Raw genomic sequence first — 57,671 nt, 5'->3', positions numbered from 1 at the left:
GGAACAGCTGCGCGCGGTGGAGAACGCGGTCAACGCCGCGATCGCCGACGACCGCCCGGTGCTCACCTTCGACATGGAGTACGACGCGGCGCAGGCCACCGCCGGACTTTTCCGCGCCAAGTCCGTCGCCCCGCCGCGCCAGGCCGACGGCATGATCCGCATCGTCGACATCGACGGCCTCGACCGCCAGGCCTGCGGCGGCACGCATCTGGTCTCGACGGCAAAGGCGCGGCGGATACGGATTCTGAAGGTCGACAACAAGGGCCGGCAGAACCGAAGATTTCGGATCGGCTCGGGTGCGGCATAGACGCGCCGTTCAACGCGTCGCCGCCACGTCGTCATCGATGAAGGCCAAACTCTCTCCGGCGTCATTCCGGGGCGCGCGCAGCGCGAGCCCGGAATCCATAGCCACGCCTCCCCTAGAGCGTGGGTTGATTTCTCCACGAGGATCTGACCGCTCATGCCGGCCTGTGGCTATGGATTCCGGGCTCATTCGCACGTCCGCTCGCGCGAACGTGCGAATGCCCCGGAATGACGGGCGGATGGAGCTGGCCCTTGCGCGGCCAGCGACGTCAGGGCCGATGCACGATCACGTCGAACCCTTCCTCGGGCGTCGGCGCCACGAAGTACGACGTGAACAGGTCGAACTCCTCGTCCGTCACCGTGAAGGCATGCCCACCCGCTTCGTTTCGCGCCCGCAGCCGCGCCTTGCAGATCTCGTCGGGGACGTCGAGATGATGCAGCTGATGCGGCACGCGGGCCGCCTCGAACAGGCCGCGCATCCAGGCGCGGCTCGCCAGCGTGTTGGCGGGGAAATCGAGCACGACCGAGACGCCGGCGCGCAGCAGCGCGACGATATGCGGGCCCATCACCGCACGCAGCCGGGACGAATTCCGCACATAGTCGGCAAGGCTGGTCTGCTCGCCGGGATAGAGCTGCGCCAGCCAGTCGTCCTCGGCGATGACAACGGTTGCCGGGCGCCGGCCGAGTTCCGCCACGAGCGTCGACTTGCCGGCAGCGATCTTGCCGCACACCAGGTGCAGCGTGGGTGGGTTCGAAGACATGATGAAAGACCTCCGGCGCCAGCTCGGGCACTCGACACGTTCACAGATAGTTCGCAGGCAGCGTCGCCCGGCCCGACGGATCAGGCCGGGTCGGTAATTCGGCGCCCGAGGGCCGCGCCTGCGAGGTGGACGTGTGAGATCATGCCGGTGATCTTGTCAGAGATCGGAGACGTCGTCCAGGGAGCACCTTGCCGGCGTTGACGATCCGCGGGCCCGTCCCGTTACAATGGCGTGCTGCACCGATCACCATCGTCCCCTTGCGTTCGATGTGCGCAGCATCGGCACCTCCGGCCCATTCAATGACGAGCCTTCCATGACTCACGCCGAACAGATCTTCGACTATCGCTTTCCGAACGTGGACATGGCCATCGTGACGGTGAAACGGCGACTGACGGAGCTCGCGGCAAGCCACGGCTGGACGGTCGAGGCATGGCAGGAGGGCGGGCTCGGCGACGCGTCAGGCGTGCTCCTCAGACTCGGGTCCGGTCGCATTGTTCTGCTGATGGAGCTGCGTCACCAGATCGAGCATTTCGGCGCGACAGGGCCGACCGCCTTCATCGATGGCGCCGAACTCGCCACAGATGGCGTCGCGCTCCTGGTCACCGAGCTCCTTGCCGCGCTGGGATTGAGCGAGCAGGAGACGAGCTGGATCGCGCCGCCCGAAAGCCAACGAGCCGCGCTGGACTTGATCAACCATCTTCGCTCCCGGCCTCCGCCGCCGTCGGTCGGACCGCCGCACAGCTACATGCACACGATCAATCCCCCGGACGGCGATACCGAAATCGAGTGCTATGGCGAGCTCGACCGCGATCGTTGTCCGATCCGGTGGATCAGGATGTATCCCGACGGCCGGCTCGAGACCTGCAGTTTCGCTCAGGCGAATTGGCGCGACGTCATGCCGGAAGGCACGATTCCGTCGCTTTCCGAGATCAATGCCCTCAGCGGATTTTCCGCGCGAGAGATCTCGGCGTCCGACTTCGAGGCGGTGTGGCGGAAGGCACTGGGCTTCAAGTGATGAGCGAGACCTAACGTCGCGGATGCGGGGGCAAGCGCGGCACCCCTTGTTTTGCAGCTTCGGGACGAATTTGGAAGTCCTCTAAGAGCGATTCCAGCTGCCGCTCCGTTGACACATTCATGCCATTGCCGTCTTCCCTGATCCCACGATGCATCGTGTTTGAATTTGCTCATTGGAGGGATTGATGAGACTGACCACTGCCGCCGTCATCGGCGCCGTACTCGCCGGCTTCGCCATCTCGCCGGCCCTGGCCGACGGCTACAAGGACTGCACCAAGCTCGACAAGGCCCAGTGGAAGCCGGCGGCCGAAGCCGAGGCGAAGGCCAAGGCGCTGGGCTACGAGGTGCGCCGCTCCAAGATCGAGGGCAGCTGCTACGAGGTGTATGGCGTCAAGGAAGGCAAGCTGTACGAGCTGTTCTACAGCCCGGAGGACCTCAGCCTGAAGCACACCGTCGCCAAGTAGTCGGCAGAGGCGTCATCCGGCGCGGCTGGATGACGTGACATGATACCGATGCACGGCACAGCTCCCAGCGCCAGCGTGAAGACCCCGGACCCGGCCGAGACGGTGCAGGTCTGGGACCTTCCCTTGCGCCTGTGGCACTGGCTGCTGGCCGTGCTGGTGCTGATCGCCTGGGTGACGCCGAACGTTTATGATGGGCTGCACCGGGTGGCGGGCTACGCAATCCTCGGGCTGCTCGCGTTCCGACTGATCTGGGGCCTGATCGGCACGCGCCATTCGCGCTTTCGCAGCCTCAAGGCGCGGCTGCGCGCGACGCCCTCTTATTTGTGGAGCCTGCGGCGCGGCAAGACCGGCCGCTATCTCGGCCTCAATCCCGCGGGCACGGCGATGCAGCTTGTGCTGCTGCTCGTGCTGATCGTCTCCGCGGTCACCGGCGCGATGCAGGTCACCGTGCGCTTCTTCGGCCTCTGGTGGGTCGAGGACACCCACGAGGTGACGTCGTATCTCTTGATCCCGCTCGTCGTGCTGCATGTCGCCGGCGTCGTGCTGGTGAGCCGGATGCAGGGCGAGAATCTCGCGCGCGCCATGCTGACCGGGCGCAAGCTGCTGCGGCGGACGATGCCTCGCGCGCACCGCGACCGCCCAAGACTCAACTCATAAGCGACACACGGAACTCGCAATCCGCGGCCGTTGCGCTGATGTCACAGGTCACGCAAAAGCTGCCGGCGGCACACGCTGTGATATTGCGCCCGGCCGCCCGGCACCGAACAATCGCAGGTATCGGATGCCTGACCGCTCCTGCTCGCAGGGGCCTGGATCTCGGAGGCCGGATGATGAGCTCGCAGCAGTTCACCACGCGTGCGTTGTGCCGATCTTTTGTCCTCGCCGGCTGCGTCATGGCCTGGCCTGCCGGCGCTGCCGAGCCGGAGGCGGCGACGCCAGTCGTTGCAGAGGTCACGGCGGTGACCACGACCGAGGCCGCGGCTGCGCAGCCGCTCTCGTCGGAAACGGCGCTGACGACGGCATCGATCACGCCGTCGGCGGCTCTCCCTGCCGACGAATCGCCGGCACCGTCAGGCGACATCCCGAAGCCCACCGTCGCCAGCGCCGATCGTATCGAAATCCTCGACGAGTGCCCCGATATCGACGCCTGCGTCGACCGCTATCTGTTCGCGCTGTATGAGCGCGCGCCGAAGCTGGACAAGATCAGGGAGACCGAGCGCCGCGTGGTCACCATCAAGCGCAAGGGTCGCTTGGTCAAGGTGACGCGCAGCTTCACCAGGCTCGTGGACAATGATTTCACCTGGAAGGATCCGAAGGCCGCCGAGCGCGTCGGCCGCAGCATGGCGGAATACGTCATCGGCGGCATGGACCGCGGCTTCAAGCTGAAGCTGTTTCACACGCTGCACGCCGCCGAGGCCGCAGGGCTCGCGCCGGGCATCACCAGCGGCTTCCGCGACGATTATCGCCAGGAGATCGCCAGCGGGCTGAAGGCCGCCAGCAACCGCTCCTATCACGGCGGCAGCCTGCGCGGCGGCTACGGCCATGGGCTCGCGGCCGACATCGTCAGCGTCAACGGCGCCACCCGCGCGCAGCGCTGGGTCGCGACCGAGCAGCTCTGGAAGTGGGTCGACGCCAATGGCAAGAGCTATGGCATCGGCCGGCCCTATCTCGATCGCGACCCGCCGCATGTCGGCCCGGTCGACGGCGAGGAATACACCAAGCACCGCACGCCGGCCGTGAAGCTCGCGGCGGCGGAGACGAAGAAGCATAAGCGGATCGCAGCGCGGTCGGAGCATCATCCCGCCAAGCGCGCGAAGGCCGTGCGCGCCTCGGCGCTGGGCTCGCGACGGACCGGCTGACGCAGGCCAGTCGATCGGCCGTCCGGACGGCAATCGGCCGCCCGGGACAGAAGCGGCCGAGAGGCGCTATGGTGACGGTCTCCCACCTGCCGCCTCATGAGACGATCATGCCATCACAATCGCCGCCCGAGCCCGCCGATGCCGCCGCACGGCGCGCAGTCCGCCCCGCCATTGTCTATCCCGCCGGCACGCTGCCGCGGCCGGACATGACGATGCTCGAGGCGGCGCGGCAGACGCTGAGCAAGGTCGACGAGGTGATCGTGCCGCCGCGCGATGCGCGCAGCTTTCGGGTGGCGCGCGGGCAGTTCTTCCGCATCGTCAGCATCGAGGGCCCGCAGGTCGGAGACCTCAATCTGTGGCATGCGCATGATCTGTCCGAGCGCTTCTTCAGCGGCAAGACGCGGGCGCTGCATGCCACGCACGTCTCCACCGGCGACCGGCTGTGGAGCACCATGCCGAACCTGCGGCCGATGGCCACGATCAGCTACGACACGCTCGGCTGGTACGGCTTCGACGCCGACGGCGCCGGCATCCACGACGTGATCGGCACGCGCTGCGATCCCTACACCAACCGCCTGCTCAGCGGCGGCAGCTATGACTTCTGCTGCCATTCGAACCTGTCGCGTGCGCTGGCCGCCGAGCTGAAAGCAGAGCCGCGAGCCGTCGAGCATCACGTGCACGACGTCCTCAACGTCTTCATGTGCACCGGCTTCACCCGCGATACGCATCAGTACTTCATGAAGGCGAGCCCGGTGCGTCCCGGCGACTTCATCGAGTTCCTGGCCGAGATCGACCTCATTGGCGCGCTCTCGGCCTGCCCGGGCGGCGACTGCGGCGCGACGCATTCGAGCGATGCGGCGGCCTGCCATCCGCTGCGCGTCGAGATCTACGAGCCCGACCGGACGCGGCTGGCCGGCTGGCCGTGGCCGCAGCCGAACGACTATCATCGCGGCCACGGCGCGGCGCGCGCGGGCGGCTGAACGGAGCTGGACAAACAAAAGGCCGGGGCGATGCCCCGGCCTTCGTCGTCTCCGCCGCGCGTGAGCGCTGCGATCAGTAGCGGTAGTGGTCCGACTTGAACGGGCCTTCCTGCTTGACGCCGATATAGGCGGCCTGGTCGGGACGCAGCTCGGTGAGCTTGACGCCGATCTTGGACAGGTGCAGGCGCGCGACCTTCTCGTCGAGCGACTTCGGCAGCACGTAGACTTCCTTCTTGTACTTGCCGTCCTTGTTGTTGGCGTAGAGCTCGATCTGCGCCAGGGTCTGGTTGGTGAACGACGCCGACATCACGAAGGACGGGTGGCCCATCGCATTGCCGAGGTTCACGAGGCGGCCTTCGGACAGCAGGATCATGCGCTTGCCGTCGGGGAAGGTGATCTCGTCGACCTGCGGCTTGACGTTCGTCCACTTCAGGTTCTTCAGCGAGGCGACCTGGATCTCGTTGTCGAAGTGGCCGATGTTGCAGACGATGGCGCGATCCTTCATCGCGCGCATGTGCTCGATGGTGATGATGTCCTTGTTGCCGGTGGCGGTCACGAAGATGTCGGCACGCGGCGCGGCGTCTTCCATCGTGACGACCTCATAGCCCTCCATCGCCGCCTGCAGCGCGCAGATCGGATCGATCTCGGAGACCATGACGCGGCAGCCGGCCTGGCGCAGCGAGGCGGCCGAGCCCTTGCCGACGTCGCCGAAGCCGGCGACCATCGCGACCTTGCCCGACATCATCACGTCGGTGCCGCGGCGGATGCCGTCGACCAGCGACTCGCGGCAGCCATAGAGGTTGTCGAACTTCGACTTGGTGACGCTGTCGTTGACGTTGATCGCGGGCCACAGCAGCGTGCCGGCCTTCTGCATGTCGTAGAGGCGATGCACGCCCGTGGTGGTCTCTTCCGACACGCCCTTGATCGACTTGGCGATCTCGGCGAAGTAGCCCTTCGGCTTCTCCTTGAGCTGCTTCTTCAGAAGCGCGAAGAACACCTCCTCCTCCTCGGAGGCCGGCTTGTCGAGGAACGCGGTGTCGCCGTTCTCCGCGCGCAGGCCGAGATGGACGTACATGGTGGCGTCGCCGCCGTCATCGAGGATCATGTTCGGGTGGCCGCCGCCGTGCCAGTCGAACAGCTTGGCGGTGTAGTCCCAATAATCGACCAGGGTCTCGCCCTTGACGGCGAACACCGGAATGCCGGCGGCGGCGATCGCGGCGGCGGCGTGGTCCTGGGTCGAGTAGATGTTGCAGGAGACCCAGCGGATGTCGGCGCCGAGCGCGGCCAGCGTCTCGATCAGCACCGCGGTCTGGATGGTCATGTGCAGGGAGCCTGCGATGCGCGCGCCCTTCAGCGGCTGCTTCGGGCCATACTCCTCGCGCGTCGCCATCAGGCCGGGCATCTCGGTCTCAGCGAGCGAGATCTCCTTGCGGCCGAACTCGGCGAGCGAAATGTCCTTGACGATGTAGTCGGTAAAGCCTGGCTTGGCGGTCATGTCGGGTTTCCTGGTCGGATGAATTCGAAACTGGTCGTGACGAACGAAGAGAGACGCGTCGAGGCGCAGTCCAGATCACTCCCCCCGTTCCTCACGGGGAGAGGCAACGGCGGCCTTCTGCCGCCGTCTTCAGTCTGACGACACCGATGCGAAGCATCGGCTGTCATCTCTCCCCGCGCGCGGAGAGAGATGACGTATGCATCACACCGCGCGCTTGAGCGGCTCGACGAGGTCGGTCTTCTCCCAGGAGAAGCCGCCCTCATTGTCCGGCGTGCGGCCGAAATGGCCGTAGGACGACGTGCGCGCGTAGATCGGGCGGTTGAGGTCGAGGTGGGTACGGATGCCGCGCGGCGTCAGGTCCATGGCCTTGGCCACGGCCTTCTCCAGCGCATCCTCCGACACCTTGCCGGTCCCGTGCGTGTCGATATAGATCGACAGCGGCCGCGCCACGCCGATGGCGTAGGCAAGCTGCAGGGTGCAACGGTCGGCGAGACCGGCGGCGACAATGTTCTTGGCGACATAGCGCGCCGCATAGGCGGCCGAGCGGTCGACCTTGGTCGGGTCCTTGCCGGAGAACGCGCCGCCGCCATGCGGAGCCGCGCCACCGTAGGTATCGACGATGATCTTGCGGCCCGTGAGGCCGGCATCGCCGTCGGGACCGCCGATGAAGAACTTGCCGGTCGGATTGATGTGCCAGATCGTCTTCGGAGTGATCCAGCCTTCCGGCAGCGCCTTGCGCACGTAGGGCTCGACGCGCTCACGCACCTGCGCCGAGGTCATGTCCTCGACCAGATGCTGATGCGAGACCACGATCTCCCGCACGCCGACCGGCTTGCCGTTCTCATATTGCACGGTGACCTGGCTCTTGGAGTCCGGGCCGAGCACCTTTTCGACGCCGGAGTGACGGGCTTCCGAGATCAGGCGCAGGATCTTGTGGGCGTAGAAGATCGGCGCCGGCATCAGATCCGGCGTCTCATTGGTGGCGTAGCCGAACATGATGCCCTGGTCGCCGGCGCCCTCTTCCTTGACTTCGCCCGGCTGCAGCGCGTCGACGCCCTGCGCGATGTCGGCGGACTGCGGGTGCAGCAGGATCTCGATGTCGCAGGTCTTCCAGTGGAAACCCTTCTGCTCGTAGCCGATGTCCTTGATGGCCTCGCGGACGACGTGCTCGATGTGCTCGTTGGTGACCGAGGACGGGCCGCGGGTCTCACCGGCGATCACGACCTTGTTGGTGGTGGCCAGCGTCTCGCAGGCGGCGCGGATAGCCCACGGATCGATGCCGGCCTTCGGTCCTTCGCGGTAGAACAGGTCGACGATCTCGTCCGAAATGCGGTCGCAGACCTTGTCCGGATGGCCTTCGGACACCGATTCCGACGTGAACAGATATGACGCGCGCATCAAGCAACCCCTTCTTTGCCGCCCACGGCGGTCGTTTGTATTGATCTCAAGGTGACCTCGATTGATCCCCAGGATGTCAGTCGCGACGCCGCGAGATGACGTAGGACTCGTCGTAGAACCACAGCCCGTTGTGCTTTCGCAGGACCTCTCTGGCGGCGTCGAGCGCGCGGGACGAGTGGGCCACCTCGGTCAGGCGGTCTTCCTCGATCTGCGCGACATACACCGCCGCGTTCCAGGCTGCAAAGGCCGTCGAGGTTCCGATCGCACCGGTGACCTCGTTGGGCAGAGCCTCCATCTCATACCTGAAAATCGAGCGATTGTCCGCATAGGCGTTAAAATTTAAGTCCCGCCCACTGGAGCCCAGCTCGTACTTGACGGCGCGCAATAGCTCATGGCGGCTGACCGAGAAAGGATTTTCTCCGGGCCACACCGCCTGGATGATTTCCAGGCCCGGATCCTGGCCGTGGGAGTGGATTCCGATCAGCCGGCCGCCGGGCTTCAGCGCCCGGGCCAGCGGTGCAATGATGCGCTTGGCGCGGAAATTCACCGAGGACCGCGCCCGGTAGGGCTGCGAGGCGATGATCAGGTCGAAATTGGCCTCGACCCGCCCTGCCCTGGGGATGATGTTGTCGAGCAGGAAGCGGTGATCCTCGCGGTACAGCACCAGCGCGATCGGCCGCTCATAGACCGGCATGCCCGTCCGCTGGGAGACATTGGCGCGCCAGTTCTGCTCCAGGAACGGCTTCAGCGCCGTGATCTGGGCCTCGAAATCCCCCGAGGAATCGCCCTGCAGCACGACCTCGTGCCAGATCATCGAGGCCGCCACCGAGGGCGAGGCCGGCGTCAGCCATGGCGCCTCGGCATAGTTCATGTTGGTGAACACGAACACCGAGGCCGGATGCTCGAACAGCCGGTCCGGCACTTTTTCGAGGGTCAGCCGGACGTCCTCGAGGCTCAGCTCCTTGCCGGCGACATAGAACGGAATGTGTGGAAAACGGCCGTGCATCGTGCGCAGCACCTTCGACAGCACGGTGCCGTCGCCGACGCCCGCGTCGAACAGCCGCAACGCGGGCGGACGCGGGTGGATGCTAGCGAGCTCCAGGCCGACGCGCTCGGCGACCACCCGCTTCTCGCTGCAGGTGTGCACGAACAGCAGATATTTCTGCCGGTTCTCGAAGAAGCGGAAATTGCTCTTGGGGTCGCGCTTCTCCGGCACCACGTCGAGCCGCGGCGGCGGCAGCGTGCCGGTGGACGCCGCGATATAGGCCTGGATGCGGTCCAGCGTGTCGATGGTGATGCGCTTGCCCTCGCGCAGCCGCTGCACGAGCTTGCCGTCGTTGACGGCGCGGCGGCCGAACGTCGATTCCGCCATGTCCGACTGGCGGCAGAACTCCGTGATCTGGGCGAGCAGCTGGTCGTTCTTCATGCGGCCGGAGGGGTGGGAAGCGAGGGTGGGCAGATGCCCGTTGGCCCAACGTCCTAGCACCTTCTGCCCACCAATGGAAAGGGGCTGAACCCGGAACTGCCCGGACGCAACAAACCGGAGTGGTTCCCGCCCTCGCTTTCCCCCGGTCCCTGCCGATGCGCCGCTCTTTCCTGCTGCTGATACCGCTGCTGACGGCCCTCTGGGCACCTCCCAGCTTGGCCCAGTCGAAGTCCCAGCTCGGCCCGCTCTGCACCACCGAGACCACGCCGGCCGACCAGATGATCGCGGCCTGCAACAAGATCATCGCGCTGAAAGTGTTCTCCGGCGCTCAGTTAGGGACGATCTACTTCTGGCGCGCTGTCGGCTGGAACAAGAAAGGCGACTACGCCCATGTGATCGCCGATGCGACCGAAGCGCTGCGGCTGCAGCCGGCGCAGGCGATCTACAATCTCCGCGGCTCGGCCTATTACGACAAGGGCGAGTATGAGATCGCGATCGCCGATTTCAACGACGCGCTCAAGGGCGGCCCGCCGAGCGGCACGATCTTCCACAACCGCGGCAATGCCTATCGCGGCACGGGCGACTACGCCAAGGCGATCGCCGACTATGACCAGGCGATCAGGCTGACGCCGAAATCCGCGCTGTCCTGGCAGAACCGCGGCATCTCCAAGGCGGCGACCGGCGATCTCGACAGTGCGCTCACCGACATCAACGAGGCCATCCGGCTCGATCCGGCCTTGGCCTCGCCGCTGGTCAATCGCAGCGTGATCTGGCGCGCCAAGGGCAATGTCGACCGCGCCATCGCCGATGCCTCCGAGGCGGTCCGGCTGGCGCAGAATCCACCCGTCAATGTGATGACCCCACCCGGCAGTGTGGTCATCTCGGCGCATGTGCATCGCGCGCTGGCCTATGAGGCGAAGGGCGAGCGCGATGCCGCCAAGGCCGATTATGCCGCGGCGCTGAAGCCCACCGCCTCCGATGCCGGCAGCAAGGCCAACCAGGCCACCGCGAAGGTGCGGCTGTCGCTGTTGTCCGAGCCCCCTGCTCCACAGGCGCAACGCGCCGAGCCGGCGGCAGTCTCGCCCTCCTCCGAACTGGCAGCGGCTCAGACCTTGCCGCGCATGGCGCTGGTGATCGGCAACGGCGCCTATGCGCATGTGCAGCCGCTGCCCAATCCGCCGCGCGACGCGCGCATTGTTGCCAAGAGCCTGCGCGACATCGGCTTCACCGTCGTCGAGGGCATCGATCTCGATCGCGCGGCGATGCAGGCCAGGACACGCGACTTCCTGCGCGAGGCGGCGCAGGCGCAAGCGCAGATGGCCGTGGTGTTCTACGCCGGCCACGGCGTGCAGATCGACGGCCGCAACTATCTGGTGCCGACGGACATCGCACCCTCCGCAGGCAGCGACGTGGTCACCGCGATGATCGACATGGACCAGATCCTGGCCGGTCTCGATGACCAGATCCGCACCAACATCCTGATCCTCGACGCATGCCGCAACAATCCGTTTGCTGCTCCCATGACAGCCAGTGCCGGCGCGAGCCGAAGCCTGAGCGCCAGCGGTCTTGCCGCGCCGACGTCGCTCGGGGCCGGTGCGACGTCGGGTGCCGGCACGCTGATCGCGTTCGCCACGGCGCCCGGCAAGGTCGCGCTCGACGGCCAGGGCGACAACAGCCCGTTCTCGGCGGCCCTGTCGCGACACATCGGCACGCCCGGCCTCGAGGTGCAGCAGATGCTGACGCGCGTCCGCGCCGAGGTCGTCGCCGCCACCCAGAACAAGCAGGTGCCGTGGTCGAACTCGTCGCTGCTCGGTGAGGTCTATCTCGCGGCGAAATGAGCCGCGGCTGGGGGCATCACCCGGCACTGCGGCGGATGCAGCGTGGTCGAATCCTGCTATCCTCACGGCCGACAGAGACGACACGGATCGCAGCCGGACGCCGCGACCGCAGGCAAACGTTCGTCTCGCATGCCGGGGAGAGGCGTACATGATCAATCGACAGAGTCTCGTCGTTGGACTGGGCTTGGCGCTTGCACTTTTGGGCAACGCCGCGCGCGCCGACGACGTCACCGGTGTCTGGCTGCGCGAGAGCGGCGCCTCGAAGGTGAAGTTCGCGCCCTGCGGCGGCGCCGTCTGCGGCACGCTGGTCTGGATCAAGGACGGCACGGATACCCCGGCCAAGGTCGGCCAGCGATTGTTCTCCGGGATGAAGTCGACGGGTCCCAACGCGTGGGCCGGCAGCTACAGCAATCCGGATGACGGCAAGACCTATGATGCCAAGATGACCCTCTCGGGCAACACCCTGACGACCTCGGGCTGTGCGCTCGGCGGCATGATCTGCCGGTCATCGACCTGGACGCGGGCGAACTGAGATCAGGAAAGCTGGATCCGGCAGGGCCTGATCCTGCTCGATCATCTCTGATCTCAGACGCCGATGACTTCCCCAGATTCTCTCGGCGAGCTCGCCCCCACAGGCGCAGATAGCGCTAACGATCGATCAAGAAGAGAGAGGGCGACAGCCGGGGGCGCGGGTCGCAACCTGTGCTTTGGTCATGGATCGCCGGCCGGGCATGTTCAGCAACAAGGCCGCCAGCTCGGTGCGATTGTGGGCTCCGAAGCGGCGACACAGGTTTGCGACATGCTCCTTCACGGTCTGATCCGAGATCCCCATCTCCCGCGCGATTTCCTTGTTGGTTTGGCCACGACACACGCGAACAGCCACCTCGGCCGAGCGTGGCGGAAGCGATGCGGACAGCAATGGTGCCGGTTCGTGAACCGGGCTGCCACTCAGATGCGCCTCGATCTCGCCGGCTTTCATGTTCGTCAAAGCGAGCGAGCCGGCACGGCACAGGAGTTCCATGCGCTGCCGCGTCCGCGACGTGTACGGTGCATCCTTGTTAGTCGTCGCGGTGAACAGCACGCCGACGATCTTGTCGCTGCTCCACAGCGGCCCACCCATGTTGTAGGCAAAGCCCCATTCGTGCAGCATCTCGAACGATGCACTGTGCCGCCATTGCTGCGGACCGACCACGGATTCGCCGTCGGCCGCGCAGCCCCTGGTCATGATGCAGTCGAGCACGGGATCACACTTCCAGAAACCGGCCTTGTAGTTCTCCAGCAGGCCCTCGGCGACATGATCGCTGTAGACCAACTCAGGCTCGAGGCCATCGAGAAGATAGAGACCGACTGTCGGCGACCCTGTCATGCGCGCAATCGCAGAACAGCAGGCAATGCCGAGTGACCGAACGGACCGGCTCTCTGCGATCGAGAGCAGCTGATCTGCGAGCTGCCTCTCGGGCAGACCACCCCCATGCTCCTGTTCGGCTCTCACCAACGTTCCTCGCGAGATCGTGTCGCGCCCGAGAGCAACGACGCGGAATTGGCGATTATTATAGGCTTAAAGCTTCGTCGCTGCTTGTTGTCTGGTCAAGCGAAAAGAAGCGGCAAAGCTTCGTTCCAAGGGCTCAGCTTTGCGGCAGTGCACCTCTGTCGTCCCCCCCCATGATGGGGGATTGCCCGTTCACCGACCTCATCCCTAGCATCCAAGCATCGTGATCGCGCGGCCATTGTTGCGCGGTTCCGACGGGGAAGGTCGACATCATCGCAAGCCGTCCATCACACGTGCCAACCGGCTTGGCACGCGACGGACTCGTATTGCACAGCGCCGCCCCGTGTTCACACCGACCCGAGCCTTCCCGCCGCCCATGCGCGCGTGGGCGGCCAACAGCCTGACGTTGGAGACATCGACCATGAGCCTTCTTGCACAGCGCGCGGCCAAATCCACCGCGACGCCGACGGTGGCCGACTTTCATGCCCGGCTGGACGCTCTGCTTCCGCTGGTCGAGTCGAAAGCCGCCGAGGCCGAGGCGCAGGGCTATCTGACCGATGACGTCGTGGCCGCGCTGCGCAAGGCCGGCATCTACACCATGCTGTTTCCGAAGGAGGTCGGCGGCGCCGAGCTTCTTCCCTACGACGCGATGACCGTGATCGAGCGCCTCGCCTACACCCACGCATCCGCCGGCTGGTGTGCGATCGGATGCAACATGGAAGGCACGACACTCGCCATCTACCTCGAGGATGAGGGCGTGAAACAAGTGTTTGCTGGTGGCCCGGATATCACCATTGCCGGCAACGGCGTTCCACGGGGATACGCTCGCCCTGTCGACGGCGGCTATATGATCCGCGGCAATTGGGCCTATGGCAGCGGCATCCAGCATGCAGAGTGGGTGCATTCCGGCTGCTTCGTGACGGACGCATCCGGCAAGGACATGGTGTTGGGGCCGAACGGCCAGCCCAAGATCATCGTCGCCCATCATCCGCGCGCGACGATCAAGCTGATGGGCAATTGGGACGTGCTCGGCCTGCGGGCGACCGGAAGCTTCGACTATACGCTGAGCGAGGGCGACGAGCTGTTCGTGCCTGCTCACATGACCTACGATTTCGACATCGAGGCGCCGCGCCGCGGCGGCGCGCAAGGCGGACTCGGACTCGCAGGCTACAGCGCCTGGGCGCATTCGGGCTGGGCGGTCGGCGTCGGACGCCGCATGCTCGACGAACTCGTGAAGGTCATCGTGCAGCGCCAGGACCCCTTCGGCAAATCGCGCGAGAGCGCGAGCTTCAAGTTTCAGTACGCGCAGGCCGAAGCCCGTTTCCGCGCGGCGCGGGCGCTGGTGCACGAAACCTGGCAAGACGTCTCCGAGACCTGCGCCAACGGCAAGAAGCTGTCGCTGGACCAGTTGACGATGATCAAGCTGTCGCTGCGCCACATTCACGACGTGCTGTCCGACGTTGGCACGTTCGCGCATCGCGCGGCTCGCGGAGCCTCGCTGCACAACACGCCGATGCAGCGCTTCTATCGCGACATCCACGCCGGCACTCAGCACATCCTGATGGCCGACCAGATCGTCGAGGAATGCGGCCGCGCGCTGCTCGGCCTTCCCGGCCCGGGCGCGCAATGGACCGTATTCGGGGTCACAGGCTGAACGTGCGGCCAGGCATGAGGGCGTGAACGTGAAGACAGCTCGCATCGTCGGGTTCTGCGGCAATAGCTGGCGGCCGGCCAAATCGCGCGTTCTGGTGGAAGCGGTCGCTGCTGATCTGCGCGACAAGCACGGCCTCGAGACCGACGTGCTCGACCTCGTCGATGCCGGCACGGGCCTCGCCGCCTTCACCCGCATCGGGCTCGACGGTCCCGCCAGCGCCGTCGTCGACGCCATCGAGCAGGCCGATGGCCTCGTGATCGGATGCCCGGTGTTCCAGGGCTCCTATCCCGGTCTGTTCAAGCACGTCTTCGACCTGATCGAACCGCGCAGCTTGCGCAATCGGCCGGTGCTGCTCACGGCCGTCGGCGGCGGTCTGCGCCACTCCCTGGTGGTCGAACATCAGCTCCGTCCGCTGTTCGGCTTCTTCGAGGCCTGCACGGTCTCGACCGCGATCTACGCCAGCAGCGGCGACGTCCAGATCGATCAACCGTTCGCGCCGGCGATCACGGAGCGCATCGCCAATGCGGTCGAGCAGTTCGCCATGATGCTCGACGGCCGCCGGGCGAACGCCGCGTGAACTTGCCTCCCGACACACGACCACAGACATCAGCCGGAGTTGGCGCCTTGCACGACACACTCAAACTCTCCCCCGATCTCACCGGCTTCATTCGGAGCGAATACGACATCAACGGCGTGCAGACGGTGGTCCTGCAGATCGGAAGCGGTCCGCCGCTGGTGTTCCTGCACGGCACCGGCACCTTCACCGGCTTCGAGATGGCGCGGGACTGGGCGAAGCGGCACACCGTGATCATTCCCTATCACGCCGGCTTCGGCGAGTCCGGTGATGCCGATGCGATCGACACGATCGAGGATCACACGCTCCACTACATGGATCTGTTCGATCGACTCGGGCTTGCGCAATTCGACCTCGCCGGCTTCTCGCTGGGCGGATGGCTCGCCGCGGAGTTCGCGATCCGCCAGCCGTATCGGGTGCGCAAGCTGGTCCTGGTCGCCCCCGCAGGTCTCGTGGTGCCGAGCGCGCCAGCACCGGGACTGTTCGATATCCCGCCGCAGGAATTGCCGGCCTATCTCGCGCATGATCCAGCCGCGGCGCTGCGTTACTTTCCAACCGCTCCAGACCCCGACTTCGACCAGCGCCTGGGACGCGAGGTCACAGGCTTCGCCAAGCTGATCCGCGACGAGCCTCAGGGCAATCCCAAGCTCGCGAACTGGCTGCATCGGCTTGCAATGCCGACCCTGGTGCTGTGGGGCGCGGCCGACCGGCTGCGTCCGACGGCCCAAGCGGAGGCCTGGAAGTCCGGCCTGCCCAAAGCCCGCGTCACGCTGGTGCCCGCGACGGGCCATCTCGTCTTCGAGGAGACTCCCGCTGCCGCGCAGCACGTCCTCGATTTTCTCGCCGATTGAACACCGCAACAGAGGACACAAGCATGATCGAGATGCCCCCGGGCGTGACCCCGTCCGAACAAGGCTTCGGCAACATCGTCTGGAACATTCTGGGCCAGACCTACACGCTCAAGCAGCACTCCGAAGCCTCGATGGCCTGGCACGCAGTGTTTCCAAGCGGGACGTTCGTGCCGCCGCATGTGCATCCGACTCAGGACGAATTCGTCTACGTGCTGAGCGGGCGTTACGACCTGTGGCTCGATGGCAAGGACTTCGTGGCCAAGGCCGGCGATCTCGTGCGCATGCCCAAGGGGATCCCCCACGGCATCTTCAACAAGTCGGGTGAGACCGCGACGAGCCTGTTCTGGGTGGCGCCGACGCGCTCGCTGAAGGAGCTGTTCGAGCGGATCCATGACCTCGCCGATCCCGAGGAAGTCGTGCGCCGCGCCGCCGAGCACGAGGTCAATTTCCTGCCGCCGCCCGCCTGACTCCCGGGCCCGTGCCAGACGATATCCAGCCTGCGAGGATCGACCATGACCGTGCTGACGACCAACTGGACGACAATTTCCGAAAGCGACCGCCGCCGGATTGCACGCTGGCAAAAGGGAATGCTGGCGCTGGCGGTGCTCTGTGAGATCTTTCTTGCGGCGGACTGGTACGCCTTCGCGGCGGTCCTGCCCTTCGTCTCCGAAAGCCTCAAACTTGATGCCGCCGAGGCAGGGTTAGCGCAAGGAATCTTCGCGCTCACCTACGGCGTCGGAATGGTGGTGTGGTCGCCGGTCAGCCGCTCGATGACCGCGCGCAATCTGCTGCTGATCGGGCTTGCTGGCACCGGCCTCGGCATGGTGCTCCAGGTGTTCGTCCAGAGCTATGTCCAGCTCATCCTGCTGCGCCTCGCGATCGGCTTCTTCGACGCGGCCATCTTCATCGGCAACATGAAGCTGATCTTCGGCTGGTTTCCGCAGAGCCGGCGCGGCTCGGTGGTCGGGATCATCCTCGCCGCCTATAGCCTCGCCATCACGCTGGATTTCGCGCTCGGCATTCCGCTGACGATCGCGACCAGTTGGCGGACCTTCTTCGCCGTTCTGGCGGTGGGAACGCTGATCGTAGCAGTGGTCGACGCGCTCGTCGTCCGCAATCATCCGCGCGAGATCGGTGTCGACGGCTTCACCTGGGGCAACGAGGCCCAGCAACAGCATCTGCCGCTCGGCGAGATCTTCCGTTCGAAATGGATCGCGGTCGGTGGCTTCGGCATCGTGGCCTGCACCTTCGCGATCGCAGGCACCGCCACCTGGGTCGTGCCCGCGTTCATCGCCGTGCAGCACATGGCACCGGACTCCGGCGCGGTGATCGGCACCGTGATGGGACTGTCTCAGGTGCTGTTCCTGGTGATCGGCGGCTATATGTCCGACCGCTTGGGCAAGCCGCTCATGATCAAGCTCACCGCGTTCCTGGCCCTGCTCACCGCCCTGATGTTCCTGTGGAGCGTCGTCACGCCGATGCCGTTCGGCATGCTGGTGCTGTTTGCGGCGCTCAGTGGCATCGCGCTGCTGGGCGGCGGCGCCATCTTTGCCCTGTTGAGCGAAAAATACTCCGATGCGCTCGCGCCGGCGGCGATCGGCTATGCCGAGGTGTTCGGCATCCTCTCGGCCTTCGTGGCACCGTGGATGATGGGCGCGATCATCAGCGCCTCGGCCGGCTCGTTCACCGGGGCCTTCATCGCCTTTGCCGCGGTCGAGTTCATCATCGTCGGCCTGCTGATGATCCTTGCCCGCGACGACGTCAGGCAGGCGGTGACCGTCGGAAGTCCCGCGGAATAGGTCGCAACGACTTTGCGCGGGGATGTCGTCCCGCGTGTTGCGACGTTCCCGAGTGAAGGGTGCGCACTAACGCAAAACGGGGCGGACATCGAGTCCGCCCCGCTTCGATAAGGTCACGTGAGCAGCGCTGGGATCAGCCACCGCTCAGGGCTACGCTCCTAAAGAGCTTACTTGCCCCAGATCTCCTCGGCGAGTTCGACGCAGAGGCGCAACTTGGCCCACTGCTCTTCCTCGCTCAGGATGTTGCCTTCCTCGGTCGAGGCGAAGCCGCATTGCGGCGACAGCGCGAGTTGGTCGAGGGGAGCGAACTTCGAGGCCTCTTCCATGCGGCGCTTGATGTCGTCCTTCTTCTCGAGCTCGCCGACCTTCGAGGTGACGAGGCCGACGACGACGACCTTGTTGCCCTTGGGCAGGAAACGCAGCGGCTCGAAGCCGCCGGCGCGCTCGCTGTCATACTCCAGGAAGTAGCCGTCATAGTTGGTGTTGGCGAGCATGGTCTCGGCGACCGGCTCGTAGCCGCCCGAGGAGATCCAGGTCGAGCGGAAATTGCCTCGGCAGACATGGGTGGTGATGGTCATGTCGGCTGGACGGTCGGCGATCGCGTAGTTGATGATGCGCGAATAGATCTGCTGCAGGCCATCGGGATTGTCGCCACGCTCGCGCGCCTTCTGCAATTCGTCCTGCGAGCAGAGATAGGCCCAGACGGTGTCGTCGAACTGCAGATAGCGGCAGCCGGCGTCATAGAACGCCTTCACGGCCTTGCGGTAGGTCTTGCCGAGATCCTCGTAGAACGCGTCGAGATCGGGATAGACGTCCTTCGAGATCGACTTGCGGCCGCCGCGGAAGTGCAGCACGGCCGGCGACGGGATCGTCATCTTCGCCGTCACATGCGCCGTATCGGCGTGCTTCTTGAGGAAGCGGAAGTGGTCGAGCATCGGATGGTCGTCGGGGAAGTCGAGCTTGCCGATCACGCGCACGGCGTCATGACGGGTCTGCACGCCCGTGAACTGGATGCCGGCGTCGGGATGAAAGAGCTCACAGCCGGTCAGCTTGGCGAGAAAGTCGAAATGCCACCAGGAGCGGCGAAACTCGCCGTCGGTCGCGAGCTTCAGGCCGGTCGAGGCCTGGCGGTGCACGACCTTCTCGATCTCCATGTCCTCGATCTTGGCGAGGTCCGCCGCGGAGATCTCGCCCTTCTCGAGCTTGGCGCGGGCTTCCTTGATCTTCTGCGGGCGCAAGAGGCTGCCGACTTCGTCGGCGCGGAAGGGAGGCTTGGTGCGTTGCATCTGTTCACTCCTTGGAATGGTCGACGTCTTCGATTGGGTCGTTGGACCGGTTGAATTATCTACCTTGACGTGCGGCTCCGTGGCCGGCGCCCGCGCGTTCTCAAAAGCCGGGGCAAGCCCTAGCGCGTCTCCGATCAGTATACAATTCCGTTCGGTCAGGATTGTGTGCGGGGCGTGGAAAGTCCCACCCGTGCGCCGGTCTGGCTTTGGCGTCTAGGCCGATTTCACGATTCCGGTCATAGGGCGCTCTTGACTGCGCTCCCTGCGGTCGATGTTCCGGTATACAGAATAACACCCCCGCTCCTGTTCGAGACAGCTTGCCTCGCCGGCCAGGCCCGTCCAGCGAACCCGAGCATCAGTGCGCCGCAGCGCTGGCGACTCCGAGGTGCCGCTCCAGCGGCGCAGGGTCAGCCTTCAGGTCGCTTGACGGCGCATCGTGCACGATGGTGCCGCGCTCCAGGATCACGACACGGTCGGCCAGCGCGAGCAGCTTCTGCGCATGCTGTTCGACGATAACAGAGCACAGCCCGCCGGCGCGGCTGATCGTGCCGATCGCGGCCAGGAGCTCCTCGACGATGATGGGCGCCAATCCTTCGGTCGGCTCGTCCAGCAGCAGCACCTTCGGGTTCAGCGTCAGCGCGCGGCCGATCGCCAGCATCTGCTGCTCTCCGCCGGAGAGCTGGTTGCCGAAATTGTTGCGGCGCTCCTTGAGCCGCGGAAACATCTGGTAGACGCGCTCGACCGTCCACGGGCCCGGCTGCGCCACCGCGGTCATGTTCTCCTCGACCGTCAGCGAGCGGAAGATGTTGCGCTCCTGCGGCACCCAGCCGATGCCGGCGCGGGCGCGCTGGTCGGCACGCAGGGACGTGATGTCGGTGCCGCCGAGCGCGAGCTTGCCGGAAAAGCGGCGGGTGACGCCGACGATGGAGTTGATCAGCGTGGTCTTGCCGGTGCCGTTGCGGCCGAGCAGCGCCAGCACCTGGCCTTCCGGCAGCGACAGCGACATGTTCGGCAGCACGACGGCCTGGCCGTAGCCGGCGCGGAGGTTCTCGATGGCGAGCAGATCGGTCATCACGCGGCCTCGCCGAGATAGACGGCCTTGACCTGCGGATCGCGCGCGACCTCCTCAGGCGTGCCCTCGACCAGAAGCGCGCCGGAGACCAGGACGGAGATGCGGTCGGCGAAGGAGAAGACGAGATCCATGTCGTGCTCGATCAGCAGCACCGTGACGTCGCGCGGCAGCGCGGCGACGGCGGCGAGAATGTCCTTGCGCTCGCCCTCGGGCACGCCAGCTGCGGGCTCGTCGAGCAGCAGCACGCGCGGCTTGGCGGCGATCGCGACCGCGATCTCGAGCAGGCGCTGCTTGCCGTAAGGCAAGGTCGAGGTGCGGTCGTTCATGACGTCGAGCAGCCGGAAGCGCTCCAGGGTCTCGGCGATCTCGGCATTGATGTCGTCGCGCGTGCCCATGCGCCGCCACCAATTGCCGCCGCCGCCGAGCCGCTCGGAGACGGCGAGGCCGATGGTCTCGAGCGGCGTCAGATCCGGATAGAGCTGGTTGATCTGGAAGGTGCGCGACAGGCCGCGCAGCACGCGCTTGTGCACGGGCAGATCGGTGATGTCCTGGCCCTCGAGCAGGATGCGCCCCGAGCTCGGCTCCAGCACGCCGGTGAGCTGATTGATCACTGTGGTCTTGCCGGCGCCGTTCGGGCCGATCAGCGCATGCCGGGCGCCTGGAACGATCTGAAGGGAGAGATTGCGGGTGACGTGGAGGCCCCCGAAATGCTTGTCGAGGCCGCGGGTTTCCAGGGCGAAGGTCATGGCGCCTCGTTGTCGGTGAGGGCCACCGCGGCCTTGCGGCCGGCGATCTGCCGGAGAATGAGATTGGGCAGCCACAGCGCATAGCCATGGATACGATGGCGGCCGACCAGCACGATGATCACGAGTACGAGGCCGATCCAGAACATCCAGTATTGCGGCGTGATCCACTGGAACAGTTCCTGCAGCATCCGGAACACCGCGGCGCCGATCAGACCGCCATAGAGATAGCCGGAGCCGCCGATGACCAGCATCAGCACGAGGTCGGCGGAGCGCTCGAACGAGAACACGTCGAGCGAGGCGAGCGCCGTGGTCTGCGTGAACAGCGCGCCGGCGACGCCCGCGTAGAAGGCCGCGACGGTGTAGATCGCGATCAGGCGCTTGTTGACGGGAATGCCGACGGCGGCGGCGCGGAGCGGATTGTTCTTGATGGCGCGCAGCGACAAGCCGAACGGCGAATGCACGATGATCCGCGCCAGCAGGAACAGCACGAACAGCACCGCGAGCGCATAGAAGAAGCCGGTCTTGCCGAACATGTCGAAGGCGAACATTCCGAAGATCGGCTGGATGTCGATGCCCTGAAGGCCGTCGGTGCCGCCGGTGATGTTGGAGAAGCGCTCGGCGAGCGCCTCCATCAGGAGCGCGATGCCGAGCGTCACCATGAGCCGCGTCAAATCGACGCCGCGGATGACGAGGAAGCTGGTGGCGAAGCCGAGCACCGTTGCGGCAAGGCCGGCGACGATCAGCGCCAGCACCGGCTCATTGATGATCCCGTGCACCGACAACAGGCCGGCGCAATAGGCGCCGACGCCGAAGAACGCGGCGTGGCCGAGCGAGACGATGCCGGCATAGCCGAGGATCAGATCGAGCGACAGCGCGAACAGCGCCAGGCGCAGGATCTCGGTCATGATCAGATAGCGCGAGGGAAACGCCAGCCCGACCGCCAGGACGACGATCCAGAAGGCGAACTCGCTCCAGTGCCAGCGGCCGTGCTGCCTTGCGTGAAAGCCGACCTCGGTTTGTGCGTTCGTGGTCATGCGATCCTCACCGCGTCGCCGTGCGACCGAACAGGCCGTTCGGGCGCCAGATCAGGATCACGATCATGATGGTGTAGATGACGAAGGGTCCGAGCTTGGGCACGTAATACTTGCCGGCGACATCGCCGATGCCGAGCAGCAGCGATGCCAGGAACGGACCGGTGATCGAGGACGAGCCGCCGACGGTGACCACGATCAGGAAGTAGATCATGAACTTCAGCGGAAAATACGGATCGAGGCCGAGGATCTCCGCGCTGAGCGCGCCGCCGAGGCCGGCCAACCCGCAGCCGAACGCGAAGGTGAAGGCGAACACCTGCGGCACGTTGATGCCGAGGCCGCTCGCGGCACGGGGGTCATCCACCGCGGCGCGCAGCCGGCTGCCGAAGCGAGTCTTGGACAGGACGAGTTGCAGCCCGACTGTGAGCAGGCCGCAGATCACGATGATCATCAGCCGGTAGCGGCCGATGCCGACGCCGAAGATGTCGAACTGGCCCTGCAGCACCGCGGGCAGTTTGATGAAGATGCGCGACGAGCCCATGATGTAGTCGACTGTCGCGACCGTCATGAAGACAAGCCCGATCGAGAACAGCACCTGGTCGAGATGGCTGCGCGCGTAGAGATGCTGGTAGAGCGTGCGCTCCAGCAGAGCTCCGATCAACGCGCTGGCGACGAAGGCCATCGGCAGCGCGGCGAAGAACGGCCAGCCGATGCGGTTGACGAGCACGGCGCAGACATAGCCGCCAGCCATCGCGAAGGCGCCGTGCGCCAGATTGACGAAGTTCATCAGGCCGAGCGTCACGGCGAGCCCGCAGGCCAGCACGAACAGCAGCATGCCGTAGGCGACGCCGTCGAACAGATTGGTGAGGATGGAGGTCATTGAGGTGTACGTCGGCCCCTGGTCTCATCCCTTCCAGGGAAGGGCACATCAAACGCTTGCTCGGTCAGCGCCTCCCCCGCTTGCGGGGGAGGTCGGATCGCATCATCAGATGCGATCCGGGTGGGGGAAACTCTCTCCGCACGAGCCGTGTGCCGTGGGGCGCCCCCACCCCGGCCCTCCCCCGCAAGCGGGAGAGGGAGCGCACCACCCGTGCGGTGCGCCCTTCGATGACGCCGCTAAGGCGTCACTTCTTCGCCTTGCCCGGATCCTTGACGGCTTCGAAGGTCTGGAACTCCACATTGTAGAGTTCGCCGTCGACCTTCTCGACCTTGCGGATGTAGATGTTCTGGACGATGTCGCGGGTTTCCGGATCGATCGAGATCGGGCCGCGCGGGCTCTCCCAGGCCATCCCCTTCATCGCCGCGATCAGGGAATCGCCGTCGGTCTTGCCCTCGGTCTTCTTCAGCGCCTGATAGATCAGGTTGATGCCGTCATAGCCGCCGACGGCCATGAAGCCGGGACGGCTGTTGAAGGCCTTCTTGTAGGCCGCGACGAATTCCTTGTTCTTGGCCGAGGGATGCGCTGCCGAATACATATGGGCGGTGACCGCGCCGAGCACGGCGTCGCCCATGTCGTTCAGCAGGTCGTCGTCGGTGACGTCGCCCGGTCCGATCACCTTGATGCCGCTCTTGTCGAGGCCACGCTCGGCATATTGCTTCATGAAGTTGCCGCCCTGCCCGGCCGGCACGAACACGAACATCGCGTCCGGCTTGGAATCCTTCATGCGCTGCAAGAACGGCGCGAAGTCCGGGTTCTGCAGCGGCACTTTGACTTCCTCGACGATCTCGCCGCCACCGGCGGTGAAGCGCTCCTTGAACGAGGCCAGCGCGTCGTTGCCCGGCGCGTAGTCCGAGGTCAGCGTCGCGACCTTCTTGATGCCGTTCTTGACCGCCCAGTCGCCGATGATCGTGGAGGACTGCGGCAGCGTGAAGCTGGTGCGGACGATGTAGGGCGACTTCTCGGTGATGATGGAGGTGCCGGCCGCCATCACGACCTGCGGGATCTTGCCTTGCGTCGCGAGCGGCGCGGCCGCGAACGCCGCCGGCGTCACGCCGAAGCCGGCGATGACATTGACCTTGTCGTTGACGATCAGCTCCTGCGCCAGCCGCTTGGTGTTGTCCGGCAGCGCGGCGTCGTCCTTGAGGATGACCTGGATCTTCTTGCCGGCGACGGTGTCGCCGTTCTGCTGCATGTAGAGCTTGATCGCGTTGTCGATCTGCTTGCCGGTCGACGCCTGGCCGCCGGTCATCGGCACGATCAGGCCAATTTTGAACGTATCCTCGGCGTAAACCGGACCAGCGGCGACCGCGGCCGCGCCGAGCACCATCAGCCCCGCAATTCGATTGTTCACGTGCCATCCTCCCTTTGCGCCGCCTCTGAAGGACGGTGCTTAAGACCAAATGCCCAGTTTTGCGGCGACGCTAGAGCGATTTGTGATCTCCGAACATCTGCCGCACGCTCTAACAGCTATAGCAATTCGGAATAGATTCTGTATGCCAGCCATGCAACTGCGTAATTTCTGAGAGGGTTTAGCCCCGCGTGGCCGTGGGACAAAGTGCAGGGGATCGAGTACGTTTACCGTAATATGATACCTTTATTTGGAGCCCAGCGCGTCGCTGGGTGACGACAAACCCGGGCCGCTCAACTCGCCTGCCCTGGTCCCAAATGCCCCGTTCGACATGGTGTTGCCGAGACATGCCACGCAGTTTCCGCCTTCTGATCCCGCTATTGGCCGTCTTTGCCGTGCTGCCCCTGGCCGGCTGCTCGTCGATCAACGCGAAGGTCGGCGCGGGCATGGGCGACGCGATCCCGCAATGGGCCGGCGGTCTGCCCGCGGACGCCCCGCCCCGTCCCGGAACGGTCGAATACGACCGGTTCATGCAGGAGCGGGAGCGGCGGCGGCAGATGCCGGCGAGCGAGCGCGACAAGGAGACGCAGTCCGACGCCAAGGCCCAGGCGCCGGCGTCCCAACGCTGAGGTCGTCCCTGGTCGCGCCGTTCCACCCCGGCGCCAATGTCGCGATGGGCCTGCGCATGATCCAGGACATGGCGTTCGACGCCACGCCCGCGAGCCGCGATGCCGGCTGGACCGCCCGCGACTTCCGCCAGCGGTTCGACTAGTCCATGAACACGACCGTCTTGCGGCCGTTGAGGATGACGCGGTCCTCGAGGTGATAGCGGATCGCCCGCGCCAGCACGCGGCGCTCGATGTCGCGGCCCTTGCGCACGAGGTCCTCGGGCGTGTCGCGATGGCTGATGCGCTCGACGTCCTGGTCTATGATCGGGCCTTCGTCGAGGTCGCGGGTCACGTAGTGCGCGGTGGCACCGATCAGCTTGACGCCGCGCTCATAGGCTTGGTGATAGGGCTTGGCGCCCTTGAAGCCCGGCAGGAACGAGTGGTGGATGTTGATGCAGCGGCCGGACAGGCTCGCCGACATCTCGTCCGACAAGATCTGCATGTAGCGCGCCAGCACGACCAGATCGGTCTGGGTGTCGTCGACCAGCTTCAGGATCGCCTGCTCCTGGTCGCGCTTGGTGTCCTTGGTGACCGGCATGTGGTGGAACGGAATGTCGCCGAAATCGAGCCCGGCATAGGTCTCGCGCGGATGGTTGGAGACGATCGCGGTCGGGATCATCGACAGGTCGCGGGTCCGCCAGCGGTAGACGATGTCGACCAGGCAGTGGTCGAACTTGGACACCAGCAGCATCACCCGGCGCTGCCCGGCGCGGTCGCGCATCTGCCAGTCCATCGCAAAGCGCTCGGCGATCGCGGCGAACCCGGTCTGCAGCGCCGGCAGGTTGACGGCGAGATCGGCCGCCGTGAACACCACGCGCATGAAGAAGTGACCCGTCTCGAAGTCGCCGAACTGCTGGGCGTCGAGAATGTTCTGGCCATTATGGGCAAGGAACGTGGACACGGCCGAGACGATCCCGGGACGATCCGGGCAGGACAGGGTCAGGACATACTGGTGGTCGGACATGGCGATGGCGTCACCGGCGGGGAGATGAAGATGAATGATGCGGCGGGCTTGGCGCCCGTTCGGCCCTGCTCTACCACCCTCCGCACGCTTGCGCCAACGCTCGACGCGGAGGCAGGATGAACAAAAGATCACCTCTCACCGGCGAGACCAACCATGGCTGACAGGCTGACCGGCAACCGCATCCTCATTCTGGAGACCCGCGAGGAGGCGCAGTTCTCCCGGCTGCTCGCCGAGCAGGGCGCCGACGTGCTGCAATGTCCGATGTTCACGATCGAGGATGCGCCCGACCCGGCGCCGGTCGAGGCCTGGATCCGCCGCGCCATTGCGCAGCCGTTCGATGATCTGGTGCTGATGACCGGCGAGGGATTGCGGCGGTTGATGACGGTGGTGCGCAGGATCGGCGTCGAGGCCGAGTTCGTCGCAGCGCTGGGCAAGGCCCGCAAGTTCACCCGCGGCCCCAAGCCAGGGCGCGCCTTGCGCGAGCTCGGCCTCGAGTCGCAGGCGACGACCGAGAAGCCGACCTCCGAAGGCGTCGCCGAGTTGCTCGGACGCTACGACCTGAAGGGTCATCGTCTCGGCCTGCAGCTCTATCCCGACAAGGACCATTCCGCGCTGATCGGCGCGATCACGGCCGGGGGCGCCGCGGTGGACCCGGTGCTGCCCTATGTCTACGACGCGAAAGCGGCGGATTCGAATATCCTCACCGCCATCGACGAGATGATCGCGGGCCATGTCGATGCGATCGCGCTGACCAGCTCGGGCCAGCCGCGCCGGCTGTTCGACGTCGCCAAGGCGCACGGCGTGGAGGACCGGCTGCGGCAGGGGCTGGCACGGACGCAGATCGCATCCGTGGGGCCGGTCGTGACCGATGAGCTCGCCGCGCATGGGCTGTCGCCATCGATCATGCCGGTGGGCGAGGCCTACTTCATGAAGCCGTTGATCTCGGCGATGGCCACGGCGCTGGGTGTGAAGGCACAGCCAACGGCACCTCATTGAAGATGTCGTCCCGGGCTTGACCCGGGACCCATAGCCACCGGCCGTGATGAGGCAGGCCACCGCCAGCCCGGTTCCCTAATAGCGTTCGGTGGCTATGGGTCCCGGCTCGAGGCCGGGACGACGGCGGAGAATTACGCAAGAGCCTGCCCAGTCTCCTGCAGGAACGCCTGATAGGCGCGCGCGATTCCCTCCTCCAGTGACGTCGTCGCGCGCCAGCCGAGCTTGCCGAGGCGCGAGACGTCGAGCAGCTTGCGCGGCGTGCCGTCGGGGCGAGAGGGATCAAAGCTGAGGCGGCCCTGATAACCCACCGTGGCGGCCACCACCTTCGCGAAATCGGCGATGCTGATATCCTCCCCGGTGCCGATGTTCACCAGCTCGGCGTCCGAATAGGTCTTCATCAGGTGCACGCAGGCATCGGCCATGTCGTCGACATAGAGGAATTCGCGCCGCGGCGTGCCGGTGCCCCACACCACGACCTCCGGCGCCTCGCTAAGCTTAGCCTCGTGGAAGCGGCGGATCAGCGCCGCGACGACGTGGCTGTATTCGGGATGATAGTTATCGCCGGGACCATAGAGATTGGTCGGCATCACGTTGATGAAGTCGGCGCCATATTGGCTGCGATACGCCTCGACCATCTTGATGCCGGCGATCTTGGCGATGGCATAGGGCTCGTTGGTGGGCTCGAGCAGCCCCGTCAGCATGGCATCCTCGCGCAGCGGCTGCGGCGCGAGCTTCGGATAAATGCAGGACGAGCCCAGAAACATCAGCTTCTCGGCGCCGTTCACATGCGCGGCGTGAATGACGTTGGTGGCGATTGCGATGTTGTCATAGATGAACTCGGCGCGCAGCGTGTTGTTGGCGACAATGCCGCCGACCTTGGCGGCCGCGAGGAACACGGCCTGAGGCTGCATCCGCGCGAACCACGCGAACACCGCGGCCTGGTCGCGCAGGTCGACCTCGCTGCGCGACACCGTCTGCAGCGTGACGCCTTCGCTCGCCAAGCGCCGCACCAGCGCGCTGCCGACCATGCCGCGATGGCCGGCGACGAAGACCCGCTTGCCACGGAGATCAAAAGGCTGGAGTTCAAAAGGCTGGAGATCAAAAGGCGTGGCCACGCACCGTCTCCTGCCGCGCCGCGCTGAGATCGCTCGCAACCATCTCCTTGACCAGCTGCGCGAAGCTGGTCTTCGGCGCCCAGCCGAGCCTGTCGCGCGCCTTGCTGCAGTCGCCGACCAAAAGATCGACCTCGGTCGGCCGGAAATAGGTCGGGTCGATGCGCACCACCGCCTTGCCGGATCTGCAATCGATGCCGGTCTCCTCAACCCCCTCGCCGCGCCATTCGATGCGGCGGTCGACCTCGGCGAAAGCGAGTTCAACCAGCTCGCGCACCGAATGCGTCTCGCCTGTGGCCAGCACGTAATCGTCCGGCGTCTCGGCCTGGAGAATGCGATGCATGCCCTCGACATAGTCGCGGGCATGGCCCCAGTCGCGCTTGGCCTCGAGATTGCCGAGATAGATCGTCTCTTCCAGGCCGGCCTCGATCCGCGCGACGCCGCGGGTGATCTTGCGCGTGACGAAGGTCTCGCCGCGGATCGGGCTTTCATGATTGAACAGGATGCCGTTGCAGGCAAACATGCCGTAGGCTTCGCGATAATTCACCGTGATCCAGTAGCCGTAGAGCTTGGCGCAGCCATAGGGTGAACGCGGGTAGAACGGCGTGGTCTCGCGCTGCGGGATCTCCTGGACCAGGCCGTACAGCTCCGAGGTGGAGGCCTGGTAGAACCGCGTCTGCTTCTCCATGCCGAGAATGCGAATGGCTTCCAACAGCCTGAGCACGCCGAGCCCGTCGGCATTGGCGGTGTATTCCGGGCTCTCGAAACTGACGCCGACATGGCTCTGCGCGGCCAGATTGTAGATCTCGTCGGGGCGGATCTGCTGCACCAGCCGGATCAGGTTGGTGGAGTCGGTCATGTCGCCGTAGTGCAGCAGGAACGGCACGTTGCCTTCGTGAGGGTCGCGATAAAGATGATCGACCCGCGCGGTGTTGAAAGACGATGAACGCCGCTTGATGCCATGCACGGTATAGCCGAGGCCGAGCAGATATTCGGCCAGATAAGCCCCGTCCTGGCCCGTGACGCCCGTGATGAGGGCCACGCGGCCGCTGCAATTCTGCCCCACTATACCGTCTCCACACACTTACTCCGGCCGCCAGGGCCGCAGGTTCCCTGACGAGTCCATAGCCGGGACCAGCGGTCAAGCCCCGCAGACAAAGCCGCGCAAGATCAGCCGATTCAAGGCGGATTTAATCCCCGTAGCAGCGCAGCCGGTCGAGATCGAGCACCGTCACCCCGCCATATTCGACGCGCAGCAGGCCCTCGCGCTCCAGCGACTTGAGGCATTGATTGGCATTCTGCCGCGACAGGCCGGACAGCGCGCCGATCTCCTCCTGGGTGATCTCCAGGTGGCGGGTCGTGTTCGGGTAGAGGATCGGATTGAATAGCGAGGCGATGCTGCGCGCTAGCCGCGCCGTCGCATCCAGCGTGCGGCCGACCTCGACGAGACCGATAAACTGGCCGAGCCGCTCATTGAGCTGGGTGACCAGGAAGCGGTTGAAGCCGACGCTGTTCTCGAACAGCCACATGAAGGTCGGCCGCTCCATCAGCGCCGCGCGGCTGTCGCGCAGCGCCACCACGTCATAGCGGCGCGGCTCGTTCTTGAGCACGCTGCCCTCGCCGAACCAGGCGCCCGCCGACATGCCGGCAAAGGTCGTGGCCTTCCCACCCCGCGATACCGTGCTCATGCGCGCGAGGCCCGTGACGATCCCCGTCCAATATTCGAACTGGTCGCCACGCAGAAAGATGTGCTCGTTGGCCGCGAAGGAACGCTCGACGATGCCGGCTGCGGCCACGTCGATCTCCTCGGGCTTCAGATGGCGCGACCAGGGCGCAATGCGCAGCAGGGTGTCGGAAGAGATCAAGCCGTCATCTCGTCGTGTCGAATCCCACGGCGATCATATTGCATCGCAACAACGCCCGGATGAATTTTGCCTGGAATTGTCAGGCACAAGACAGTTCCTGATAGCGCTTTCTCCTATCCAGGACCACCGCATTCGACTCGCCGAAGCCCACGCCGGGCGCATCGAGATGCGGCAAAGTGCACCCATCCGGGGCGGCCCGTCATTCGTCGGATGGCGCGGAACCGGCCCGCGGGATAGGATTGCCTCAAGCGACGAGCTCAACGTCGCGCCACACGATTCCTGAAGAGCGCGCAAAGCGCCGAAGACCGTTCGGGAGGACGACTTGGACTATACGTTGGAAGCGCGCGGAGTCTCGCTGCGTTTCGGCGGGGTGAAAGCCCTGACCGACGTCAGCTTCGGCGTGCGCGAGGGCGAGCTGTTCTCGATCATCGGCCCGAACGGCGCCGGCAAGACCTCGATCGTCAACTGCATGTCCGGCCGCTACAAGCCGACCGAGGGCCGCCTGTTCCACCGCGGGCGCGACATCACCGGCCTGCCGCCGAACGCGCGCGCCAATATCGGCATCGGCCGCACCTTCCAGAACCTCGCGCTGTTCCACCACATGAGCGTGCTCGACAACATCATGGTCGGGCGCCATCACCTGTTGAAGAACAACTTCCTGACGGGATCACTGTACTGGCTGACCGGCGCGCGGCGCGAGGAGCTGAAGCATCGCGAAAAGGTCGAGCAGATCATCGACTTTCTCGACCTGCAGTCGGTGCGCAAGGCGCCGGCCGGTACCCTCTCCTACGGCCTGCGCAAGCGCGTCGAGCTCGCCCGCGCCATGGCGCTGGAGCCGCATCTCATCCTCCTCGACGAGCCGATGGCCGGCATGAACTTCGAGGAGAAGGAGGACATGGCGCGCTACATCGTCGACCTCAACGAGGAATACGGCATGACGGTCGTGATGATCGAGCACGACATGGGCGTGGTGATGGACATCTCCCACCGCGTCATGGTGCTCGATTTCGGCCGCAAGATTGCCGAGGGCGATCCCGCCGCGGTGCTCGCTGATCCCCACGTCAAGCGCGCCTATCTCGGCGAGGAGGACGAACTGCTGGTCGATCCCGACGAGGCGCCCCCCATCGCGGAGGACGCGGCATGATGGACTATGCTGATCGCGTGAAGCAGGCCGATACCTATCCGAAGCTGCTGCGCCTGAATGCCAGGGAGCACGGCAAGGACATCGCGCTACGCGAGAAAGACCTCGGTCTGTGGCGGACGTTCACCTGGGCCGACTACCAGGCGCGCGTGCGCGACTTTGCGCTGGGGATGGTCGAGCTGGGTCTCGGCAAGGACGACGTCGTCGGCGTGATCGGCGACAACCGGCCGGACTGGGTCTCAGCCGAGATCGCCACCCATGCGATCCGCGGCCACAGCCTCGGCCTCTATCGCGACGTGCTCGACGACGAGGCCGCCTATCTCCTGAACTATGGCGAGGCGCGGCTGGTGTTCGCCGAGGACGAGGAGCAGGTCGACAAGCTGCTCAACCTCGCCGAACGCGTGCCGGCACTGAAGCACATCATCTATTCCGACCCGCGCGGCATGCGAAAGTATGACGATCCGCGATTGATGCCGGCCGACAAGCTGGCCGAGCTCGGCCGCGCCCGGGCTGCGCGCGAGCCCGATCTCTACGACCGCATGGTCGATGCCACGGTCGGCGACGACGTCGCCATCCTCTGCACCACCTCGGGCACGACCTCTCATCCCAAGCTCGCGATGCTCTCGGCCGCGCGCGTGCTCAAGCATTGCGCGACCTATCTCGCCTTCGACCCCAAGGGGCCGGAGGATGAATACGTCTCGGTGCTGCCGCTGCCCTGGATCATGGAACAGGTCTACGTGCTCGGCAAAGGCCTGCTCTGCCGGATGAAGGTCAACTTCGTCGAGGAGCCGGACACGCTGATGAACGACTTCCGCGAGATCGCGCCGACGTTCGTGCTGTTCGCGCCGCGCGTGTGGGAGCAGATCGCCGCCGATGTCCGCGCCGCCGTGATGGATGCCTCGCCGCTGAAGCAGCGGCTGTACCACGTAGGCATGTCGGCTGGCCTTGCGGCGCTGGAGAAGGGCCAGCATTCGGGCTTCGCCGACATGCTGCTGTTCCGCGCCTTGCGCGACCGGCTCGGCTTCACCCGACTGCGCTCGGCCGCCACCGGCGGGGCCGCGCTCGGGCCGGACACCTTCAAGTTCTTCCGCGCCATGGGCGTGCCGCTCCGCACGCTCTACGGCCAGACCGAGTTGCTCGGGGCCTACACCCTGCATCCGGACGACAAGGTCGATCCCGACACGACCGGTGTGCCCATGGCCGCCGACATCGAGATCAAGATCGACCAGCCCGACAGCCAGGGCATCGGCGAGATTCTGGTGCGCCACCCCAACATGTTCCTTGGCTACTACAAGAACCCGGAAGCCTCGGCCGCCGACATCAAGGACGGCTGGATGCATTCCGGCGATGCCGGCTATTTCAACGACGCCAGGCAGCTGGTCGTCATCGACCGCATCAAGGACCTCGCCGAGACGTCGCGCGGCGAGCGCTTCTCGCCGCAATATATCGAGAACAAGCTGAAATTCTCGCCCTACATTGCGGAAGCCGTCGTGCTCGGCGCCGGCCGCGAGCATCTGGCGGCGATGATCTGCATCCGCTACTCGATCATTTCGAAATGGGCGGAAAAGAACCGCATCGTCTTCACGACCTATTCCGACCTCGCCTCGCGCAACGAGGTCTATGCGCTCTTGCAGAAGGAGGTAGAGACGGTCAATGCCCATCTGCCGCCCGCCCAGCGCATCACCCGCTTCCTGCTGCTCTACAAGGAGCTCGACGCCGACGACGGCGAGCTGACCCGCACCCGCAAGGTGCGCCGCAGCGTCATCAACGAGAAATACGCAGACATCATCGACGGCATCTATGGCGGCAAGCCGGCGATCCCGGTCGACACCGTCATCCGCTTCCAGGACGGCACCACCCAGCGCATCCGCACGACGCTGAAGGTGGTGGATCTGGGTGGCCATGGACCGATGGCGGAGGCGGCGGAGTGATGCGCTTGCTTTCAAACCCGGTCGTCATGCGCGGGCTTGACCCGCGCATCCATCCCCTTCCGAAAACCTCTCTTGCGATGGATCGCCGGGTCAAGCCCGGCGATGACGAGTGAGACTGACCATGAACACCGCCTTCCTCATTCAGCTCCTGGTCAACGGCCTCGTGGTCGGCACGCTCTATGGCGTGGTCGCGATGTCGTTCGTGCTGATCTACAAGGCGACGCAAGTCGTCAATTTCGCGCAAGGCGAGCTGCTGCTGATCGGCGCCTGGGTGTGCTGGACGCTGCTCACCAAATTCCAGGTGCCGTTCTGGGCCGGCATGCCGCTGTCGCTGATCTTCATGTTCGCGTTCGGCATCGCCATCCAGGTCGTGATCCTCCGGCCGATGATCGGCGAGCCCATCATCTCGGTCATCATGGTGACCATCGGCCTGTCGACCGTGTTCCAGGCCGCGCTGAAATGGATCTACGGCGTCAACCCGCAGCCATTCCCGCCGGTGTTTTCCAGCAAGGCCGTCGACCTCTTCGGGCTGCAGATCCAGACCGTCTACGTGATGAGCCTGGTCGTGTCCGTGCTGATGATGCTCGGCATGGCCTGGTTCTTCAAAGCCTCGAAATACGGCCTCGCCATGCGCGCCACCGCCTTCAATCAGCAGGTTGCGCAGTCGCTCGGCATCTCCGTCAAGAGCGTGTTCGCGATGGCCTGGGCGATCTCGGCAACAGTCTCGGCGGTCGCCGGCGTCGTCGTCGCCGTGGTCAATGGCGTCTCCTCGGGTCTGTCCGCCTACGGCATCAAGGTGTTTCCGGCGGCGATCCTCGGTGGCCTCGACTCCGTCGGCGGCGCAGTGCTCGGCGGCATCATCATCGGCCTCTTGGAGAACATCGCACAATATGTCGACAGCCAGTACCTGCACTGGGGCAATCTCTACGAGATCGCGCCGTTCTACGTGCTGATCATCATCCTGATGATCAAGCCCTACGGCCTGTTCGGCACACGAGACATCGAGCGGATATGAGCATGATCGCCGAAAAGTGGGCACCGGTTTTCGGTAACGATCATGCTCAAACAAAGAAGAAGGACGAGCCCATGACGCAACTCAAGCCTGAGGCGAGATAGAAGCCCATCATGGTTGCACGTTCCACCATTCCCGCCGGTGACTTCCGCACCTCCTACGCGGCCGACACCACGATCTTCCCGACCAGGACGAGCCGCAATTTCGCGATCGCCGGCGTGATCCTGCTGTGCTTCGCGCCGCAGGTGTTCACCGAGTTCTGGCTGTCGATCGCGATCCAGATCGGCATCTTCTCGATCGCAGCCCTCGGCCTCAACATCCTGGTCGGCTTCACCGGCCAGATCTCGATCGGCCAGGCCGGCTTCTTCCTGCTCGGCGCCTTCACCTCGGCCTACCTTAACAACGCCTATGCGATCCCGGTGTTCTTCGCGATTCCGCTCGCCGGCGTGGTCACCGCGCTGGTCGGGCTCGTGTTCGGCCTTCCCGCCGCGCGGCTGAAGGGGCTCTATCTCGTCATCGCGACGCTCGCCGCGCAATACATCCTGCTCGACTTCTTTTCACGGGCCGAGTGGTTCTCCGGCGGCTCGGTGCCTGCGTCGGCCAATCCGTTCTCGATCTTCGGCTACACGCTGCGCGGCGACCGGCAATATTTCTACGTCGTTCTCGCCTATGTGCTGGTCTGCTACATCCTGGTCACCAATCTGATGCGCACCCGCGACGGCCGGGCGCTGATCGCGATCCGCGACCATTATCTCTCGGCCGAGATCATGGGCATCAACCTGACCAAATACCGGACGCTGTCGTTCGGCCTCGCCGCCTTCTTCGCGGGCATCGCAGGCGCGCTGTATGCGCACTACCAGCTGGTGGTCTCGCAGGAAGGATTCGGCATCGAGCGATCGATCCTGTTCCTGGCCATGATCATCATCGGCGGCACCGGCTCGATCATGGGTACCTTGATGGGGACGGCCTTCGTGGTGCTGCTGCCGGAATCGATGGAATGGCTCAGCCATCACCTCAAGGGCGGCGCGATCGACAAGGCGCTGGCGCTCAACAACAACATCACGTTTCTGCGCGAGATCGCGATCGGCCTGATCATCATCGGCTTCCTGATGTTCGAGCCGGACGGGCTGGCGCATCGCTGGCGGCAGATCAAGACATATTGGAAGCTCTACCCGTTCTCGCATTGATTCCAACCAACAGGGACCGGCGACAATCCGGCCCGGACCACCACAGGAGGAAGCACTATGACGATCAAATCATGGCTCGGCTCGGCGGCGCTCGCGCTGCTGGCAGGCACCTTCGCCAGCTCGGCGCAAGCGCAGCAGATCGCGATCGGCCATCTGCAGGATCTCTCGGGCGGCACGTCGGACGTCGGCACGCCCTATGGCCAGGCCGTGGTCGACACCTTTGCCTGGGTCAACAAGAACGGCGGCATCGGCGGCAAGCAGCTCGCGGTCGACAGCAACGACTACGGCTACCAGGTGCCGAAGGCGATCGCGCTGTACAAGAAGTGGTCGGCGCCGGACAACAAGGTCGCCGCGATCATGGGCTGGGGCACCGCCGACACCGAGGCGTTGACCGGCTTCCTCGCTAACGACAAGATCCCGGACATGTCCGGCTCCTACGCCGCCGCGCTGACCGACCCGGAAGGCACCAGCGGCAAGGCCAAGCCCGCGCCCTACAACTTCTTCTACGGCCCGAGCTACTCGGACGCGCTGCGCGCCGAGCTGACCTGGGCGGCCGAGGACTGGAAGGCGAAGGGCAAGCCGGGCAAGCCGAAATTCGTCCACATGGGCGCCAACCACCCCTACCCCAACGCGCCCAAGGCCGCGGGCGAAGCGCTCGCCACCGAGCTCGGCTTCGAGGTGCTGCCGCCGCTGGTGTTCGCGCTGGCGCCGGGCGACTACAGCGCACAGTGCCTGAGCCTGAAGAGCTCCGGCGCCAACTACGCCTATCTGGGCAACACCGCGGCCTCCAACATCTCGGTGATGAAGGCCTGCAAGAATGCCGGCGTCGACATCCAGTTCCTTTCCAACGTCTGGGGCATGGACGAGAACGCCGCCAAGACCGCGGGCGATGCTGCTGACGGCGTGATCTTCCCGCTGCGCACCTCGGTCGCCTGGGGCGGCGATGCGCCGGGCATGAAGACGGTGCAGGAGATCTCGAAGATGTCGGATCCCACCGGCAAGATCTATCGCCCGGTGCACTACGTCGCCGCGGTCTGCTCGGCGCTCTACATGAAGGAAGCGCTCGACTGGGCGGCGAAGAACGGCGGCGCCACCGGCGAGAACGTCGCCAAGGGCTTCCACCAGAAGAAGGACTGGGTGCCGGCCGGCATGGAAGGCGTCTGCAGCCCCTCGACCTGGACCGAGAAGGACCATCGCGGCACCATGAAGGTCGACCTCTATCGTGCCCGCGTCACCGGGCCGACCGATGGCGACCTCAACGACCTCATGGCCAAGGGCGTCATCAAGCTCGAGAAGGTCAAGACCATCGAGCTGCCGCGCAAGGCCGAATGGGCGGGTTGGTAGTCCCACACACGGGACGTCATGGCCGGGCTTGTCCCGGCCATCCACGTCCAGCTTCACACGCCGATGGGCGTGGATGCCCGGGTCAAGCCCGGGCATGACGACGGATAGAGTGTCGCCATGACCGATACATTGGATAGTCCGCGGACGAGCGCAACAGCTGGAGCAGCCCCGCTGCTCTCCGTGCGCAACATCGAGGTCGTCTATGACGACGTCATCCTGGTGCTGCGCGGGCTGAGCCTCGATGTCCCGAAGGGCGCGATCGTGGCGCTGCTCGGCGCCAATGGCGCCGGCAAATCGACGACCTTGAAGGCGATCTCGGGTCTGCTCAAGACCGAGGACGGCGAGGTGACGCGCGGCGAGATCATGTTCGACGGCGCGCGCATCGACGGCATCGATCCCGAGAAAATCGTCCGCCGCGGCATCTTCCAGGTCATGGAAGGCCGGCGCATCGTCGCCGACATGACCTCGCTGGAAAACCTCAAGCTCGGCGCGTTCACCCGCAGCGATCGCGAAGTCTCAAAAGACATCGAGATGGTGTACAACTACTTCCCGCGGCTGAAGGAGCGCACCGGCCTGGCCGGCTATCTCTCCGGCGGCGAGCAGCAGATGCTGGCGATCGGGCGCGCGCTGATGGCGCGGCCGAAGATGATCCTGATGGACGAGCCGTCGATGGGCCTGTCGCCGCTGCTGGTCAAGGAAGTGTTCGCGATCATCAAGGAGATCAACCGGGATCTCGGCGTCACCATTCTCCTGGTCGAGCAGAATGCGCGGGCGGCGCTGTCGGTCGCGAGCCACGGCTACATCATGGAGCAGGGCAAGGTCGTGCTCGACGGCACCGCGGATGCGCTGCGCGACAATGAGGACGTCAAGGAATTCTACCTCGGCGGCGCCGGCGACCAGCGCAAGAGCTTCAAGAACCTGAAGAGCTTCAAGCGGCGGAAGCGGTGGCTGTAGCTCTTTCTTCTCCCTCTCCCCGTTCTTACGGGGAGAGGGTCGGGGTGAGGGGCAGCTCCGGGCACCGCGCCTGCTGAGAGCCCCCCCTCACCCGCATCGCATCTGGCGATGCGATGCGACCTCTCCCCGCACGCGGGGAGAGGTGAAGCGGCACCTGGGGACCTGACATGACCACCCATTACGACGCCCTCGAGACCCGTGATCCCACTGAGCGCGAGCAGGATCTGTTCGGCCGCCTGTCCGACGTGTTGCGTGCGGCGATCAAGGCGCCGGCCTATGCCGCGCTGCTGCAGGGCATCGATCCGCAGGACATCACCAGCCGTACTGCCCTCGCGCAACTGCCGGTGCTGCGCAAGTCCGAGCTCCCTGCCCTGCACAAGGCGGCGCCGCCGTTCGGCGGCTTCGTCGCGCGACCGCCCGGGGCATTCTCGCGCCTGTTCACCTCGCCCGGGCCGATCTTCGAGCCGGAGGCGGCGCACGCTGATCCCTGGCGCGGCGCGCGCGCGCTGTTCGCGGCCGGCTTTCGCAGCAGTGACGTCGTGCTCAACACCTTCAGCTATCACCTCACGCCCGGCGGCTTCATCTTCGACGCTTCGGCGCGTGCGCTGGGCTGCGCGGTCATCCCGGCCGGTCCGGGCAATACCGAGGCGCAGTTCGAACTGATCGAGGCGTATCGGCCGGTCGGCTACAGCGGCACGCCCGACTTCCTGAAGATCCTGCTCGACGCCGCCGCCAGCGCCGGCCGCGACGTCTCCTCGCTCAAGCGCGCACTGGTGTCGGGCGCGGCGTTCCCGCCGTCATTGCAGGCCGAGATCAAGGCGCGCGGCATCGATGCCTACCAGGCGTTCGGCACCGCCGATCTCGGCATCATCGCCTATGAGACATCAGCGCGCGAGGGCATGGTCGTGAACGAGGACCTGATCTTCGAGATCGTCCGCCCCGGCACCGGCGATCCCGTGGCGCCCGGCGACGTCGGCGAGATCGTCGTGACCTCGCTCGATCCTGACCATCCCTGGATTCGCCTCGCGCTCGGCGACCTCACCGCCGCCCTGCCCGGCATCAGCGCCTGCGGCCGCACCAACATGCGCATCAAGGGCTGGATGGGCCGCGCCGACCAGACCACCAAGGTCAAGGGCATGTTCGTGCGGCCCGAGCAGGTCGCCGAGATCGGCAAGCGCCATCCCGAGCTCGGCCGCCTTCGTCTGGTCGTCACCCGCGCCGGCGAGACCGATGCGATGACGTTGAAGGCCGAATGCGCCTCGCCGGCAGACGGGCTGCAAGAGGCACTCGCCACCAGCCTGCGCAGCGTCGCCAAGCTCGGCGGCCAAGTCGAGCTGGTCGCGCCGGGCACGCTGCCGAACGACGGCAAGGTGATCGCCGACGAACGCTGAGCCTGGTTCCTGCAACCGAGGCGAAGCCCTGCGGCGACGGCATGAGCCGCGCCCTGCGCACGTCCCATGCGCAATTGTCGCCTCCCGCGCGCTCTCCTATACAGCCATGTCACGTTCCCTGGAGTTCGTCCGCATGGCCTTCCCGCGCGCGTCCAAAGCCCTGTCCCGCTTCACCGTGCTCGATCTGACACGGGTGCGCGCCGGCCCGACCTGCGCGCGGCAGTTTGCGGACTGGGGCGCCAACGTCATCAAGATCGACGCTGTCATGGAGGACGGCGGCGAGGCGCTCGGCGGCCCGCGCCGCGGTTCCGACTTCCAGAACCTGCATCGCAACAAGCGGGCGATGACGCTCAACCTGAAGGACCCGAAGGGCGTCGACGTGTTCATGCGGCTCGCCAAGCAGGCCGACGTCGTCATCGAGAACTATCGTCCCGACGTGAAGACCAAGCTCGGCATCGACTACGAGGCCGTGCGCAAGGTCAATCCGCGCATCGTCTATGGCAGCATCTCCGGCTTCGGCCAGGACGGCCCCTATTCCAAGCGGCCCGGCTTCGACCAGATCGCACAGGGCATGGGCGGGCTGATGTCGATCACCGGCGCGCCCGGCGAGGGCCCGATGCGCGCCGGCATTCCGATCGCTGATCTCTCGGCGGGCTTGTCCTGCGCGATGGGCATCCTCACCGCGCTGCTCGAGCGCGAGGTCTCCGGCGAGGGCCAGTGGGTGCAGACCTCGCTGTTGCAGGCGCAGATCTTCATGCTCGATTTCCAGGCCGCGCGCTGGCTGATGGAGAAGGACGTCGCGCCGCAGGCCGGCAACAATCATCCGACCAGCATCCCGACCGGCGTGTTCAAGACCTCCGACGGCTACATCAACATTGCCGCGACCGGCGGGCGGATCTGGGAGCGGCTGTGCCAGACGCTCGGCGCGCCCGAATGGATCGACAATCCGGACTACGCGACCGCGCCGGCGCGCTCGAAGAACCGCGACGCGCTCAATGCCGAGATCAACGTGCGCACGCTTTCAAAAACCAGCGAGCAATGGGTCGCCGAGCTCAACGCCGCTGGCGTGCCCTGTGGGCCGATCTACGCAATCGATCAGATGTTCGAGGATCCGCAGGTCAAGCATCTCGGCATGGCGCAGCCGGTGCCGAGCGACGACGGCCGCGACATCACGCTGGTGGCGCAGCCCTTCACCCTGTCCCGCACACCGAGCCGCATGGCGGCGCGGCCGCCAGAGTTCGGCGAGCAGACCGAGGAGATCCTCTCCGAGTTCGGCTTCACCGACGGCGAGATCGCCGATCTCCGCCTGCATCGTGTCGTGTGAGCAGGTGCAATATGACGAAGCCGCGGCATCCCGTCGCTGTGGCCCAGATGTCACCACGTTGGAACTTCGACCTTGACCGGATTGAGGCCGAGGCAAGACCGCGTTAATCTCTTCTCATCAGTTGACGCGGACCTGAGGTGGCCCGCGGGCGTAAGGAGTAGCGGGTCATGAGCGCATCCGAGTTGAACGAGTTTCTGACGGCGATGGACATGGTCCGCGACGTCAACGCGGCCGCTCTTACCAAGGACAGCGCTGTCCTGTTCGATGAGACGGTGCTCGACAACGACTCGGATTGGTACCACCTGCCGGTCGAGGAGACCGTCAACTGAGGCGGAGCTGGCGCCTGCACGCGCGCGTCCTGTCGATGTAGTATCACCAAGCCTTCGTTCGATGAACCGGACGGAGGCTTTTGCTTTTCTCGTCCCGCTGATGAGCAGGCCGTCCTGACGAGGACAGCACAAAAAAAGCCCGACGCAAGCGCCGGGCAAGGGATCGTCTCGGGAGGAAACATCAGGGCGCGATGACCATCCGTGAGGCGCCACCACGCTGAGCAGGACGAAATCTGCCCATGAATGAAGCCTACCACCGCTCTGCCTAAAAAGCTGTCATCGCAAAGACACAACCTCTGGAGAAGCGCCGGGGCGAATCGAACAACGGTCCGCCGCAGTCAATCCGGCCTGTCGCGACCGTGTCGGTGGTGCCACAGTTCGGCTGCGAACCGCGCGGCGCTGCAATTCACCCAAAAAGTCACAGTTCCCGTCTCCGCATTTTTGCGTGCTTTGGATGACGGCCTCTGTCCGTCGATCGGCACCGGCCCTGACTTCGAGCTGCGCAAAGGGCTGGCGTGCTGATTCCAGAAACATCGAACACCGATCGTGCGGCCGGTTCTCTCCGACGGACCCGCCTGCATTGGCTCACGGCGACCACGGCGCTGCTATCGCTCGCACTGGCAAGCCCAGCGCTCGCCCAGGCGACCAGCGGCGGCTCCGGCGGCAACGTCAACGGCATCGGCAACGGCGGCGCCAGTTCGGCAACCGGCACCGGAGCGAATGGTGTTGCGGGCAGCAACCTCACGCAAGGGGGCGGCGGCGGCGGCGCAGGCGCGATCGGCGGTGACGGTGGTGGCGATTACTCCGGCGCGTTCAGCGGCGGCCTGGGCGGCGTAGCGCCGGGCGAACAGGGGAATAGCGGCCAGGGCGGCGGCGGCACGTCGAGCGGCGGCGGCGGCGGTGGCGGCGCTCATGGTGCGGTGGTCACGACGGACGGCAGCAATACTGCGACCATTACCGGCGGCTATGGCGGACGCGGCGGCTCCGCCAGCCTGAGCTGGGGCGGTGGTGGCGGCGGCGCAGCCGGCTATGGGCTCGTCATCGACGGCACTGGCCTCAACTACACCAACACCGGCGCGATCGCCGGTGGCATCGGCGGTCCGGGCGGCACGGCCAACAACAATGGGCATGGCGGCGCCGGCGGCGATGGCGGCTACGGCGTCTATCTGACCGGCACGGGCGTTCTCACCAATTCCGGCAGCATCACCGGCGGCAATGGCGGCGACGGCGGCAATGCTCTCAACAGCAGCCAGCCCAACGCGGGCGGGGACGGAGGCAATGGTGGCGCGGGCGTCGTCTTCGCGACCGGCGGCACGCTGATCAATTCCGGCAGCATCACGGGCGGCGCGACAGGCATCCGCGGCATCGGCGGCAGTTCGTCTAATGGCGTCTTCGGGTCAGCGGGCAACGGCGTGCGCGGGGCCAATCTCACCGTCATCAACAGCGGCGCGATCTCGGCGGGATCCAATTTGAGCGCCGATCCCTTGTTCGACGCCAACGCCATCACCTTCACCGGCGGCAGCAACGTGCTGGAGATCTGGGCGAGCTCGATCATCAACGGCAATGTGGTCGGCACCGGCAGCGACACGTTCCGGCTGGGTGGCGCGGCGAACGGCACATTCGACGTCTCCAGCATCGGCGGCTCGGCGCAGTATCAGGGCTTCTCGAGCTTCGTGAAGACCGGCACCAGCACGTGGACGTTGACCGGCACCACGGCCGCCGTCACACCCTGGGCGATCAACCAGGGCACGCTTGCGGTTTCCTCCGATGCCAATCTCGGCGCGGCCTCCGGCGGGCTCTCCTTCGGCGGCGGCACGCTGCAAGTTCTGGCGGGCTTCAGCTCCAGCCGCAACATCACGCTCAATGCCGGCGGCGGCAGCTTCGACACCAACGGCTACAACGCCACGCTCAGCGGCACGATCTCCGGCAGCGGCGGCCTGACCAAGTTCGGCACCGGAGTCCTGACGCTGAGCGGGATCACCAGCTACGCCGGTGACACTCTCGTCAGCGGCGGCACGCTGCGGACCGGCGCGTCCGGCGTTCTCTCAGTCGCCAGCAGCTACATGATCGCGACAGGTGCGACGCTCGACCTCGATGGCACCGGCCAGACCATCGGCGGATTGAGCGGCAGCGGCAGCGTGCTGCTCGGCAGCAACGGCTCGCTGGCGATCGGCGACAATGGCGGGGCCGCAGTGTTCTCGGGCACGATCTCGGGCAACGGCACGTTCGTCAAGAGCGGTCCCGGCGTGCTCACCCTCAGCGGCACCAACACATACAGCGGCCTGACCATCGTCGATGGCGGCACGCTGCGGGCGGGCGCGGCCGGCGCCTTCGCACCTTTGAGCTCTTTCGAGGTCGATAGCGGCACCACGCTCGATCTCAACGGCTTCAACCAGACCATCGCCTCGCTCACCGGCGGGGGCGCCGTGCTGCTCAGCGCGGGCACGCTGACATCGGGCGGCGACAATACCAGCACGAACTTTCTCGGCACGATCTCCGGCAGCGGCGGCTTCACCAAGGTCGGCACCGGCACGATGCGGTTCGACGGAGCGACCACCTACACCGGCGCGACGACGATCAGTGCTGGTACCCTGCAGGCCGGCGCCTCCGGCGTGCTCGCCTCGGCCAGTGCGTTCATGATCGCGTCAGGCGCGACGCTCGATCTCAACGGCTTCGATCAGGCCATCGGCTCGCTGGCCGGCAGCGGCAATGTCCTGCTCGGCGCGGCAATGCTGACGGCGGGCGGCAACAACGGCAATACCAGCTTCTCCGGCGCGATCTCCGGCAGCGGCGGCTTCACCAAGACCGGCACCGGCCGGATGACGCTCACCGGCACGAGCAATTACACCGGCGCCACCATCGTCAACGGCGGCGTGCTCGACGTCGAAGGCGCCATCACCAACACCTCGGGCGTGACGGTCAATGCCGGCGGCACGCTAATGGGCGCGGGTCTCGTCGATCCGCCGATGACGGTGAGCATCAACAATGGCGGCACGCTGGCGCCGGGCAACGGCACCGCCGGCTCGTCGATGACCATCATCGGCAATCTCGCCTTCCAGTCGGGCGCGTACTATCTGGTGCAGCTCGATCCGACGACGGCTTCGTTCGCCAGCGTGAGTGGATCTGCCTCCCTCGGCGGTGCGACCGTCAACGCCGTGTTCGGCACCGGCGGCTATGTCGACAAGCGCTACACGATCCTGACGACCAGCGGCGGCATCTCCGGCAGCTTCGGATCGGTCGTGAAGACCAACCTGCCTTCCGGCTTCAAGACCAGCCTGGGCTACGACGCCAACAACGCCTATCTCGACCTGGTCCTCGCCTTCGCCCTGCCCGGTGGCCTCAACGGCAATCAGAAGGCGGTGGGCGACACGTTGTCGGCCTACTTCGATCGCACCGGCGACATTCCGGTCGTGTTCGGCCGATTGAACCAGGCTGGTCTGACGCAAGCCTCTGGCGAGAGCGCCACCGGCGTGCAGCAGACCACCTTCAACGCCATGAGTCAGTTCACCGGACTGCTCACCGACCCGTTCGCGCAACGCCAGGGCGGCGGTGGTGCGACCGGCTACGCTGACGCAACGCGCAAGCGCACCGATGCCTTTGCGATGCTGTCCGACGAGCGGCCTGCGGATTTTGCGCAGCGCTGGAATGTGTGGGCGGCCGGCTTCGGCGGCTCGCAATCGACCAACGGCAATGCGAGCATCGGCTCCAATGACACCACCAGCCGCATCGCCGGCACCGCCGTCGGCGCCGACTATCGGATCGCGCCGCGCACCACCGCGGGCTTCGCGCTCGCAGGCGGCGGCACCAGCTTCAGCGTCAACGGCCTCGGCTCCGGCCGCTCCGACCTGTTCCAGTCCGGCGCCTATCTGCATCACCATGTCGGCCCTAGCTATCTGCGGGCGGCGCTGGCCTATGGCTGGCAGGACGTCACCACCGACCGCACCGTCGCAATTTCTGGCACGGACCGGCTGCGCGCGAGCTATCAGGCCAATGCGTGGACCGGCCGCATCGAGGGCGGCACGCGCTTCGTCGCGCCGCTCGGCGGCATCGGCGTCACGCCCTACGCGGCAGCGCAGGTGACCAGCTTGCGCCTGCCCACTTATATTGAACAGGCCACCGCCGGCGCCGCGACCTTCGCCCTGACCTACGCAGGGAAGACCGTCACCGACACGCGCACCGAGCTCGGCCTGCGCTCCGACAAATCCTATGCATTGGCAGACGGCAATCTCACCCTGCGCGGTCGCCTCGCCTGGGCTCACGACTTCAATCCCGATCGCTCCATAGCCGCGACGTTCCAGACGCTGCCCGGCGCGAGCTTCGTCATCAACGGCGCAGCGCAGGCGCGCGACTCTGCATTGACCACGACCTCAATCGAGATGAACTGGCTGAACGGCTGGAGCGCGATGGCGACGTTCGAGAGCGAAATCTCGAACGTGACGCGGTCGTATGCCGGCAAAGGGACAGTGCGTTACGCGTGGTGAGAGCCGGTGTGGCGATTGACACCGCCGAGTTGATAGGCGCGTGGCCCATCGCGTCTCCAACGTCATTCCGGGGCAATCGACAGCGGCTACGCGTTGGCGATTGAACCCGGAATCCCGAGCTGTCGAAAAGAACGCCAACCCATCTCCAGATTCCGGGTTCAAGGCCTGCGGCCTTGCCCCGGAATGACTGTTGGTCGAAACGGGAACGCCTACGCCTCGACCTTCGCCGCCGGCGGGGTCGACTTGCTGACGCTCGCCACCAGCCGGTCGATCAGCGGCCAGAACAGCAGCACGATCGCCAGCGTCGTGATGGTGCCGACCAGGCCGTTCGCCCAGAACACCTTCATGTTGCCGCCGGAGATGATCATCGACTGCCGGAAGGCGTCCTCGGCGCGGCTGCCGAGCACCAGCGCCAGCGTGAACGGCGCCAGCGGAATCTTGATCTTCTTGAAGACGTAGCCGACGACGCCGAAGCCGAGCATCAGCCAGACGTCGAACATCGCGTTCTGAATCGCATAGGCGCCGATCGCGCAGGACACCACGATCATCGGCGCCACCGCCGCGAACGGCACGCGCAGGATCGAGGCGAAGATCGGCACGGTGGAGAGCACCAGCACGAGGCCGACGACGTTGCCGAGATACATCGAGGCGATCAGGCCCCAGACGAAATCCTTGTGCTCCACGAACAGCAGCGGGCCGGGATTGAGACCCCACACCATCAGGCCGCCGAGCAGGATCGCCGCGGTGCCCGAGCCGGGAATGCCGAGCGCGAGCATCGGCAGCAGCGCGGCGGTGCCCGAAGCGTGCGCCGCCGTCTCAGGCGCGAACACGCCCTCGATGCGGCCCTTGCCAAAGCTGTCCTGGTCCTTGGAGAAGCGCTTGGCGAGGTTGTAGCCCATGAAGGAGGCCGCGATCGCGCCGCCCGGCGTGATGCCGAGCCAGCAGCCGATCACCGAGGAGCGGAACAGCGTCATCCAGTATTTCGGCAGGTCCTTCCAGACGGCGAGCACGGTGCGCAGCGAGATCGATGCGGCGTGGCCGCGGAGCGCAAGGCGCTCCTCCATCGTCAGCAGAATCTCGCTGATGCCGAACAGGCCGATCACGGCGACCAGGAAGTTGATGCCGCGCAAGAGATCAGTCGAGCCGAAGGTCATGCGCAGCTGGCCCGAGACGGTGTCCATGCCGACGCCGGCGAGCAGCAAGCCGAGTGCCATCGCGATGACGGTCTTGTGCTTGTCCTCACGTCCCAAGCCGACGAAGGAGCAGAAGGTCAGCAGATAGACGGCGAAGAACTCGGGCGGCCCGAACTTCAGCGCGAAGGACGAGATCCACGGCGCCAGGAAGGTGATCAGCAGCACCGCGACCAGCGAGCCGATGAAGGACGAGGTGAAGGCCGCGGTCAGCGCCTCCGCCGCCTTGCCCTGCTGCGCCATCGGATAGCCGTCGAAGGTGGTCGCCACCGACCAGGCCTCGCCGGGAATGTTGAAAAGGATGGAGGTGATGGCGCCGCCGAACAGAGCGCCCCAATAGATGCAGGACAGCATCACGATGGCCGAGGTCGGATCCATCGAGAAGGTCAGCGGCAACAGGATGGCGACGCCGTTGGGGCCGCCGAGCCCCGGCAAGACGCCGACGAACACGCCGAGTACCAGCCCGACCATCATCAAGAGCAGCGTCTTCCAGGTCAGGAGGACCGCGAACCCGTGCAGCAGCAGACCCAGAGCTTCCATCACTTGGCTTCCATTGGTCAGTTCCACTTACTCCGTCATCGCGAGGAGCGAAGCGACGACGCGATCCAGGAGTTGTCAGGCTCGAGTCTGGATTGCTTCGCTTCGCTCGCAATGACGGTGGGAGGATTGTTAGTGCCCGAACGCCGCTTCGAGCGGTCCCTTGGGCATGATCACATCGAACACGACATCGAAGGTCACGAACATCACGGCGCTGAACAGGAACGCCGTGAGCAGCGACTTCCAGATCGCGATCTTGCCGACGATACGCATGAAGCCGGCGATCAGGAGGAAGCTCGCGACATAGATGCCGAGGAACTGCATGGCGATGCAGAACAACAGCGTGGGGACGAACACCGCCATCACGCGGCGCAGCTGCGCCCGCGTGACGAAGGTCTCGACCGCCTCCTTGCGCGACAGGAACGCGGCGCCGATGCCGTAGAGGCTGGCACCGCCGAGAATGACCGAGAGATAGAACGGGAAGTAGCCGGGCTCGGGACCGGTCGAGTCCCAGGACGCGCCGGTCCGCCAATTGTCCCAGGCCAGCAGGACAGCGAGCCCGAGCAGCAGCAGCGACACGGCGACGTCGACCGTCCGGTTGGATGTCACGGACGGAGAGTTCTCCTCCGGCGCAGTGGGATCGTCGACCGCGATCTCGAGCTCAGCGTTGGACATGGATCCTGCTCCCCTCGCCCCGTCCTACTTCGCGACGAAGCCGGCTTCAGTCATCAGCTGCTTGTTGAGCGAGCCGTCCTCTTCCAGGAACTGCAGCATGTCCTTGCCGGTGAGAAAGATCGGCTTGAGTGCCTGCTTTTCCATGTAGTCCTTGTATTCCGGCGTCTGCACCAGCTTGCTGAACAGGTCGACGTAGAACTCCTGCTGCTCCTGGGTCACCTTGCCCGGCAGGAACATGCCGCGCAGCATCAGATACTGCACGTCGAGACCCTGCTCCTTGCAGGTCGGGATGTCGTTCCAGGACTGCGTCTCCGTGACCTTGGTGGTGTAGGAGATGCGCTCCTTGTCGAACACGCAGAGCGGACGGACCTGGCCGGCACGCCAGACTTCAAGATTCTCGGAAGGGTTGTTGACGTTGGCCTCGGTGTGGCCGCCGACCAGCTGGGTCGCGGCCTCGCCGCCGGACTTGTACGGGAGATAGGAAAACTTGGCGCCGGTCTTCTTCTCGAGGAATACGGTCAGCACGTGATCCTCACGCTTCGAGCCGGTGCCGCCGAGCTTGAACGGCGAGCTCGATGCCTTGGCGGCGTCGATGAACTCCTTCACCGTCTTCGGGCCATTGACGTTGTCCCACAGCACGAACTGGTCGAGCGCGATCACGGCGACCGGCGACAGCTCGCGCCAATCGAACGGCAGCTTGGCCGACAACGGCAGCATGTAGATCAGCGAATAGGCGATCAGCACCTTGTTCGGATCGCCGTCGCTGGACTTCATGTACATCAGCGCCTCCGCGCCGGACGCGCCGCCCTTCAGCGACACGACGACCGGCTGCTTCAGCAGATTGTTCTTCTGGATTGCGGCCTGCATCATGCGAGCCATCTGGTCGGACGCGCCACCGGCGCCGGCGGCTACGACGATCTCGACCGGCTTGGTCGGTTCCCAGCCGGCAAAGGCCGGCGCACTGGCGAAAAGAGCCACGGTGGTGGCTGCGATCTTGATCAGGTTACGCACGTGTTTTCATCCCCGTTCGAAGTGCCAGCTTGTATCCTACCAGGATACTGTCGGCTTATTGTGATCACTTCAAGAACACAAGCGAGATGCGGCCTCATGATGTCGTCATAAGGTCGCAAGCCCCGCGTCAGACTACTTGCCCTTCCAGTTTGGCGTCCGCTTGTTCAGGAACGCATCCATGCCCTCGCGGAAATCCTCGCTCATATAGGCCCGTAGAATCAGGTCCTCGCCCTCGTCGCGCGACAGCGTCCGGCGGATGCGGCGCACCGCCTCCTTGGTCACTTCGAGGGTGATCGGCGCATGCGAGGCGACCAGCTTCGCGGTCTCCAATGCGCGCGCCTGCAGCGTGTCGACATCCGGCACGATCTCGTTGAGCAGCCCGAGCGCCAGCGCCTCCGGCGCCTCCACCAGCCGCGCCTTGAAGATCAGGTCCTTGGTGCGCGCCGGGCCGATCAGGGACACCACGCGCGAGATGTTTGACATCGACAGGCAATTTCCGAGTGTACGAGCGATCGGAAAACCGATGCGTGTGGTCTCGGTGCCGATGCGGATGTCGCAGCAGGCCGCGATGCCGGCGCCGCCGCCGGTGCAGGCGCCAGCGATCGCGGCAATGACGGGGACGCGGCACAGCTCCAGCGTGCCGAGCACGCGATCGATGCGCGCCTCGTAGTCGAGCGCGTCCTGCGCCGTCTTGAAGGCGCGGAATTGGGAAATGTCGGTGCCGGAGGCGAACGCCTTGTCGCCGGCACCGGTCAGGATCAGCGCCTTGATCGACCGGTCGGCGTTGATGGCCTCGCAGATCGAGGCCATCTGGTCATACATCGCGAAGGTCATCGCGTTGCGCGCCTGCGGCCGGTTGAAGGTGATCTTGGCGATGCCGTCGTCGACGGCATAGATGAGATCGTCGGAGCCGCTCGCAGGCGCGTTCATCAGGCCACCTTCGGAATCGGCGCGGCCTCGCGCGCCTTGAGGACATCCATCGCCGCGAGCACGCCACCGGCGCGATGCGGCACATTGGCGAGCGCAAGGCCCATCTCGACGCCGGACAGCGTCCCCATCAGCATCAGGTCGTTGAAGTGACCGATGTGGCCGATGCGGAACACCTTGCCCTTGATCTTGTTCAGGCCGGTGCCGAGCGACATGTCGAAGTTTTCCAGCACGGTCTTGCGGAACGCATCGGCATCGTGCCCCTCGGGCATGACGACGCCGGTCAGCGCCGGCGAATGCGCCTGCGGGTCGGCGCATTGCGTGTCGAGGCCCCAGGCCTTCACGGCGGCGCGCGTCGCGAGGCTGTGGCGGCGATGGCGCGCGAACACGTTCTCATGGCCCTCTTCCTCCAGCATCTTCAGCGCCTCGTTGAGGCCCATCAGCAGATTGCAGGCCGGCGTGTAGGGGAAGGTGCCGAGCTTGTTGAAATTGATGATCTCCTGCCAGTCCCAATAGGAGCGCATGCCGGGATTGGCCTTGGCCACCGCAAGCGCCTTCTCGGAGACGGCATTGAAGCCGAGGCCCGGCGGCAGCATCAGTCCCTTCTGCGAGCCGGCGACGGAGACGTCGATGCCCCAGGCGTCGTGCTCATACTCCATCGAGCCGAGGCCCGAGATGGTGTCGACCATCAACAGCGCCGGATGGCCGGCGCGATCGAGCGCCTTGCGCACCTCCAGCGGCGGCGTCAGGCAGCCGGTCGAGGTCTCGTTGTGCACGACGCAGACGGCCTTGATCTTGTGCGCCTTGTCATCGACCAGGCGCTGCTCGATCGCCGCGATATCGGCACCATGACGCCAATCGCCGGGGATGAAATCGACGTCGAGCTTGAACTTGTCGGCGATGCCCCGCCACAGCACCGCGAACTGGCCGGTCTCGGCCATCAGCACCTTGTCGCCGGGCGCGAGCGTGTTGACGATCGCGGCTTCCCACGCGCCGGTGCCGGACGACGGATAGATGATCACCGGCTGCTTGGTGCGGAAGATCCGCTGCGATGCTGCGAGCACCGCAAAGCCGAGTTCAGCAAACTCGGGGCCGCGATGATCCATCGTCGGCATGTCCATCGCGCGCAGCACGCGGTCGGGCACGTTGGTCGGCCCCGGAATCTGAAGAAAATGCCGTCCTGTGTGCACAGTCATTGGCGTCCATCCCCGGTCATTTGGTTGGTGCGCGGACGTGGCATGCCACGCGCTCGTCGCGCTTTTCTCCCGCCAGACCGCTGGCGTCAACAAAGAAGACGCGAGCACCGATCGCTTCGGGCTGACATCCCTCAGATGCACACGACTCCCTTTCTTCTGTGCAGTGCGACACCAGCCGGAATGACCGGCCGCCGCCCGCGATTTCGCCTTACTTCACAACTGCGAGATGCCGCGGCGCATTGCCGGGCATCGGCTGCTCCAGCAGCGCCATGGCGGCATCGACGCCGCCGCCACGATGCGGCACGCCGGCGACCCGAAGCCCCATCTCGACACCGCTCAGCGCCGCCATCAAGGTCAGCTCGTTGCACTCGCCGAGATGGCCGATCCGGAAGACCTTGCCGGCGACCTTGGACAGGCCCGAGCCGAGCGACATGTTGAAATTGTCCAGCACGACCTGGCGGAACTCATCGGCATTATGGCCGGGCGGCATCAGCACCGCGGTCAAGACCGGCGAATGATCCCTGGGCTCCTGGCACAGCACCTCCAGCCCCCAATGCTCCACCGCCGCGCGGGTCGCAGCCGCGAGCCGCTGATGGCGCGCGAACACCTGATCGAGGCCTTCCTCGAGCAGCATCGCAATTGCCTCGCGCAGGCCGTAGAGCAGGTTCGTCGCCGGCGTGTAGGGGAAGAAGCCGTTCGCATTCAGCTTCAGCATATCCTCCCAGTCCCAGAACGAGCGCGGCATCTTGTTGCTCTTGGCAACCGCGCGCGCCTTGTCAGAGACGGCGTTGAAGCCGAGACCCGGCGGCAGCATGAACCCCTTCTGCGAGCAGGAGACGGCGACGTCGACCTTCCACTCGTCGAAGCGGAAGTCGGCCGAGGCGAGACCTGAGATGGTGTCGACCATCAGCAGCGCCGGATGCTTGGCGCGATCCATCGCCGCGCGCACTTCGGCGATCCGGCTGGTCGCGCCGGTCGAGGTCTCGTTGTGCACGACCATGACGGCCTTGAGCTGATGCGCGGTGTCGGCCGCCAGCTTCTCCTCGATCACGGCGGGATCAACGCCGCGGCGCCAATCGCCGGGAATGAAATCGACCTCGATGCCCCAGCGTGCCGCCATCTGCCGCCACAGCGTGGCGAAATGGCCGGTCTCGACCATCAGCACCTTGTCGCCGGGCGATAGCGTGTTGACGATCGCGGCCTCCCAGGCACCGGTCCCGGAGGATGGATAGATGATCACCGGGCTGGTCGTCTTGAAGATCTTCTGCGAGCCGCTGAGCACGGCCTTGCCCAACTCCGCGAACTCGGCGCTGCGATGGTCGATCACCGGCATGTCCATCGCCCGCAGCACGCGCTCGGGCACGGGGCTCGGGCCCGGAATATGCAGGAAATGACGACCTTGGTGACGGGTCACGGCAGAACTCCAGGGAAGCAGCGGCATCAAGGCACCCACAATTGCATGCAATTTTCTCAAGAACAAGAGATCAACGCATGCATTTCTGCAATCGACCCCATCTGTAACTACCGCTACAATGGGCCAGCATGAGTTCCACGATTCCAGATATCGAAACTGTCGATGTGGGCGAGCCGACCAGCCGCCCCTCCCCCGCGCGCGACGAGACCTCGCTTCACGAGGAGATCCTGGCGCGGCTGCGCGACTATATTGTCGAGGGTCATGTCGCCGATGGCGGCCGGCTGTCCGAGCGGCAGCTTTGCGAAATGCTGGGGGTCTCGCGCACGCCATTGCGCGAAGCTCTCAAGGTCCTGGCGGCTGAAGGCCTGGTTGAGCTGCTGCCGAATCGGGGGGCCCGCGTCCGCCCCTTGAGCGCGTCCGACATCCAGGAGCTGTTTGACCTGATGGGCGGCCTCGAAGGCCTCGCCGGCCGCCTCGCCTGCGAGAAGATCTCGGATGAAGAGATCATAAAAATCGAACAATATCATCATGATATGTACGGTTTTTACATGCGCCAGGACATGCAGGGCTATTTCCGCATGAACCAGCTCATCCACCGCGCGATCGTCGATGCCGCCGCCAACGCCACGCTTCATGCGACATATGAAAGTCTCGCAGGGCGTATTCGCCGGGTCCGCTTCTCCGCCAACTTCGCCCGCAAGCGCGAGCGCTGGAGCGAAGCCATGCGGGAGCATGAATTGATCCTCGACGCGCTGCGCCGGCGCGCCGGCAGCGAGCTGTCGGACATCCTGTTCCAGCACCTGCGCAACAAGGGCGCCGCTGCGATCACCTACTTCGCCGAGGATCAGAACGGCACAGCGACCGTGCCCGGCGGCAAGCCGACAGGCTAGACTAAGGTCGAGGTCGCTCCTCTAAAATTGCATGCAATTCGGTTGACGCTGTTCCATAAATGATTGACACCGGGGCAAGGCCCGGTGAACTGCGACGCGACCAGGGCTGATCAGGGATCACCATGCCGAACGCCAAAGCCGGTCCGTCCAGGCTCGAACAGAAGCTCCGTGCCGAGATCACGGGCGACGTTTTCTTCGACCGTTTCAACCGCGGCCGTTACGCCACCGACGCCTCGTTCTACCAGGTCATCCCGGCCGGCGTGGTCGTGCCGCGCACCATGGACGAGGCGCTGCGCGCGCTCGCCATCGCCCGCGACGACGGCCGCATCGTCACCCCGCGCGGCGGCGGCACCTCGCAATGCGGCCAGACCGTCAACGAAGGCATCGTCGTCGACTTCTCCAAACACCTGAACCGCATCGTCTCGCTCGACGTCGAGGGACGCACCTGCGTGGTCGAGCCGGGGATCGTGCTCGACGACCTCAACCGCCAGCTCAAGAAGCACGGGCTGTGGTTTCCGGTGGATGTGTCCACCGCCTCACGCGCCACGATCGGCGGCATGGCCGGCAATAATTCCTGCGGCGGCCGCTCGCTGCGCTATGGCACGATGCGCGACAACACGATCGCCATCGATGCCGCGCTCGCCGACGGCACGCTCGCGCTTTTCGGCGAGGTGCCGCGCGATCTCAACGACGTCAATGCGCCGGACAAGACCCGCGCCCTGTTCCGCGACATGCTGGCGCTCGGCGAGCGCGAGGCGGCGGAGATCGCCGACAAGTTTCCGAAGGTGCAGCGCCGCGTCGGCGGCTACAATCTCGATGCCCTGACGCCGCGCAATGCCGCCAACAACCTCGCCCACCTGCTGGTCGGATCGGAAGGCACCCTCGCCTTCTCCACCCGCATCGAGCTGAAGCTGTGGCCGCTGATCCGCACCAAGGTGCTCGGCGTCTGCCATTTCGGCAGCTTCTACGAGGCGATGGATGCCGCCCAGCATCTGGTCAAGCTGAAGCCGATCGCCGTCGAGCTGGTCGACCGCACCATGATCGGGCTAGGCCGTGATATCGCGATGTTCCAGCCGGTGATCGCGGCGGCCGTCCGCGGCGACCCCGACGCCATCCTGGTCGTGGAGTTCGCCGAGGAGACGACAGACGAAAACCTCGCCAAGCTGAAGCAGCTTGGCGAGCTGATGGGCGACCTCGGCTTTGCCTGGAGCAACGAGCCACGTAAATGGGGCGGCGTGGTCGAGATCACCGAGCCCGCGCTGCAGACCGCCGTCGCCGATTTCCGCGCCGCCGGCCTCAACGTGATGATGTCGATGAAGGAAGCCGGCAAGCCGGTGTCGTTCGTCGAGGATTGCGCGGTGCCCTTGCCGCATCTCGCCGACTACACCGCGCGCCTCAACGACGTCTTCGCCAGGCACGGCACCCGCGGCACGATGTATGCGCATGCCTCCGAGGGCTGCCTTCACGTTCGCCCCGTGCTGAACCTGAAGCTGGAGAAGGACGTCAAGGCGATGCGGGCCATCGCCGAGGAAGCGTTCGCGATGGTGCGCGAATACAAGGGCTCGCATTCCGGCGAGCATGGCGACGGCATCGTGCGCTCGGAATTCCACGAGCAGATGTTCGGCCCTCGCATCGTCGCCGACTTCAAGGAGATCAAGCAGCGCTTCGACCCCGGCAACGTGCTCAACCCCGGCCGCATCGTCGATCCGCCCAGGATGGACGACCGCACGCTGTTCCGCTATCCGCCGGACTATCGCGTCGACGACATCAAGACCGTGCTCGACTGGTCGGCCTATCCCGGCGCCGCCGGCGGCTTCCAGGGCGCGGTCGAGATGTGCAACAACAATGGCGCCTGCCGCAAGCTCGACGGCGGCGTGATGTGCCCGTCCTATCGCGCCACCCGCGACGAGAAGGATGTCACGCGCGGTCGCGCCAACACCTTGCGGCTGGCGATCTCCGGCCAGCTCGGCTCCGGCGCGCTGTCCTCCGACGAGATGATGGAGACCTTGAAGCTCTGCGTCTCATGCAAAGCCTGCCGCCGCGAATGTCCGACCGGTGTCGACATGGCCAAGATGAAGATCGAGGTGCTGGCGGCGCGCGCAAGCACGCATGGCCTCACGCTACGCGACCGGCTCGTGGCCTATCTGCCGCGCTACGCCGATCTCGCCGCCCGCTTCGCGCCGCTGGTGAACCTGCGCAATCAATTCGCGCCGTTGCGCGCGCTGATGGAGCGCGTCGCAGGCATCAGTGCCAAGCGCAAGCTACCCGCGTTCCGCAGCGACACTTTCCGCGTCGACGCCGAGGCGTTCGGCCCAGAAAACGGCCGCGAGGTCGTGCTGTTCGGCGACACATTCAACCGCGTCTATGAGCGCGAGAACCTCGACGCCGCGCTGCGCGTGCTGGTCGCCGGCGGCTACCGCGTCTATGTGCCCAAGCCGGCCGATGCCGGCCGCGCCCTGTGTTGTGGCCGGACGTTCCTCTCCGCAGGTCTCGTCGACGAAGCCAAGTCGGAGCTGCAGCGCCTGGTCGACACCTACGCGCCGTTTGCGTCGCGCGGCGTGCCGATCATCGGACTGGAGCCGAGCTGCCTGCTGACGCTGCGCGACGAATTGCTGTCGCTGCGCAACGACGCCACGGCCAAGACGATTAGCGCCCACGCCCTGCTGCTGGAGGAGTTCTTGGCGCGCGAGGCCGAGAGCGGCCGGCTCGCCCTGCCGCTTGGTCCCCTGCCCGGCAAGGCCTTGTTGCACGGCCATTGCCACCAAAAGTCTTTTGCTGCGTTCAAGCCGGTCGAGCAGGTGCTGCGGCTCATCCCCGAGCTCGCGGTCGAGGCCATCGAGTCCTCCTGCTGCGGCATGGCCGGCGCGTTCGGCTATGGCGCCGAGACCTACGAGGTCTCGCTGCAGATGGCGGAGGCCTCGCTGCTGCCGGCGGTGCGCAAGGCTGACAGCACGACCTTCATCGTCGCCGATGGCACCTCCTGCCGCCACCAGATCCACGACGGCGCCGCCCGCGGCGCCGTCCACGCCGCGCAGCTCCTGGCGATGAGCCTGGATCGGGCGCAGCCCCGCGCGTAGTTCAAGCGTTGGCAGCCGCGGAGCGCAATCTCGATGTTCGTCATTGCGAGGAGCGAAGCGACGAAGCAATCCAGGGTTTCATGCGTGGCCCCTGGATTGCTTTGCTACGCTCGCAATGACGGCAAGAGCCACCTCATTATTCGTTGAACCGACAAAGGACTCCGACATGGCCGACCTCTCGCTCGACACCGCCCGCAAGATCCTCGATGCCACGCTCGCCAAGGGCGTCGAGAAGAAACTGAAGCCGCTCGCCGTGATGGTGCTCGACGCGCGCGGCTGCCTGAAGGCCGCCGTCGCTCAGGACGGCGCCAGCCTGATGCGGGCCGAGGTCGCGCATGGCAAGGCCTATGGCGCGCTCGCGCTCGGCCTCGGCTCACGCGCGCTGTTCCAGCGCGCCCAGGAGCAGCCCTATTTCATCGATGCCGTCAACACGCTGGCGCAGGGCCGCATGGTGCCGGTGCCCGGCGGCGTGCTGATCATGGACGGCACCACTTTGCTCGGCGCGGTCGGCGTCTCCGGCGACACCTCCGACAATGACGAGATCTGCGCCATCGCCGGCATCGAGGCCGCCGGCCTCAAGGCGAATGCCGGCTGAGCTGGTCGTTGCGTTACCGCGCGTCGGCGATCACCGGCGCGCGAGCCCTCCCGATAATGCCGTGCGGTCCGGTTTCGGCGCGGGGTCGCTCGGTGCTTTGCGTGCCGATAGGGGCAGGCCCAAGGCATCGACGATGGGCATGACAGTGCCAAACTCCGGATTGCCCGTCTCAACGAGCGCTTTGTAGATGCTCTCCTGGTCGAGGCCCGCCTTTTTGGCGATCTCGGCCATCCTCCGTGCAGGGCGACGAGGCCAAGCGCGCCTCGCACAACATCAGCATCATCGGATTCGATCGCTGCAGCGGCGCAGATCGTGATCACCGGGCAAGGCACGGCAATGCGTATCAGGAGTCGAAGCGGGCACTCGCCGCACCGGCAGACGATTTCGACGTCGTCCCGGTTCCCGAGGACACGCGCGACGGCCTGCATCGCTGAGCTTAACAAGAGTTCATCGGGAGCGGACATTCGCGGCCGAAACATTGCCGGCCGCAGAACGTTTGTACGACGGGGTGCACGGAGAACCGGACATGCCTCGGATCAGAGCCCGCACCGTCATCATCACCGGCGCTTCCGCCGGGGTCGGCCGCGCCATCGCCAAGCGCTTCGGCGAAGCAGGCGATCGTGTCGGCCTGATCGCGCGCGACGAGGATGCCTTGCGCGACGTTCAGCGCGAATTGCAGGCGCGCTTCGTTCATGCCGAATATGAATCGGTCGATGTCGCAGACGCGCAGGCCCTGCTCGATGCCGCCGAACGGCTCGAGGAGCGGCTGGGACCGGTCGATATCTGGATCAACGATGCGATGGAGACGGTGTTCTCGACCGTCGCCGACATCACTCCTGAGGAATTTCGGCGCGTCACGGAGGTGACCTATCTCGGGTTCGTGCATGGAACGATGGCGGCGCTGCGCTCGATGCGCCGGCGCGGCGAGGGCCGGATCATCCAGATCGGCTCTGCGCTCGCCTATCGCGGCATTCCTTTGCAGGCGGCCTATTGCGGCGCCAAACACGCGATCCGCGGCTTCACCGATTCGCTGCGCGCCGAGTTGATGCACGAGCGCTCGCGCATCTCGCTCAGCATCGTCGATCTTCCCGCGGTCAACACGCCGCAATTCGACTGGGCCCGCGCGCATCTC

At 65.6% G+C, this 57,671-nt stretch carries 52 protein-coding genes (2 of these 52 cut by a window edge); 30 read left to right on the top strand and 22 right to left on the bottom strand.

Features of this window, described 5'->3' with window-relative positions; genetic code table 11:
• Positions 1-307, top strand: the final stretch of a protein-coding gene (locus ACQR1Y_RS08245) for an alanyl-tRNA editing protein (RefSeq protein ID WP_434876357.1). Its footprint begins 425 nt before the window's first position; the window shows 307 of its 732 coding nt (coding positions 426-732); its start codon lies off the left edge, out of view; the stop codon is at positions 305-307.
• A 265-nt stretch (positions 308-572) separates the two neighbouring features.
• Here ACQR1Y_RS08245 and ACQR1Y_RS08240 read toward each other — a convergent pair whose 3' ends face one another.
• Positions 573-1,064, bottom strand: a complete 492-nt coding sequence (locus ACQR1Y_RS08240) for an AAA family ATPase (protein ID WP_434876358.1) — start codon at positions 1,062-1,064, stop codon at positions 573-575.
• A gap of 268 nt (positions 1,065-1,332) precedes the next feature.
• On the opposite strand from ACQR1Y_RS08240, the gene ACQR1Y_RS08235 reads away from it, so the two are divergent.
• The 5 genes from ACQR1Y_RS08235 (at position 1,333) to ACQR1Y_RS08215 (ending at position 5,381) form a co-directional block, all read left to right on the top strand.
• Positions 1,333-2,079, top strand: a complete 747-nt coding sequence (locus ACQR1Y_RS08235) for a DUF6881 domain-containing protein (RefSeq protein WP_434876359.1) — start codon at positions 1,333-1,335, stop codon at positions 2,077-2,079.
• Positions 2,080-2,263: 184 nt separating this feature from the next.
• Positions 2,264-2,542, top strand: a complete 279-nt coding sequence (locus tag ACQR1Y_RS08230) for a PepSY domain-containing protein (RefSeq protein WP_434876360.1) — start codon at positions 2,264-2,266, stop codon at positions 2,540-2,542.
• Positions 2,543-2,581: 39 nt separating this feature from the next.
• On the top strand, positions 2,582-3,199 hold the full coding sequence (locus ACQR1Y_RS08225) for a cytochrome b/b6 domain-containing protein (RefSeq protein ID WP_434859452.1): 618 nt from the start codon (positions 2,582-2,584) through the stop codon (positions 3,197-3,199).
• Positions 3,200-3,369: 170 nt separating this feature from the next.
• Positions 3,370-4,401, top strand: a complete 1,032-nt coding sequence (locus tag ACQR1Y_RS08220) for a hypothetical protein (RefSeq protein WP_434859451.1) — start codon at positions 3,370-3,372, stop codon at positions 4,399-4,401.
• A 107-nt stretch (positions 4,402-4,508) separates the two neighbouring features.
• Positions 4,509-5,381: an urea carboxylase-associated family protein gene (locus ACQR1Y_RS08215; protein ID WP_434859450.1), complete on the top strand. Its 873-nt coding sequence runs from the start codon at positions 4,509-4,511 to the stop codon at positions 5,379-5,381.
• Between the two features lie 73 nt (positions 5,382-5,454).
• On the opposite strand, the gene ahcY is transcribed toward ACQR1Y_RS08215, so the two are convergent.
• From ahcY to ACQR1Y_RS08200, 3 genes are all read right to left on the bottom strand, one after another.
• Positions 5,455-6,876, bottom strand: coding sequence for an adenosylhomocysteinase (gene ahcY, locus ACQR1Y_RS08210; protein ID WP_434859449.1), 1,422 nt, complete (start codon positions 6,874-6,876; stop codon positions 5,455-5,457).
• A 201-nt stretch (positions 6,877-7,077) separates the two neighbouring features.
• Entirely contained in the window at positions 7,078-8,274 is a 1,197-nt protein-coding gene (gene metK / locus ACQR1Y_RS08205; protein ID WP_434876361.1) for a methionine adenosyltransferase, read from the bottom strand.
• A 76-nt stretch (positions 8,275-8,350) separates the two neighbouring features.
• Complete coding sequence (locus ACQR1Y_RS08200) at positions 8,351-9,700, bottom strand: hypothetical protein (protein ID WP_009028569.1); 1,350 nt, start codon at positions 9,698-9,700, stop codon at positions 8,351-8,353.
• Between the two features lie 155 nt (positions 9,701-9,855).
• Here ACQR1Y_RS08200 and ACQR1Y_RS08195 point away from each other — a divergent pair, with 155 nt between their 5' ends.
• Positions 9,856-11,538, top strand: a complete 1,683-nt coding sequence (locus ACQR1Y_RS08195) for a caspase family protein (protein WP_434876362.1) — start codon at positions 9,856-9,858, stop codon at positions 11,536-11,538.
• Positions 11,539-11,686: 148 nt separating this feature from the next.
• Positions 11,687-12,070, top strand: coding sequence for a DUF2147 domain-containing protein (locus ACQR1Y_RS08190; RefSeq protein WP_434859446.1), 384 nt, complete (start codon positions 11,687-11,689; stop codon positions 12,068-12,070).
• 126 nt (positions 12,071-12,196) lie between these two features.
• Here ACQR1Y_RS08190 and ACQR1Y_RS08185 read toward each other — a convergent pair whose 3' ends face one another.
• Entirely contained in the window at positions 12,197-12,904 is a 708-nt protein-coding gene (locus tag ACQR1Y_RS08185; protein ID WP_434859445.1) for a response regulator transcription factor, read from the bottom strand.
• A gap of 544 nt (positions 12,905-13,448) precedes the next feature.
• On the opposite strand from ACQR1Y_RS08185, the gene ACQR1Y_RS08180 reads away from it, so the two are divergent.
• The 5 genes from ACQR1Y_RS08180 to ACQR1Y_RS08160 are packed head-to-tail and all read left to right on the top strand — an operon-like array spanning position 13,449 to position 17,905.
• A complete protein-coding gene (locus ACQR1Y_RS08180) occupies positions 13,449-14,681 on the top strand; it encodes an acyl-CoA dehydrogenase family protein (protein WP_434876363.1) in 1,233 nt (410 codons plus the stop codon).
• Between the two features lie 28 nt (positions 14,682-14,709).
• Positions 14,710-15,258 carry an NAD(P)H-dependent oxidoreductase gene (locus ACQR1Y_RS08175; protein ID WP_434876364.1) on the top strand — a complete coding sequence of 183 codons (549 nt, stop codon included), beginning with the start codon at positions 14,710-14,712 and terminating at the stop codon, positions 15,256-15,258.
• Positions 15,259-15,305: 47 nt separating this feature from the next.
• A complete protein-coding gene (locus ACQR1Y_RS08170) occupies positions 15,306-16,106 on the top strand; it encodes an alpha/beta fold hydrolase (protein WP_434859442.1) in 801 nt (266 codons plus the stop codon).
• 23 nt (positions 16,107-16,129) lie between these two features.
• Positions 16,130-16,573 carry a cupin domain-containing protein gene (locus ACQR1Y_RS08165; protein WP_434876365.1) on the top strand — a complete coding sequence of 148 codons (444 nt, stop codon included), beginning with the start codon at positions 16,130-16,132 and terminating at the stop codon, positions 16,571-16,573.
• Between the two features lie 45 nt (positions 16,574-16,618).
• A complete protein-coding gene (locus tag ACQR1Y_RS08160; RefSeq protein WP_434876366.1) occupies positions 16,619-17,905 on the top strand; it encodes an MFS transporter in 1,287 nt (428 codons plus the stop codon).
• Positions 17,906-18,072: 167 nt separating this feature from the next.
• On the opposite strand, the gene ACQR1Y_RS08155 is transcribed toward ACQR1Y_RS08160, so the two are convergent.
• The 6 genes from ACQR1Y_RS08155 to ACQR1Y_RS08130 all read right to left on the bottom strand — a co-directional run bounded on the left by ACQR1Y_RS08155 (position 18,073) and on the right by ACQR1Y_RS08130 (position 24,307).
• The gene (locus ACQR1Y_RS08155; protein ID WP_434876367.1) at positions 18,073-19,191 is read right to left on the bottom strand and encodes a cobalamin-independent methionine synthase II family protein; all 1,119 of its coding nucleotides are present in this window, start codon (positions 19,189-19,191) and stop codon (positions 18,073-18,075) included.
• A 355-nt stretch (positions 19,192-19,546) separates the two neighbouring features.
• On the bottom strand, positions 19,547-20,263 hold the full coding sequence (locus ACQR1Y_RS08150; RefSeq protein WP_434876368.1) for an ABC transporter ATP-binding protein: 717 nt from the start codon (positions 20,261-20,263) through the stop codon (positions 19,547-19,549).
• The gene (locus tag ACQR1Y_RS08145) at positions 20,263-21,009 is read right to left on the bottom strand and encodes an ABC transporter ATP-binding protein (protein WP_434876369.1); all 747 of its coding nucleotides are present in this window, start codon (positions 21,007-21,009) and stop codon (positions 20,263-20,265) included. Before ACQR1Y_RS08145 ends, ACQR1Y_RS08150 begins: the two co-directional genes overlap by 1 nt.
• Entirely contained in the window at positions 21,006-22,043 is a 1,038-nt protein-coding gene (locus ACQR1Y_RS08140; RefSeq protein ID WP_434876370.1) for a branched-chain amino acid ABC transporter permease, read from the bottom strand. The genes ACQR1Y_RS08145 and ACQR1Y_RS08140 overlap by 4 nt, the downstream gene beginning before the upstream one ends.
• Positions 22,044-22,050: 7 nt before the next feature.
• The gene (locus ACQR1Y_RS08135; protein WP_434859435.1) at positions 22,051-22,920 is read right to left on the bottom strand and encodes a branched-chain amino acid ABC transporter permease; all 870 of its coding nucleotides are present in this window, start codon (positions 22,918-22,920) and stop codon (positions 22,051-22,053) included.
• A gap of 244 nt (positions 22,921-23,164) precedes the next feature.
• Positions 23,165-24,307, bottom strand: coding sequence for an ABC transporter substrate-binding protein (locus tag ACQR1Y_RS08130; protein WP_434859599.1), 1,143 nt, complete (start codon positions 24,305-24,307; stop codon positions 23,165-23,167).
• A 368-nt stretch (positions 24,308-24,675) separates the two neighbouring features.
• Between ACQR1Y_RS08130 and ACQR1Y_RS08125 the strand changes: the two genes are divergently transcribed.
• A complete protein-coding gene (locus ACQR1Y_RS08125; protein ID WP_434859434.1) occupies positions 24,676-24,957 on the top strand; it encodes a hypothetical protein in 282 nt (93 codons plus the stop codon).
• A 139-nt stretch (positions 24,958-25,096) separates the two neighbouring features.
• Here ACQR1Y_RS08125 and purU read toward each other — a convergent pair whose 3' ends face one another.
• Positions 25,097-25,960, bottom strand: coding sequence for a formyltetrahydrofolate deformylase (purU, locus tag ACQR1Y_RS08120; RefSeq protein ID WP_434876371.1), 864 nt, complete (start codon positions 25,958-25,960; stop codon positions 25,097-25,099).
• Positions 25,961-26,113: 153 nt separating this feature from the next.
• On the opposite strand from purU, the gene ACQR1Y_RS08115 reads away from it, so the two are divergent.
• Positions 26,114-26,956, top strand: coding sequence for a uroporphyrinogen-III synthase (locus ACQR1Y_RS08115; RefSeq protein ID WP_434876372.1), 843 nt, complete (start codon positions 26,114-26,116; stop codon positions 26,954-26,956).
• Between the two features lie 131 nt (positions 26,957-27,087).
• Here ACQR1Y_RS08115 and fcl read toward each other — a convergent pair whose 3' ends face one another.
• The 3 genes from fcl to ACQR1Y_RS08100 form a co-directional block, all read right to left on the bottom strand.
• Positions 27,088-28,071 (bottom strand): GDP-L-fucose synthase, encoded by a 984-nt coding sequence (gene fcl, locus ACQR1Y_RS08110; protein WP_434876373.1) that lies wholly within the window; start codon positions 28,069-28,071, stop codon positions 27,088-27,090.
• On the bottom strand, positions 28,055-29,110 hold the full coding sequence (gene gmd, locus ACQR1Y_RS08105; RefSeq protein WP_434859430.1) for a GDP-mannose 4,6-dehydratase: 1,056 nt from the start codon (positions 29,108-29,110) through the stop codon (positions 28,055-28,057). The genes fcl and gmd overlap by 17 nt, the downstream gene beginning before the upstream one ends.
• A gap of 148 nt (positions 29,111-29,258) precedes the next feature.
• Positions 29,259-29,933: a Crp/Fnr family transcriptional regulator gene (locus ACQR1Y_RS08100; RefSeq protein WP_434859429.1), complete on the bottom strand. Its 675-nt coding sequence runs from the start codon at positions 29,931-29,933 to the stop codon at positions 29,259-29,261.
• Between the two features lie 322 nt (positions 29,934-30,255).
• On the opposite strand from ACQR1Y_RS08100, the gene ACQR1Y_RS08095 reads away from it, so the two are divergent.
• The 10 genes from ACQR1Y_RS08095 (at position 30,256) to ACQR1Y_RS08050 (ending at position 45,027) form a co-directional block, all read left to right on the top strand.
• Complete coding sequence (locus ACQR1Y_RS08095) at positions 30,256-31,077, top strand: ABC transporter ATP-binding protein (RefSeq protein WP_434876374.1); 822 nt, start codon at positions 30,256-30,258, stop codon at positions 31,075-31,077.
• Positions 31,074-33,005: a long-chain fatty acid--CoA ligase gene (locus ACQR1Y_RS08090; RefSeq protein WP_434876375.1), complete on the top strand. Its 1,932-nt coding sequence runs from the start codon at positions 31,074-31,076 to the stop codon at positions 33,003-33,005. Before ACQR1Y_RS08095 ends, ACQR1Y_RS08090 begins: the two co-directional genes overlap by 4 nt.
• A gap of 121 nt (positions 33,006-33,126) precedes the next feature.
• On the top strand, positions 33,127-34,020 hold the full coding sequence (locus tag ACQR1Y_RS08085) for a branched-chain amino acid ABC transporter permease (protein WP_434876376.1): 894 nt from the start codon (positions 33,127-33,129) through the stop codon (positions 34,018-34,020).
• Between the two features lie 110 nt (positions 34,021-34,130).
• Positions 34,131-35,204, top strand: coding sequence for a branched-chain amino acid ABC transporter permease (locus ACQR1Y_RS08080; RefSeq protein ID WP_434876377.1), 1,074 nt, complete (start codon positions 34,131-34,133; stop codon positions 35,202-35,204).
• A gap of 57 nt (positions 35,205-35,261) precedes the next feature.
• A complete protein-coding gene (locus tag ACQR1Y_RS08075; RefSeq protein ID WP_434859424.1) occupies positions 35,262-36,548 on the top strand; it encodes an ABC transporter substrate-binding protein in 1,287 nt (428 codons plus the stop codon).
• A gap of 117 nt (positions 36,549-36,665) precedes the next feature.
• On the top strand, positions 36,666-37,502 hold the full coding sequence (locus ACQR1Y_RS08070) for an ABC transporter ATP-binding protein (RefSeq protein ID WP_434876378.1): 837 nt from the start codon (positions 36,666-36,668) through the stop codon (positions 37,500-37,502).
• Positions 37,503-37,669: 167 nt separating this feature from the next.
• Positions 37,670-38,893 carry a phenylacetate--CoA ligase family protein gene (locus ACQR1Y_RS08065; protein ID WP_434876379.1) on the top strand — a complete coding sequence of 408 codons (1,224 nt, stop codon included), beginning with the start codon at positions 37,670-37,672 and terminating at the stop codon, positions 38,891-38,893.
• 133 nt (positions 38,894-39,026) lie between these two features.
• Complete coding sequence (locus ACQR1Y_RS08060; protein WP_434876380.1) at positions 39,027-40,217, top strand: CaiB/BaiF CoA transferase family protein; 1,191 nt, start codon at positions 39,027-39,029, stop codon at positions 40,215-40,217.
• 167 nt (positions 40,218-40,384) lie between these two features.
• A complete protein-coding gene (locus tag ACQR1Y_RS08055; RefSeq protein ID WP_434859420.1) occupies positions 40,385-40,546 on the top strand; it encodes a hypothetical protein in 162 nt (53 codons plus the stop codon).
• 515 nt (positions 40,547-41,061) lie between these two features.
• Positions 41,062-45,027 (top strand): autotransporter domain-containing protein, encoded by a 3,966-nt coding sequence (locus tag ACQR1Y_RS08050; RefSeq protein WP_434876381.1) that lies wholly within the window; start codon positions 41,062-41,064, stop codon positions 45,025-45,027.
• 209 nt (positions 45,028-45,236) lie between these two features.
• Here ACQR1Y_RS08050 and ACQR1Y_RS08045 read toward each other — a convergent pair whose 3' ends face one another.
• From ACQR1Y_RS08045 to ACQR1Y_RS08020, 6 genes are all read right to left on the bottom strand, one after another.
• Entirely contained in the window at positions 45,237-46,757 is a 1,521-nt protein-coding gene (locus tag ACQR1Y_RS08045) for a tripartite tricarboxylate transporter permease (RefSeq protein WP_434876382.1), read from the bottom strand.
• Positions 46,758-46,886: 129 nt separating this feature from the next.
• A complete protein-coding gene (locus tag ACQR1Y_RS08040; protein ID WP_434876383.1) occupies positions 46,887-47,429 on the bottom strand; it encodes a tripartite tricarboxylate transporter TctB family protein in 543 nt (180 codons plus the stop codon).
• 24 nt (positions 47,430-47,453) lie between these two features.
• Positions 47,454-48,440 (bottom strand): Bug family tripartite tricarboxylate transporter substrate binding protein, encoded by a 987-nt coding sequence (locus ACQR1Y_RS08035; protein WP_434876384.1) that lies wholly within the window; start codon positions 48,438-48,440, stop codon positions 47,454-47,456.
• A gap of 132 nt (positions 48,441-48,572) precedes the next feature.
• Positions 48,573-49,370 (bottom strand): enoyl-CoA hydratase/isomerase family protein, encoded by a 798-nt coding sequence (locus tag ACQR1Y_RS08030; RefSeq protein WP_434859415.1) that lies wholly within the window; start codon positions 49,368-49,370, stop codon positions 48,573-48,575.
• Positions 49,370-50,563: a pyridoxal-phosphate-dependent aminotransferase family protein gene (locus ACQR1Y_RS08025; RefSeq protein ID WP_434859414.1), complete on the bottom strand. Its 1,194-nt coding sequence runs from the start codon at positions 50,561-50,563 to the stop codon at positions 49,370-49,372. Before ACQR1Y_RS08025 ends, ACQR1Y_RS08030 begins: the two co-directional genes overlap by 1 nt.
• 208 nt (positions 50,564-50,771) lie before the next feature.
• A complete protein-coding gene (locus ACQR1Y_RS08020) occupies positions 50,772-51,977 on the bottom strand; it encodes a pyridoxal-phosphate-dependent aminotransferase family protein (RefSeq protein WP_434859413.1) in 1,206 nt (401 codons plus the stop codon).
• A gap of 128 nt (positions 51,978-52,105) precedes the next feature.
• Here ACQR1Y_RS08020 and ACQR1Y_RS08015 point away from each other — a divergent pair, with 128 nt between their 5' ends.
• The 3 genes from ACQR1Y_RS08015 to ACQR1Y_RS08005 all read left to right on the top strand — a co-directional run bounded on the left by ACQR1Y_RS08015 (position 52,106) and on the right by ACQR1Y_RS08005 (position 56,539).
• Positions 52,106-52,867, top strand: coding sequence for a GntR family transcriptional regulator (locus ACQR1Y_RS08015; protein ID WP_434876385.1), 762 nt, complete (start codon positions 52,106-52,108; stop codon positions 52,865-52,867).
• A 122-nt stretch (positions 52,868-52,989) separates the two neighbouring features.
• Positions 52,990-55,944, top strand: coding sequence for an FAD-binding and (Fe-S)-binding domain-containing protein (locus tag ACQR1Y_RS08010; protein WP_434876386.1), 2,955 nt, complete (start codon positions 52,990-52,992; stop codon positions 55,942-55,944).
• Positions 55,945-56,110: 166 nt separating this feature from the next.
• Positions 56,111-56,539 (top strand): GlcG/HbpS family heme-binding protein, encoded by a 429-nt coding sequence (locus tag ACQR1Y_RS08005; protein WP_434876387.1) that lies wholly within the window; start codon positions 56,111-56,113, stop codon positions 56,537-56,539.
• A 30-nt stretch (positions 56,540-56,569) separates the two neighbouring features.
• On the opposite strand, the gene ACQR1Y_RS08000 is transcribed toward ACQR1Y_RS08005, so the two are convergent.
• Positions 56,570-56,770, bottom strand: coding sequence for a DNA-binding protein (locus ACQR1Y_RS08000; protein WP_434876388.1), 201 nt, complete (start codon positions 56,768-56,770; stop codon positions 56,570-56,572).
• A gap of 5 nt (positions 56,771-56,775) precedes the next feature.
• Here ACQR1Y_RS08000 and ACQR1Y_RS07995 point away from each other — a divergent pair, with 5 nt between their 5' ends.
• The gene (locus ACQR1Y_RS07995) at positions 56,776-56,973 is read left to right on the top strand and encodes a hypothetical protein (RefSeq protein WP_434876389.1); all 198 of its coding nucleotides are present in this window, start codon (positions 56,776-56,778) and stop codon (positions 56,971-56,973) included.
• Positions 56,974-57,065: 92 nt separating this feature from the next.
• Positions 57,066-57,671, top strand: partial view of an SDR family oxidoreductase gene (locus ACQR1Y_RS07990; RefSeq protein ID WP_434876390.1) — the 5' portion only. It continues 399 nt past the right edge of the window; the window shows 606 of its 1,005 coding nt (coding positions 1-606); it begins with the start codon at positions 57,066-57,068; its stop codon lies beyond the right edge, outside the window.

It is taken from the genome of Bradyrhizobium sp. HKCCYLRH3099 (assembly GCF_051167855.1).
Lineage (GTDB): Bacteria > Pseudomonadota > Alphaproteobacteria > Rhizobiales > Xanthobacteraceae > Bradyrhizobium.
This window is presented reverse-complemented; position numbering and strand designations above follow the sequence as displayed.

Coding starts and splice junctions, on each gene's coding strand:
- ACQR1Y_RS08240 (WP_434876358.1), bottom strand. CDS start 1,064: ATGTCTTCGAACCCACCCACGCTGCACCTGGTGTGCGGCAAGATCGCT.
- ACQR1Y_RS08230 (WP_434876360.1), top strand. CDS start 2,264: ATGAGACTGACCACTGCCGCCGTCATCGGCGCCGTACTCGCCGGCTTC.
- ACQR1Y_RS08225 (WP_434859452.1), top strand. CDS start 2,582: ATGATACCGATGCACGGCACAGCTCCCAGCGCCAGCGTGAAGACCCCG.
- ACQR1Y_RS08220 (WP_434859451.1), top strand. CDS start 3,370: ATGATGAGCTCGCAGCAGTTCACCACGCGTGCGTTGTGCCGATCTTTT.
- ACQR1Y_RS08215 (WP_434859450.1), top strand. CDS start 4,509: ATGCCATCACAATCGCCGCCCGAGCCCGCCGATGCCGCCGCACGGCGC.
- ahcY (WP_434859449.1), bottom strand. CDS start 6,876: ATGACCGCCAAGCCAGGCTTTACCGACTACATCGTCAAGGACATTTCG.
- metK (WP_434876361.1), bottom strand. CDS start 8,274: ATGCGCGCGTCATATCTGTTCACGTCGGAATCGGTGTCCGAAGGCCAT.
- ACQR1Y_RS08200 (WP_009028569.1), bottom strand. CDS start 9,700: ATGAAGAACGACCAGCTGCTCGCCCAGATCACGGAGTTCTGCCGCCAG.
- ACQR1Y_RS08195 (WP_434876362.1), top strand. CDS start 9,856: ATGCGCCGCTCTTTCCTGCTGCTGATACCGCTGCTGACGGCCCTCTGG.
- ACQR1Y_RS08190 (WP_434859446.1), top strand. CDS start 11,687: ATGATCAATCGACAGAGTCTCGTCGTTGGACTGGGCTTGGCGCTTGCA.
- ACQR1Y_RS08185 (WP_434859445.1), bottom strand. CDS start 12,904: ATGACAGGGTCGCCGACAGTCGGTCTCTATCTTCTCGATGGCCTCGAG.
- ACQR1Y_RS08180 (WP_434876363.1), top strand. CDS start 13,449: ATGAGCCTTCTTGCACAGCGCGCGGCCAAATCCACCGCGACGCCGACG.
- ACQR1Y_RS08165 (WP_434876365.1), top strand. CDS start 16,130: ATGATCGAGATGCCCCCGGGCGTGACCCCGTCCGAACAAGGCTTCGGC.
- ACQR1Y_RS08160 (WP_434876366.1), top strand. CDS start 16,619: ATGACCGTGCTGACGACCAACTGGACGACAATTTCCGAAAGCGACCGC.
- ACQR1Y_RS08155 (WP_434876367.1), bottom strand. CDS start 19,191: ATGCAACGCACCAAGCCTCCCTTCCGCGCCGACGAAGTCGGCAGCCTC.
- ACQR1Y_RS08150 (WP_434876368.1), bottom strand. CDS start 20,263: ATGACCGATCTGCTCGCCATCGAGAACCTCCGCGCCGGCTACGGCCAG.
- ACQR1Y_RS08145 (WP_434876369.1), bottom strand. CDS start 21,009: ATGACCTTCGCCCTGGAAACCCGCGGCCTCGACAAGCATTTCGGGGGC.
- ACQR1Y_RS08140 (WP_434876370.1), bottom strand. CDS start 22,043: ATGACCACGAACGCACAAACCGAGGTCGGCTTTCACGCAAGGCAGCAC.
- ACQR1Y_RS08135 (WP_434859435.1), bottom strand. CDS start 22,920: ATGACCTCCATCCTCACCAATCTGTTCGACGGCGTCGCCTACGGCATG.
- ACQR1Y_RS08130 (WP_434859599.1), bottom strand. CDS start 24,307: ATGGTGCTCGGCGCGGCCGCGGTCGCCGCTGGTCCGGTTTACGCCGAG.
- ACQR1Y_RS08125 (WP_434859434.1), top strand. CDS start 24,676: ATGCCACGCAGTTTCCGCCTTCTGATCCCGCTATTGGCCGTCTTTGCC.
- purU (WP_434876371.1), bottom strand. CDS start 25,960: ATGTCCGACCACCAGTATGTCCTGACCCTGTCCTGCCCGGATCGTCCC.
- ACQR1Y_RS08115 (WP_434876372.1), top strand. CDS start 26,114: ATGGCTGACAGGCTGACCGGCAACCGCATCCTCATTCTGGAGACCCGC.
- ACQR1Y_RS08090 (WP_434876375.1), top strand. CDS start 31,074: ATGATGGACTATGCTGATCGCGTGAAGCAGGCCGATACCTATCCGAAG.
- ACQR1Y_RS08085 (WP_434876376.1), top strand. CDS start 33,127: ATGAACACCGCCTTCCTCATTCAGCTCCTGGTCAACGGCCTCGTGGTC.
- ACQR1Y_RS08080 (WP_434876377.1), top strand. CDS start 34,131: ATGGTTGCACGTTCCACCATTCCCGCCGGTGACTTCCGCACCTCCTAC.
- ACQR1Y_RS08075 (WP_434859424.1), top strand. CDS start 35,262: ATGACGATCAAATCATGGCTCGGCTCGGCGGCGCTCGCGCTGCTGGCA.
- ACQR1Y_RS08070 (WP_434876378.1), top strand. CDS start 36,666: ATGACCGATACATTGGATAGTCCGCGGACGAGCGCAACAGCTGGAGCA.
- ACQR1Y_RS08065 (WP_434876379.1), top strand. CDS start 37,670: ATGACCACCCATTACGACGCCCTCGAGACCCGTGATCCCACTGAGCGC.
- ACQR1Y_RS08060 (WP_434876380.1), top strand. CDS start 39,027: ATGGCCTTCCCGCGCGCGTCCAAAGCCCTGTCCCGCTTCACCGTGCTC.
- ACQR1Y_RS08055 (WP_434859420.1), top strand. CDS start 40,385: ATGAGCGCATCCGAGTTGAACGAGTTTCTGACGGCGATGGACATGGTC.
- ACQR1Y_RS08045 (WP_434876382.1), bottom strand. CDS start 46,757: ATGGAAGCTCTGGGTCTGCTGCTGCACGGGTTCGCGGTCCTCCTGACC.
- ACQR1Y_RS08040 (WP_434876383.1), bottom strand. CDS start 47,429: ATGTCCAACGCTGAGCTCGAGATCGCGGTCGACGATCCCACTGCGCCG.
- ACQR1Y_RS08030 (WP_434859415.1), bottom strand. CDS start 49,370: ATGAACGCGCCTGCGAGCGGCTCCGACGATCTCATCTATGCCGTCGAC.
- ACQR1Y_RS08025 (WP_434859414.1), bottom strand. CDS start 50,563: ATGACTGTGCACACAGGACGGCATTTTCTTCAGATTCCGGGGCCGACC.
- ACQR1Y_RS08015 (WP_434876385.1), top strand. CDS start 52,106: ATGAGTTCCACGATTCCAGATATCGAAACTGTCGATGTGGGCGAGCCG.
- ACQR1Y_RS08010 (WP_434876386.1), top strand. CDS start 52,990: ATGCCGAACGCCAAAGCCGGTCCGTCCAGGCTCGAACAGAAGCTCCGT.
- ACQR1Y_RS08005 (WP_434876387.1), top strand. CDS start 56,111: ATGGCCGACCTCTCGCTCGACACCGCCCGCAAGATCCTCGATGCCACG.
- ACQR1Y_RS08000 (WP_434876388.1), bottom strand. CDS start 56,770: ATGGCCGAGATCGCCAAAAAGGCGGGCCTCGACCAGGAGAGCATCTAC.